The sequence below is a fragment of the Leifsonia sp. CL147 genome (assembly GCF_900114565.1).
GTDB lineage: Bacteria > Actinomycetota > Actinomycetes > Actinomycetales > Microbacteriaceae > Leifsonia.
In genome coordinates, this window is record NZ_FOTM01000014.1 from 1 (window position 1) to 55,070 (window position 55,070).

General features: G+C 69.3%; 59 protein-coding genes, 2 tRNA genes, 1 pseudogene and 1 riboswitch (1 of these 63 running past the window's edge). Of the genes and pseudogenes, 28 read left to right on the plus strand and 34 right to left on the minus strand.

What is annotated here, in order from left to right:
* The 3 genes from BM287_RS12275 to BM287_RS12285 form a co-directional block, all read right to left on the minus strand.
* Positions 1-276, minus strand: a 276-nt coding sequence (locus BM287_RS12275) for a transposase (protein WP_139230646.1), incomplete at its 3' end; no start/stop codon positions are given.
* Positions 277-510: 234 nt separating this feature from the next.
* Complete coding sequence (locus BM287_RS12280) at positions 511-1,911, minus strand: hypothetical protein (RefSeq protein WP_090040030.1); 1,401 nt, start codon at positions 1,909-1,911, stop codon at positions 511-513.
* Positions 1,908-2,504, minus strand: a complete 597-nt coding sequence (locus BM287_RS12285) for a hypothetical protein (protein WP_139230667.1) — start codon at positions 2,502-2,504, stop codon at positions 1,908-1,910. Before BM287_RS12285 ends, BM287_RS12280 begins: the two co-directional genes overlap by 4 nt.
* A 344-nt stretch (positions 2,505-2,848) precedes the next feature.
* Between BM287_RS12285 and BM287_RS12290 the strand changes: the two genes are divergently transcribed.
* Together BM287_RS12290 and BM287_RS12295 are read left to right on the plus strand one after the other, a co-directional pair.
* Entirely contained in the window at positions 2,849-3,571 is a 723-nt protein-coding gene (locus BM287_RS12290; RefSeq protein WP_139230668.1) for a hypothetical protein, read from the plus strand.
* Positions 3,572-4,087: 516 nt separating this feature from the next.
* Positions 4,088-4,294 carry a hypothetical protein gene (locus BM287_RS12295; protein ID WP_139230669.1) on the plus strand — a complete coding sequence of 69 codons (207 nt, stop codon included), beginning with the start codon at positions 4,088-4,090 and terminating at the stop codon, positions 4,292-4,294.
* 75 nt (positions 4,295-4,369) lie between these two features.
* Here BM287_RS12295 and BM287_RS12300 read toward each other — a convergent pair whose 3' ends face one another.
* Together BM287_RS12300 and BM287_RS12305 are read right to left on the minus strand one after the other, a co-directional pair.
* Positions 4,370-5,029, minus strand: a complete 660-nt coding sequence (locus tag BM287_RS12300; RefSeq protein WP_090040039.1) for a response regulator transcription factor — start codon at positions 5,027-5,029, stop codon at positions 4,370-4,372.
* 30 nt (positions 5,030-5,059) lie between these two features.
* Positions 5,060-6,397, minus strand: coding sequence for a sensor histidine kinase (locus BM287_RS12305; protein WP_244528223.1), 1,338 nt, complete (start codon positions 6,395-6,397; stop codon positions 5,060-5,062).
* Positions 6,398-6,654: 257 nt separating this feature from the next.
* On the opposite strand from BM287_RS12305, the gene BM287_RS12310 reads away from it, so the two are divergent.
* Positions 6,655-7,137: a Dps family protein gene (locus tag BM287_RS12310; protein WP_090040041.1), complete on the plus strand. Its 483-nt coding sequence runs from the start codon at positions 6,655-6,657 to the stop codon at positions 7,135-7,137.
* 479 nt (positions 7,138-7,616) lie between these two features.
* On the opposite strand, the gene BM287_RS12315 is transcribed toward BM287_RS12310, so the two are convergent.
* The 4 genes from BM287_RS12315 to BM287_RS12330 are packed head-to-tail and all read right to left on the minus strand — an operon-like array spanning position 7,617 to position 11,270.
* On the minus strand, positions 7,617-9,116 hold the full coding sequence (locus BM287_RS12315; RefSeq protein ID WP_090040044.1) for an amidohydrolase: 1,500 nt from the start codon (positions 9,114-9,116) through the stop codon (positions 7,617-7,619).
* Positions 9,113-9,751, minus strand: coding sequence for an FMN-binding negative transcriptional regulator (locus BM287_RS12320; RefSeq protein ID WP_090040046.1), 639 nt, complete (start codon positions 9,749-9,751; stop codon positions 9,113-9,115). Before BM287_RS12320 ends, BM287_RS12315 begins: the two co-directional genes overlap by 4 nt.
* 8 nt (positions 9,752-9,759) lie before the next feature.
* Positions 9,760-10,782, minus strand: coding sequence for an Fpg/Nei family DNA glycosylase (locus BM287_RS12325; protein ID WP_090040048.1), 1,023 nt, complete (start codon positions 10,780-10,782; stop codon positions 9,760-9,762).
* Positions 10,782-11,270: a ribose-5-phosphate isomerase gene (locus tag BM287_RS12330; RefSeq protein WP_090040050.1), complete on the minus strand. Its 489-nt coding sequence runs from the start codon at positions 11,268-11,270 to the stop codon at positions 10,782-10,784. Before BM287_RS12330 ends, BM287_RS12325 begins: the two co-directional genes overlap by 1 nt.
* 114 nt (positions 11,271-11,384) lie before the next feature.
* Between BM287_RS12330 and pepN the strand changes: the two genes are divergently transcribed.
* The 8 genes and pseudogenes from pepN (at position 11,385) to BM287_RS12370 (ending at position 21,169) form a co-directional block, all read left to right on the plus strand.
* Positions 11,385-13,958: an aminopeptidase N gene (pepN, locus tag BM287_RS12335; RefSeq protein WP_090040052.1), complete on the plus strand. Its 2,574-nt coding sequence runs from the start codon at positions 11,385-11,387 to the stop codon at positions 13,956-13,958.
* A 150-nt stretch (positions 13,959-14,108) separates the two neighbouring features.
* Positions 14,109-15,020, plus strand: a complete 912-nt coding sequence (locus tag BM287_RS12340; protein ID WP_090040055.1) for an ATP-binding cassette domain-containing protein — start codon at positions 14,109-14,111, stop codon at positions 15,018-15,020.
* Complete coding sequence (locus BM287_RS12345) at positions 15,017-15,883, plus strand: ABC transporter permease (RefSeq protein ID WP_090040057.1); 867 nt, start codon at positions 15,017-15,019, stop codon at positions 15,881-15,883. Before BM287_RS12340 ends, BM287_RS12345 begins: the two co-directional genes overlap by 4 nt.
* Positions 15,884-15,890: 7 nt before the next feature.
* Positions 15,891-17,312, plus strand: a complete 1,422-nt coding sequence (locus tag BM287_RS12350; RefSeq protein WP_139230670.1) for a sensor histidine kinase — start codon at positions 15,891-15,893, stop codon at positions 17,310-17,312.
* A complete protein-coding gene (locus tag BM287_RS12355; protein WP_090040062.1) occupies positions 17,309-17,980 on the plus strand; it encodes a response regulator in 672 nt (223 codons plus the stop codon). Before BM287_RS12350 ends, BM287_RS12355 begins: the two co-directional genes overlap by 4 nt.
* Before the next feature lie 43 nt (positions 17,981-18,023).
* Positions 18,024-19,065, plus strand: a pseudogene (locus tag BM287_RS12360) (mechanosensitive ion channel domain-containing protein).
* Positions 19,062-19,460, plus strand: a complete 399-nt coding sequence (locus tag BM287_RS12365) for a globin (protein ID WP_090040067.1) — start codon at positions 19,062-19,064, stop codon at positions 19,458-19,460. Before BM287_RS12360 ends, BM287_RS12365 begins: the two are co-directional and overlap by 4 nt.
* Positions 19,461-19,495: 35 nt before the next feature.
* Complete coding sequence (locus BM287_RS12370) at positions 19,496-21,169, plus strand: FAD-binding dehydrogenase (RefSeq protein ID WP_139230671.1); 1,674 nt, start codon at positions 19,496-19,498, stop codon at positions 21,167-21,169.
* Positions 21,170-21,273: 104 nt separating this feature from the next.
* On the opposite strand, the gene BM287_RS12375 is transcribed toward BM287_RS12370, so the two are convergent.
* Positions 21,274-21,963: a DUF8185 domain-containing protein gene (locus BM287_RS12375; RefSeq protein ID WP_090040069.1), complete on the minus strand. Its 690-nt coding sequence runs from the start codon at positions 21,961-21,963 to the stop codon at positions 21,274-21,276.
* A 42-nt stretch (positions 21,964-22,005) separates the two neighbouring features.
* On the opposite strand from BM287_RS12375, the gene BM287_RS12380 reads away from it, so the two are divergent.
* Positions 22,006-22,881, plus strand: coding sequence for an acyl-CoA thioesterase (locus BM287_RS12380; protein ID WP_090040071.1), 876 nt, complete (start codon positions 22,006-22,008; stop codon positions 22,879-22,881).
* A gap of 14 nt (positions 22,882-22,895) precedes the next feature.
* Here BM287_RS12380 and BM287_RS12385 read toward each other — a convergent pair whose 3' ends face one another.
* Positions 22,896-23,606: a zf-HC2 domain-containing protein gene (locus BM287_RS12385; RefSeq protein ID WP_090040073.1), complete on the minus strand. Its 711-nt coding sequence runs from the start codon at positions 23,604-23,606 to the stop codon at positions 22,896-22,898.
* On the minus strand, positions 23,603-24,115 hold the full coding sequence (locus BM287_RS12390) for a sigma-70 family RNA polymerase sigma factor (protein WP_090040076.1): 513 nt from the start codon (positions 24,113-24,115) through the stop codon (positions 23,603-23,605). Before BM287_RS12390 ends, BM287_RS12385 begins: the two co-directional genes overlap by 4 nt.
* 125 nt (positions 24,116-24,240) lie before the next feature.
* On the opposite strand from BM287_RS12390, the gene BM287_RS12395 reads away from it, so the two are divergent.
* Both BM287_RS12395 and BM287_RS12400 read left to right on the plus strand, forming a co-directional pair.
* Positions 24,241-24,717 (plus strand): QcrA and Rieske domain-containing protein, encoded by a 477-nt coding sequence (locus tag BM287_RS12395; RefSeq protein ID WP_090040079.1) that lies wholly within the window; start codon positions 24,241-24,243, stop codon positions 24,715-24,717.
* Positions 24,718-24,725: 8 nt separating this feature from the next.
* Positions 24,726-25,241: a hypothetical protein gene (locus tag BM287_RS12400; protein ID WP_090040081.1), complete on the plus strand. Its 516-nt coding sequence runs from the start codon at positions 24,726-24,728 to the stop codon at positions 25,239-25,241.
* 23 nt (positions 25,242-25,264) lie between these two features.
* Here BM287_RS12400 and BM287_RS12405 read toward each other — a convergent pair whose 3' ends face one another.
* From BM287_RS12405 to msrA, 5 genes are all read right to left on the minus strand, one after another.
* Positions 25,265-25,774 (minus strand): acyl-CoA thioesterase, encoded by a 510-nt coding sequence (locus BM287_RS12405; protein WP_090040084.1) that lies wholly within the window; start codon positions 25,772-25,774, stop codon positions 25,265-25,267.
* Positions 25,775-25,784: 10 nt separating this feature from the next.
* Positions 25,785-27,467, minus strand: a complete 1,683-nt coding sequence (ettA, locus tag BM287_RS12410) for an energy-dependent translational throttle protein EttA (protein ID WP_090040086.1) — start codon at positions 27,465-27,467, stop codon at positions 25,785-25,787.
* An 85-nt stretch (positions 27,468-27,552) separates the two neighbouring features.
* Positions 27,553-28,062: a DUF6993 domain-containing protein gene (locus BM287_RS12415; protein WP_348271701.1), complete on the minus strand. Its 510-nt coding sequence runs from the start codon at positions 28,060-28,062 to the stop codon at positions 27,553-27,555.
* 10 nt (positions 28,063-28,072) lie between these two features.
* The gene (locus BM287_RS12420; protein WP_090040089.1) at positions 28,073-28,534 is read right to left on the minus strand and encodes a single-stranded DNA-binding protein; all 462 of its coding nucleotides are present in this window, start codon (positions 28,532-28,534) and stop codon (positions 28,073-28,075) included.
* A gap of 124 nt (positions 28,535-28,658) precedes the next feature.
* Positions 28,659-29,183, minus strand: coding sequence for a peptide-methionine (S)-S-oxide reductase MsrA (gene msrA, locus BM287_RS12425; protein ID WP_090040092.1), 525 nt, complete (start codon positions 29,181-29,183; stop codon positions 28,659-28,661).
* A gap of 128 nt (positions 29,184-29,311) precedes the next feature.
* Here msrA and BM287_RS12430 point away from each other — a divergent pair, with 128 nt between their 5' ends.
* Positions 29,312-30,013, plus strand: a complete 702-nt coding sequence (locus BM287_RS12430) for a hypothetical protein (RefSeq protein WP_090040233.1) — start codon at positions 29,312-29,314, stop codon at positions 30,011-30,013.
* 78 nt (positions 30,014-30,091) lie between these two features.
* On the opposite strand, the gene nadE is transcribed toward BM287_RS12430, so the two are convergent.
* On the minus strand, positions 30,092-30,931 hold the full coding sequence (nadE, locus tag BM287_RS12435) for an ammonia-dependent NAD(+) synthetase (RefSeq protein ID WP_090040094.1): 840 nt from the start codon (positions 30,929-30,931) through the stop codon (positions 30,092-30,094).
* A 58-nt stretch (positions 30,932-30,989) separates the two neighbouring features.
* Positions 30,990-31,844 (minus strand): LysR substrate-binding domain-containing protein, encoded by an 855-nt coding sequence (locus tag BM287_RS12440; protein ID WP_090040096.1) that lies wholly within the window; start codon positions 31,842-31,844, stop codon positions 30,990-30,992.
* Between the two features lie 162 nt (positions 31,845-32,006).
* On the opposite strand from BM287_RS12440, the gene BM287_RS12445 reads away from it, so the two are divergent.
* Entirely contained in the window at positions 32,007-33,311 is a 1,305-nt protein-coding gene (locus BM287_RS12445) for an MFS transporter (protein WP_090040099.1), read from the plus strand.
* A 36-nt stretch (positions 33,312-33,347) separates the two neighbouring features.
* A tRNA-Arg gene (locus BM287_RS12450) sits at positions 33,348-33,420 on the plus strand.
* 343 nt (positions 33,421-33,763) lie between these two features.
* Here BM287_RS12450 and BM287_RS12455 read toward each other — a convergent pair.
* From BM287_RS12455 to BM287_RS12465, 3 genes are all read right to left on the minus strand, one after another.
* Positions 33,764-33,839: transfer RNA gene (locus BM287_RS12455), tRNA-His, on the minus strand.
* Between the two features lie 48 nt (positions 33,840-33,887).
* A complete protein-coding gene (gene orn, locus BM287_RS12460; RefSeq protein WP_090040101.1) occupies positions 33,888-34,511 on the minus strand; it encodes an oligoribonuclease in 624 nt (207 codons plus the stop codon).
* 10 nt (positions 34,512-34,521) lie between these two features.
* Positions 34,522-35,367, minus strand: a complete 846-nt coding sequence (locus tag BM287_RS12465; RefSeq protein WP_090040104.1) for an SGNH/GDSL hydrolase family protein — start codon at positions 35,365-35,367, stop codon at positions 34,522-34,524.
* Between the two features lie 95 nt (positions 35,368-35,462).
* Here BM287_RS12465 and BM287_RS12470 point away from each other — a divergent pair, with 95 nt between their 5' ends.
* From BM287_RS12470 to BM287_RS12485, 4 genes are all read left to right on the plus strand, one after another.
* On the plus strand, positions 35,463-35,765 hold the full coding sequence (locus BM287_RS12470; RefSeq protein ID WP_090040106.1) for a thioredoxin family protein: 303 nt from the start codon (positions 35,463-35,465) through the stop codon (positions 35,763-35,765).
* A 7-nt stretch (positions 35,766-35,772) separates the two neighbouring features.
* Positions 35,773-37,020 carry an MFS transporter gene (locus BM287_RS12475; protein ID WP_090040108.1) on the plus strand — a complete coding sequence of 416 codons (1,248 nt, stop codon included), beginning with the start codon at positions 35,773-35,775 and terminating at the stop codon, positions 37,018-37,020.
* Between the two features lie 348 nt (positions 37,021-37,368).
* The gene (locus BM287_RS12480; RefSeq protein WP_090040110.1) at positions 37,369-38,181 is read left to right on the plus strand and encodes an aggregation-promoting factor C-terminal-like domain-containing protein; all 813 of its coding nucleotides are present in this window, start codon (positions 37,369-37,371) and stop codon (positions 38,179-38,181) included.
* 161 nt (positions 38,182-38,342) lie between these two features.
* Positions 38,343-38,624 (plus strand): metallopeptidase family protein, encoded by a 282-nt coding sequence (locus BM287_RS12485; protein WP_244528246.1) that lies wholly within the window; start codon positions 38,343-38,345, stop codon positions 38,622-38,624.
* Positions 38,625-38,646: 22 nt separating this feature from the next.
* Here the strand turns inward: BM287_RS12485 and BM287_RS17570 are convergent, their stop codons facing one another.
* The gene (locus BM287_RS17570; RefSeq protein ID WP_139230672.1) at positions 38,647-38,895 is read right to left on the minus strand and encodes a hypothetical protein; all 249 of its coding nucleotides are present in this window, start codon (positions 38,893-38,895) and stop codon (positions 38,647-38,649) included.
* Between the two features lie 573 nt (positions 38,896-39,468).
* Here BM287_RS17570 and BM287_RS12490 point away from each other — a divergent pair.
* The 4 genes from BM287_RS12490 to BM287_RS12505 all read left to right on the plus strand — a co-directional run bounded on the left by BM287_RS12490 (position 39,469) and on the right by BM287_RS12505 (position 43,577).
* Complete coding sequence (locus BM287_RS12490) at positions 39,469-41,151, plus strand: circularly permuted type 2 ATP-grasp protein (RefSeq protein ID WP_090040115.1); 1,683 nt, start codon at positions 39,469-39,471, stop codon at positions 41,149-41,151.
* Positions 41,145-42,071, plus strand: a complete 927-nt coding sequence (locus BM287_RS12495) for an alpha-E domain-containing protein (protein ID WP_090040117.1) — start codon at positions 41,145-41,147, stop codon at positions 42,069-42,071. The genes BM287_RS12490 and BM287_RS12495 overlap by 7 nt, the downstream gene beginning before the upstream one ends.
* Positions 42,068-42,925, plus strand: coding sequence for a transglutaminase family protein (locus tag BM287_RS12500; protein ID WP_090040120.1), 858 nt, complete (start codon positions 42,068-42,070; stop codon positions 42,923-42,925). Before BM287_RS12495 ends, BM287_RS12500 begins: the two co-directional genes overlap by 4 nt.
* A 67-nt stretch (positions 42,926-42,992) precedes the next feature.
* Positions 42,993-43,577 (plus strand): RNA 2'-phosphotransferase, encoded by a 585-nt coding sequence (locus BM287_RS12505; RefSeq protein ID WP_244528227.1) that lies wholly within the window; start codon positions 42,993-42,995, stop codon positions 43,575-43,577.
* Positions 43,578-43,629: 52 nt separating this feature from the next.
* Here BM287_RS12505 and BM287_RS12510 read toward each other — a convergent pair whose 3' ends face one another.
* The 7 genes from BM287_RS12510 to dinB all read right to left on the minus strand — a co-directional run bounded on the left by BM287_RS12510 (position 43,630) and on the right by dinB (position 49,415).
* Positions 43,630-43,908, minus strand: coding sequence for a hypothetical protein (locus tag BM287_RS12510; protein ID WP_090040125.1), 279 nt, complete (start codon positions 43,906-43,908; stop codon positions 43,630-43,632).
* Positions 43,905-44,603 (minus strand): nucleoside/nucleotide kinase family protein, encoded by a 699-nt coding sequence (locus tag BM287_RS12515; protein WP_090040127.1) that lies wholly within the window; start codon positions 44,601-44,603, stop codon positions 43,905-43,907. The genes BM287_RS12510 and BM287_RS12515 overlap by 4 nt, the downstream gene beginning before the upstream one ends.
* On the minus strand, positions 44,587-45,366 hold the full coding sequence (locus tag BM287_RS12520) for an energy-coupling factor transporter transmembrane component T family protein (protein WP_090040130.1): 780 nt from the start codon (positions 45,364-45,366) through the stop codon (positions 44,587-44,589). The genes BM287_RS12515 and BM287_RS12520 overlap by 17 nt, the downstream gene beginning before the upstream one ends.
* Positions 45,363-46,883, minus strand: coding sequence for an ABC transporter ATP-binding protein (locus BM287_RS12525; RefSeq protein WP_244528229.1), 1,521 nt, complete (start codon positions 46,881-46,883; stop codon positions 45,363-45,365). The genes BM287_RS12520 and BM287_RS12525 overlap by 4 nt, the downstream gene beginning before the upstream one ends.
* Positions 46,884-46,888: 5 nt before the next feature.
* Positions 46,889-47,512, minus strand: coding sequence for an ECF transporter S component (locus tag BM287_RS12530; RefSeq protein ID WP_090040132.1), 624 nt, complete (start codon positions 47,510-47,512; stop codon positions 46,889-46,891).
* A 34-nt stretch (positions 47,513-47,546) separates the two neighbouring features.
* A riboswitch (TPP riboswitch) is annotated at positions 47,547-47,657 on the minus strand.
* 98 nt (positions 47,658-47,755) lie between these two features.
* Positions 47,756-48,088, minus strand: coding sequence for a spore germination protein GerW family protein (locus BM287_RS12535; RefSeq protein WP_090040138.1), 333 nt, complete (start codon positions 48,086-48,088; stop codon positions 47,756-47,758).
* A 52-nt stretch (positions 48,089-48,140) separates the two neighbouring features.
* Entirely contained in the window at positions 48,141-49,415 is a 1,275-nt protein-coding gene (gene dinB, locus BM287_RS12540; RefSeq protein ID WP_244528236.1) for a DNA polymerase IV, read from the minus strand.
* A 391-nt stretch (positions 49,416-49,806) separates the two neighbouring features.
* Here dinB and BM287_RS12545 point away from each other — a divergent pair, with 391 nt between their 5' ends.
* Positions 49,807-50,811 (plus strand): aldo/keto reductase family protein, encoded by a 1,005-nt coding sequence (locus BM287_RS12545; protein WP_090040142.1) that lies wholly within the window; start codon positions 49,807-49,809, stop codon positions 50,809-50,811.
* 13 nt (positions 50,812-50,824) lie between these two features.
* Here the strand turns inward: BM287_RS12545 and BM287_RS12550 are convergent, their stop codons facing one another.
* From BM287_RS12550 to BM287_RS12565, 4 genes are all read right to left on the minus strand, one after another.
* Positions 50,825-51,526: a hypothetical protein gene (locus BM287_RS12550; protein ID WP_090040145.1), complete on the minus strand. Its 702-nt coding sequence runs from the start codon at positions 51,524-51,526 to the stop codon at positions 50,825-50,827.
* Positions 51,527-51,579: 53 nt separating this feature from the next.
* On the minus strand, positions 51,580-51,903 hold the full coding sequence (locus tag BM287_RS12555; protein WP_244528238.1) for a hypothetical protein: 324 nt from the start codon (positions 51,901-51,903) through the stop codon (positions 51,580-51,582).
* Positions 51,904-51,937: 34 nt separating this feature from the next.
* Positions 51,938-52,711: a YidC/Oxa1 family membrane protein insertase gene (locus BM287_RS12560; RefSeq protein ID WP_090040147.1), complete on the minus strand. Its 774-nt coding sequence runs from the start codon at positions 52,709-52,711 to the stop codon at positions 51,938-51,940.
* A 90-nt stretch (positions 52,712-52,801) separates the two neighbouring features.
* Positions 52,802-53,104 (minus strand): DUF6412 domain-containing protein, encoded by a 303-nt coding sequence (locus BM287_RS12565; RefSeq protein WP_090040241.1) that lies wholly within the window; start codon positions 53,102-53,104, stop codon positions 52,802-52,804.
* Between the two features lie 99 nt (positions 53,105-53,203).
* Between BM287_RS12565 and BM287_RS12570 the strand changes: the two genes are divergently transcribed.
* Together BM287_RS12570 and BM287_RS12575 are read left to right on the plus strand one after the other, a co-directional pair.
* Positions 53,204-53,866, plus strand: a complete 663-nt coding sequence (locus BM287_RS12570; RefSeq protein WP_090040149.1) for an SDR family oxidoreductase — start codon at positions 53,204-53,206, stop codon at positions 53,864-53,866.
* A gap of 10 nt (positions 53,867-53,876) precedes the next feature.
* A protein-coding gene (locus tag BM287_RS12575; protein ID WP_090040151.1) for a long-chain-fatty-acid--CoA ligase crosses the window boundary here: on the plus strand, positions 53,877-55,070 show its 5' portion. It continues 519 nt past the right edge of the window; only the first 1,194 of its 1,713 coding nucleotides appear in the window; it begins with the start codon at positions 53,877-53,879; its stop codon lies off the right edge, out of view.

Sequence of the window (55,070 nt, forward strand, 5' to 3'; positions counted from 1 at the left end):
CTTGCCCGCCGCGTCGGCGCGGGCCAGCAACAGTGAATGGACCCGGTCCCAGGTGCCGTCGCCGGCCATCCGCCGGTGCCATTTCCACACCGTCTGCCAGGGTCCGAACACCGTGGGCAGGTCCCGCCACGCGATCCCGGTCCGATAGCGATACGCGATGGCCTCGACCATCGTCCGGGCATCCGAGAACGGGCGCCCCCTCCGGCCGGTCGGCCCGGGAAGCATCGGACCGATCAGATCCCACTGAGCATCCGAGAGCAACTGAAAACGTGACACCACTCCAGCATCACAGCATCAACCCAAAGATTTAGGAGACACGCCCTAGGCGGAAGCGATTGCAGGCGTTGCCGCCGGAATCGCTTTCGGTTGGGGCACTCTTCAATACGCTTCGCGCGCGCTTACGGTCGCGCCACGCCGCGTTCTACAGCCGGGATCTCCTCACCGAATCCACTGAGCGTTCTTGCGGCGGACATCTGGCCCCGATGCGCTCTCCCTAGCCGAGCGCTATCGCTATTTACCGATCAGTTCGTCAACGTCGGCGTCAGAAAACGGCCGCTTCACAGCGAGCAAGCTCGCGACGCGTACGTGGAAAGAGACCGGCGCCTTGCCTGTAGCGGTCGAAGCTGCGAACTCGACTTTCACCTCGGGCGTTTCGGGCTGATCCTCCTCGCGCACCGTCACTGAAGCAACGTGGAAGTCGTCGTCAATCGTCCGTCGGAAGAGTTCGACATCTTCACGCACCGCCCCGGGCTTCGGGTTAGATACGCCAAGCTGTCGGCTCAGTCCGTGAAGCTCGATTGCCGCCAGGTCGAATGAACGAAGCGGTGACGACAGCTCATCCCAGCGAGCATCAGCACCGTCGTCGCGTCCACGAATTTTCCTGCCATCCGATCCCATCCAGAGCGACCAGCGGTGAACATTCGCCGCTAGCTTGCCGTTCTGTACCTTCCACCGGGGAGTTTCAGCGTCCTTTTGCTCGTCGGATGTCTCGTCGGCGTTGAAGAACAGCGCCGACCGACCAGCAGTTAGGGCTCCGACAACCGGGCGAATAAGTGGAGTTACGTCCACATCGCTGAGAGCGGGAGCGAGGGATTCGATCCGCTCTAGAGTCAGCATTCCGCCCAGCGTGGCCCATACGTCGGGTGAACGCACATCGGCGGCCCGATGCAGCACGTACGGCAGCACGACTCGTAGTTCGCCATCCGAAAGGGGTTCTTCGCGGAGCGCGCCTAGGACAGCCCCGCTCGGCCGCTCCTCGAAGAAAGTACTCAGAAGCCCTGCAGTACGCGTTAGCCGCTCGGCCGTTGAGCCGACAAACAACTTCTGCACCGTCTGTTGGAATGCCTTGAGCGCTTCCACCGGCTTCTGATGCTCGACAGCCACGATCCTGTCCGCATCGGCGTCGGTGAGCACTCCACGGCCCCCTCGCACAATGTTCGCCCGAACGAGCCCCGAAAGCTGCGCCTCGCGGTCCGTACCCCGCTCGCCAGAACTAATTCGGGCTGTTGCGGAAACCTCCGTCGCGAGAGTTCGCGTGGCCTTTGGCATTTGTGCCCGCAGCTGCTTCACGATACGGCGCGACTCGTCGCCGAGGCTGATTAGGAGCGGATTCTGGTCCGAGAGTGCCTCGACGTCTTCAGAGGCAACCATTGTGCTCAGAGAACCGCGGATGAAGACGCGACGCTCTTGCGGCTTCCCGCTCTCACGCCAAGTCGCGACCATGTCAGGGATATAGCTGTGATTGAAGTATTCGGTCTTCTTGATCTTCAGGTTCGGATCAAGTCGAATTAGCTCGTCCGCCACGGCCTTCTTGACGCCGTCAATGACATCCGCGTCTCGCGTCTGAGCTCGCGCAGCGCGGACAGCCTCCACGACCATGGCCTCGCTCGTCGCACCGTCGTCGAGAGTCATGCTTTGCCCTTTCGGTTCAGTTTCGATTCGATCATCGAGAGCTCCTTGGGCGTCAACGTCAGATCATGCTGACGCTTACTCAGTACGAGAAGCCAGATACGGTTAGACACGAGATCAAGGACATCATCGTCGATAGGTTGACCGCCGAGAAGCCCCGTTGTGTCTTCATCCAGCGCCTTCTTGATCTGCGATCGTTTGGTGAGCTTCGGCCATTGCTTCTGGGCAAACGGAAAAGTCGTCACCCACATGAACTCCCAACGCGGGTCTTGGGTTCGGGCGATTTCGGCCGCCGTCGCGCTATACGCAATCGCCAGAAAGTCCAAGTAGTCCTTCGCCTGAGTTCCGACCGAGGTGTATGCCTTGTTTTCAACGAAGAGCACCGACTTCGTACTGTAAATCTGACCCTTCAGGTCAAAAGTCTGCTTGTTGTCCTTGCCATTCTTGTCTGTCCCAAGACAGTTGACAGTGCACTCTGAAGCCCACTCGTACGCGTCGAAATTCAGCTCAATGTGGGTCGTGCTTTCCAACCATCGTTTGGTGCGGAACACGCCCTTGCGGCCTTCTTCGTGCGCAGATTCAGCTCTTAACGCCACCCCAGATCTCCCCTTCGACACCTACGGCATTAGCCGACTGTTCCATCACTATATGGCGTTGGTACCTCAGGCTTGGTCAAGTTAATGTCCCCCATTCGCGACTGCATATTGACACCTCCGGGTTCTCAGCCCCCGGCATCAATGACCCGCCAACTGCCCGACGGCCGCACGCGACCGCTGACCGCCCAGGAGCAGCTAATGCTGCTGCGGAGAGCTCACCCGCGTAACGAGGCACCGCCGGAGGGCGTCGCTACAGGAACCCATATCCGGGGTATATGGCAACCGCGCTGCGACGCACCCCGCGTCAGCGGAACCGCTCCTCGTTTGGTTCCTATCGTTATGGCATGGCACAAATCGAGGACGGGCTTAGTCGCGGACAGGCCATTGCGCTCATTCGCGAGACCACTGCGGCGCGGAACCTCCTTGGATATGGACTCTTAGCCCTCCGACGAACTCGTTTCGTGGACACAACCCGTGACCCGATACTGACAATGCTCTCTATCGGAGCCGAAAAGACATTCAAGATGGCCCTTGGCCTCGTTAACGTAGCCGCCGAACAACGCTGGCTGGGCAAGAACGTCCTCAAGAACCATTACCGGCACGATTTGGTCTTGATGGACCGAACGCTGCGAGAGCAGCTCCGCCAGCGCCTCGACAACGCGACCTACCCAGCAATCGTTGGCCCACTTCTGGACGCCGTCGACTCCAATCCCCTTTGGGAGCCGATGATCTCTATGCTCGATCGGTACGGTCGCGAGGGACGCTTCTACAACCTGGACGCGCTGGCCGAGTATGACCAACCCGACGACGATCCGGAGGAGTACTGGAACCGGGTTGAGCAGATCGCCATTGAGGAGGTACCCGCCGTCGCCCGAGAGTGGAATGCGGTGACTGGGGACTATTCGAAGATGGACCGGTTCACTGCGACGCTCAACGAAGCGATGGCAGAGACCATTGAGGCCGGGTGGCGAATGATCTGCATGGCAGGGGTGCAGGGCGTGATGGGCGACCGCGGCAAGGGATGGGGATTCGACCTGGACCCCAGCATGGTCGGCCGCCAAGAATGAGAAAGCCCCGGCCTGGAAACCGATCGGGCGATCCCCGTCAGATAGACAAAAAACCCCGTCACCGCGCCCCGCCGACACGAACCGAGCCGCACCGCGGTGCCGCGAGTAACGGGGCTTGAACCCGCTCCTCCCCCAGGAAATCACTGGTGAGAACGGGGTGCGACGGCTCAGCGGGGCCCACGCCGGTTCACCCCGGATCAAGCCTCACGCACGTCTTCCAAACTGATTACGCGGGTTCGATTCCCGTCATCCCCTCCATATGATCCGCGGAATCTCGCGGAAATCTTGATCCCTCTGGGCCTCCTGGTCGATTGTGGGTGGTCTTCGCCGGAGTTGCCTCGGAAATACGCGCTCTGTATGTACAGCCCGCGCTTCGGGTGATATCGCCACACGACTGTGTTGGTGAGCCCCAGATTGGTCAGCGCCGAGGTACACAAACGGCTTCAGAAGCGCAGACTCATCAGCCGACGACTACGCCAGACTGTGACCAGCAAGACGAGGCGAAGGGGGACGTGGATGTCCGCACCGATGAGCGACGAGGACCGACAGTACATGCAGAAGATGACGGGCGCGGCCCCCGCTCGTCCGACGCCGACGCACGAGGCACAAGTGCGGAGGTTGTTGGGATGGATCACTCTGTTCACGGGGATCGTGGCAGCAGCGACGGTGGCGAACTTCATCGCGTCGGTGGTGATCGGCCTCCAGGCGGCTCGTCCGTTCTAAACGACGACCAGACTCCAGACAGTGGGGAGCGGCCTCCGATCGGTCGATCGTCACGGCCTGTCGGGACGCGGGCGGTCAGCGCTGCAGGAAGGCCAAGACGGCGAGGACGCGGCGGTGATCGTCGCCGGAGTCCTCGAGGCCGAGCTTCTGGAAGATCGCGGTGACGTTCTTCTCGACGGCTCCGACTCCGATGACCAGACGGCCGGCGATGGCGGCGTTCGTGCGGCCCTCGGCCATCAGCTCCAGGACCTCGCGCTCGCGCGGGGTGAGCCTGGCCAGCGGGTCTGTCCGCCGGGTCAGCAGTTCACGGACGACCTGCGGGTCGAGCACGGTACCGCCCGCGGCGACGCGCGTGATGGCGTCGCGGAGTTCCTCCAGGGAGGCGATGCGGTCCTTCAGCAGGTAGCCGGTGCCGCCCTCGCCGCCGGCCAGAAGCTCCTGGGCGTACGTGCCCTCGACGTACTGCGAGAGCAGCAATACGGACACATCGGGGTGCTCTCGGCGGATGCGCAGCGCCGCCCGGACGCCCTCGTCGCGGAAGGTGGGCGGCATGCGGACGTCGAGGACGACGACGTCGGGCATGAGGTCCGGGAGCGACTCCATGAGGCTGTCGGCGTCGCCGAACGCGCCGACGGTGTCGAAGCCGGCCTCGTCGAAGAGGCGGATGAGACCCTCGCGGAGAAGGACGGAGTCGTCCGCGACGACGACACGCAAGGGTCGGGAATCGCTCGGCACACGTCCAGCCTAGGGCCGCATCCACTGGCGTCAGGCGAGCGGGATGCGCGCCCCGATCCGCGTGGGACCGCCGGTGGGGCTGTCGACCACCAGTTCGCCGCGCAGACCATGCACCCGCTCCTCCAGTCCGCGCAGGCCGTGGCCCTCCACCAGGGTGGCGCCGCCGTGGCCGTTGTCGGTGAGCCAGACGTTCAGCCAGTGGCCGCCGGCCGCATCCACGGTCCGTTCGAGGAACAGGCGGGCGGAGTGAGCACCCGAGTGCTTGGCGAGGTTCGTGGAGAGTTCGGCGAGGACGTAGTAAGCGTTGCGCTCGATCTCGGGGCTGAACCGCTCCCCCGGCTGCAAGGACGACTCCACCGCGAGCGGGATGGGACTGCGCGCGGCGAGCGAATCGGCCGCGGCGACGAGGCCCCGGTCTTGCAGCAGCGGCGGAGCGAACCCGCGGGACAGCGCGCGCAGCTCCTCCAGAGTGTCGCCTGCCTGCTGCCGGGCCTCGGCGAGCAGGGTGGCAGCCGCCGCAGGGTCGTCGGTGAGCTTGCGCTCGGCTGCGGCGATATCCATCTGCAGGCGGATGAGGCGCTGCTGCGGGCCGTCGTGCAGGTCGCGCTCGAGGCGGCGCAGCGCCTGGTCCTCCGCAGCGACGGCGGCGCCGCGGGACGACGACAGGTCCGCGACCTCACGCTGCAGGGCCTCCGACGGCCAGGCTCCGAGCATCCCGCGAGCCACCGCTTCGTGCAGCAGGGTGAGACCGTGCGTGACGAAGGGCAGCGTGGCGGCGAACAGGACACCTGCGATGAGGTACAGGATGCGGTCGCCGGCGGTCGGATCGAACGTGGAGTGCGTGCGGAAAACGGCATCGACGACGGTGTGGGACAGGACGAATCCGCGGTCGCCCTGCGGGATGAACGGCGCCCAGATCCAGGCGGTCAGACCGCCCAGCGAGACGGACAGCCAGACGACGGTCACCGTCCACGACACGATGCTGAGGATCGGGTTGATCAGCATCCCGTGCAGCAGATACAGCCAATAGTGCCCGTTCGCGAAAGGCCCGAAGACAGCGCGCCAGAAGGTGCGCGGGGTGCCCGGGCGCTCCCAGACCGGACGCGGGATCGCCGGCCTCCGCGCCCACTCCAGGCGGGTGAGCTCGAGGACGCCCAATCCGCGGGCCGTATAGAAGGCGGCGACGACGATGAAGAAGCCGACGAAGATGACGATCGTGCCGACGCCCGTCCAGAACAGCGACATCAGCACCGACAAGCCGATGATCGCGATCGGCATGGTCAGGAGGAGGAAGCCGAGCTCCCAGTCAACCCCGCGCCAGAGCGCGCCATAGCCCGCGCGGCGGGCGGAGGGTGCGGGAGGCGTCACAGCATCCAGCGTGGCAGAGAGCGGGCCGCCGGAAGGCTGCGACGCTGAAGACTGGGGAGAATCCGACGGTTGTGGAGAAGCGGGCATGGTCTCGGAGGGCATGTCTCCAGCCTCGCGGGATGCGGTCGGCCCGCCCATCCCGCGTCCCTCCCGAACCTCCCGGGGGAAAACCCGACCGCAGTTAGCGCAGCCTTGGCTTCGTTGCGGAATTCCGGGGGCTGAGTAGCGTTGAGCCAGGCAGAAGAAAGGACGCATCTATGACGGACATCGCTGCAACCCAGAGTGTTTCCAACCCGGACGTCGCGGCCGGGGTCGCGCAGTTCCTGAGCCCGGTGGTCATCGACCTGACCGCGATCGTGGTCAACGGCAAGCAGGCGCACTGGCACGTGCGCGGCGCGAACTTCATCGGCGTCCACGAGTTGCTCGACACGATCGTGGCCCACGCGCAGGAGTGGGCCGACCTGGCCGCCGAGCGGATCGCCGCCCTCGGCCTCCCGGTGGATGCGCGGCTCGGCACGGTCGCCGCGAAGACCACGACCGCGGAGCTCACCGCCGGCTTCCGCCCGTCGGACGAGACGATCGCCGAGGTCATCGCGCAACTGGACGCGGCCCTCGCAGGCGTGAACACGGCCGTGCGGGAGCTCGCCGAGCTCGACCAGACCAGCCAGGACATCGCCATCGAGATCGCCCGCGGGCTCGACAAGGACCGCTGGTTCCTGTTCGCGCACATCAGCGAGTAGGCGCGCGCGGGAGCTCACGGTGGCCGCAACCCCTGGAGAGAGGAGGTCGCGGCCACCGTTTGCGTTTCGGAGCAGCCGCGGCAAACGGAGGACCCCTGCGGCCGACGACGTTCTGTCATCCTCCGTTTCGCGTGCCGCACCGGCGTGTCGGACCGATGTCCTCCCTTTCCTACAATCTCCGCGGTCGGATGCACGCGGGAAACGGAGGAGATTGGTCGTGGCGGGGCGTCTGCGGCGGGAAAGGGAGGAGAATCACGGCCGGCGAGGGGCTGATGTCCTCCGGTTTCGACATGGGGCCGGCAACCTCTCCGACAGCGGGTGTTGCGGCCATGGTCGCCGATCGTCGGAGAGTCGGGCCGGAATCTCCGACAAATGGCAGCGGAGCAGGAGATTGGACGCAGGATATGGCGAAACTCCTTCGATCGCCGGCGGATCTCCTGCGATTCGCGGCCAGCCGCGCCGGCTACGCCGGGCGTACGTCAGCGCAGGGTGTCATGCGTGAAGCGGCCCGCAACGAGGGTTGCGGCGATCGGCATGGTGCGGAGCTCGTCCGTGCTGCAGCCGAACGGGTCGCGGTCGAGCACAGCGAGGTCGGCCGGCTGCCCCGGCCCGACCGTTGAGCGGACGGACGCCGCAAGGGCGACCTCCCGCGACACGCACAGCTCGGGATGCCACGGTTCACGTCCATCGCGCGACCGGCCCACCGCCGACGCGATCGCCGCCCACGGGTCGAGCGGCGCGACGGGCGCATCCGACCCGAACGCGAGGCGTGCTCCGGCCGCATGGAGTTCCGCCAGCGGGAACGCACGGTCGGTTCGCCCCTCCCAGAGCCGGTCGGCCACGTCCCGGTCGTCCATGGCGTGCTCCGGCTGCACGCTGGCGACCACGCCGAGCCGGGCGAATCGCGGGATGTCGGACGCATCGATCAGCTGCGCGTGCTCGATGCGGCCGCCGGCGCCGATCGCCTCGAAGGCATCGAGAGCACGCCGGTTGGCCTCGTCGCCGATGGCGTGGACCGCCGGTTCGAGCCCGTGCTCCACGGCGAATCGCATCCTCTCGACCAGTTCGCCCGGCGAGAGGTTGGCGACCCCCGTGCCGCCATCCGGATAGGGGCGCGAGCACAGAGCTGTGCGGGTGTTGAGGGAGCCGTCGGAGATGACCTTGTACGGGCCGACCGAGAGCAGTCCCCCGGTCTCCGCCACGAGGTCACCGGTGCGGAGGCCGAGGTGCGCCGCCCGGTCGAGGTGGTCGCCGTAGACGCCGAACTCGACGCGGAGGCCGTCGGCGCCAGCCGCGATGCGCCGCTTCCAGACGTCCAGGTTCCAGCCGTACTCGAGGTCCACGACCCCGACGACGCCCCGCGTCGCCGCCATCCGAGCCGCGTCCCTCGCCCAGCGATCGAGGGTCGCCTCGTCGGCGGCGGCGAGCAGGGTGGTGACCGCGAAGCTGGCGTCCTCGCGCAGCACGGCCTCGGTCGAGCCGGGAGCGAAGCGCTGCGCCGCGGCCGAGTTCAGCCAGGAGCAATGGAGGTCGCCGGCGATCAGCACGACGGGACGGCCGGCGGCAGCATCCAGAAGCTCCCGGGTCGGGACATCCGCCCACAGGGCGTCGTGGAAGCCGAAGCCCACGATCACATCCTCGTCGGGCGAGTCGGCTGCGCGGCGACGCACCAGTGCCGCTGCCTCGGCTGCAGAGGAGGCATGCGAGACGTCGAGGCGGCGCGCGGTCTGCGCCCACTGGGTGAAATGGACGTGCTGGTCCCAGAGCCCGGGCAGCAGCCAGCGGCCGTCGAGAGGGATGCGCTCCACGCCCGCGCCGGCGGGCGCCGTAGCCGCGGGGACGACTGCGGCGATCCGATCGCCGTCGATCACCACATCCACGAGTTCGGCACGATACGGGATCCGCCGGTCACCCGTCGCCGGGTCGCTCAGGCGTCCGAGACCCGCCAGGATCCGCGCCCCCGCGAGCACCAGCGTCATCGCACGCTGCGCCTCCGGTCGTGGACGAGTCGCATCTCGCGGAGCAGCCCCGCGCTCGCATACGGCCCGTCGCCGGCGAGCTCGGACATGATCGAGTCGACGATGTGGTCCGGGCGGTTCTGGCTCATCTTCTGCTTGGCGACGACGCGTGTCGGCGTCAACCGGAGGCCGACCGTGCCGGAGACGATGCGCTCGGCGTACTGCGCGTCCTGCAGCGTGCCGCGCATGCGGCGCGGCGAGGGCAGCTCGTCCTCGAAGTGGTCGACCAGCCGTGCCAGGACGTCCAGGTTCTCTTCATCGCTGAGCAGCTCGGGCACGCCCGAGAAGTGGGCGGTGACGAAATTCCACGTCGGAACCGCCGGGTTCTCGTCGTACCAGCCCGAGGAGATGTAGCCGTGCGGTCCCTGCACGATGACGAGCAGCTCGTGCTCGCCGAGCTCATGCAGCTGCTCGTCGGGGCGGCCGACGTGGCTCAGCAGTGCCAGCTCTTCACGCGTGTCGTCGAGGATGACGGGATAGTGGGAGGCGACCAGGCCGTTCGCGGTGCTGCTGACGAAGGTGGCCCAGGGATTCTCGCGGACGAGGCGTTTCAGCTCGCCGGGATCGGCCAGCGCGAAGCTCGGGTTCTGTCTCATGGTCTCTCCTAGGCCTGATCCACCGGGCACCAGTACAGCTTGCGTGCGCCCAGCTCTTCCATCACGATGTTCGTGCCGCACACCCGGCACGGCAGACCCTCGCGCTTGTACACCCAGTGCCGGTCGTCGCGGCTGGCCATCGCGCGGCGGTAGGAGTCGTCGTCGAGGTCGTCCATCGTCATCATCTGCCCGGTCTGGACGCCGATGCGCAGCAGGTGCACCCAGTCGCGCCAGAGCGCACGGACCGTTTCCTCCGGCACCTTCCTGCCCGGGGTGTGCGGGTTCTGCCGGGCGCGGAACAGGAGTTCCGCACGGTACACGTTGCCGATCCCGCTCACCACGCTCTGGTCCATGAGCAGCAGAGCGATGGAGGTCGGCTTGCGTCGCACGATCGAGACGAAACGCTCTTCGGCCTGCGGACTGTCGTCGACCTGAGGATCGGGTCCCAGCTTGGCGATCACCGCATCCACCTCGGCCGGATCGAGCACCTCGCAGGCGGTCGGCCCGCGGAGGTCGGCGACGGCGGTGTCGGTCAGCAGCCGGACACGCACCTGCCCGATCGGCTCGGGCGGGAAGGTCGTGATCTCGGGCTCCACCTTCTCGGACTCGGCCATGCGGAGCCGGGTCCGGCGCGGGGCTCCGATCGAGTGGAGGGAGTTCTCACCCGCGCTGTCGAGGATCGGCGCCTCGAGAGTGGTCGTGCCGCCCAGGTCGGTGCCGCCCAGGTCTGTGCCGCGCTGGTTGGTCTGCCCCATCCGTCCGTTCGCGCTGGCGATGGTCGGATCGATGCTGATGTCGCCCGCGAAGTCCCATGCCCCGTACAGCCCGAGGTGGACACGCAGCCAGAGCCCGTTGTCGAACTCCAGGAACATCTGCTTGCCGACCGCGCGCGCGTCGGTCAAGACGTGCCCGTCGATGCGGTCGGCGCCCGCAGCGAACCGGCCCTGCGGCGACGACACCGACACCCGATGGCCGACGAAGTTGACGGCGAACTGCTTGGCGATGCGGTGGACGGAGTGACCCTCGGGCATCAGCGATCCAGGTGCTTGCCCGCGATGTCGCCGGTGGCCTCGTACTCCGCCAGCTGGGCGATGCGGCGCACGTGTCTCTCCTCGAACGAGAAGGGCTCGGCGATGAAGGCGTCGATGAAGCCCGTCGCCTCTTCCACCGTGTGCTGCCGGGCGCCGATCGCGATCACGTTCGCGTCGTTGTGCTGGCGGGCGAGCAGCGCCGTCGACTCGCTCCAGACGAGGGCGGCGCGCGCGCCCCGCACCTTGTTCGCAGCGATCTGCTCGCCGTTGCCGGAGCCGCCGAAGACGATGCCCAGGGCCTCCACACCCGCCTGCTGGTCGCGGACGACGGCAGCTGCCGCATTGATGCAGAAGGAGGGGTAGTCGTCGATCGGGTCGTACTCGACCGGTCCGTGGTCGATCACCTCGTGGCCGGCCGCCGTCAGATGCTCCTGCAGGTAGGTGCTGAAGTCGAGTCCGGCGTGATCGGTGGCGATGTGGATGCGCATATCCACAGTCTAGAGATGGCCACCGACGGCGTCGGCGCCGGTGGCTAAGGTGGATCGGGTGGACACGATCCACACCATCCACTCGGAAGCCTTCCCACCCTCAAGGAGCAAGCGTTGCCCGGAGAAAACCTCACACGCACCGAAGCACAGGAGCGCGCGTCGCTCGTCCGCACCCGGAGCTACGACGTCAGCCTCGACCTGACGACCGGGCCCGAGACCTTCCGCAGCACCACGACGGTGCGGTTCTCGGCCGCGGAGGGCGCGTCGACCTTCATCGACGCGATCACCCGGACGGTCCACTCCGTCACCCTCAACGGCGCGGAGCTCGACCCGGTCGCCGTGAGCGACGGGGTGCGCATCCAGCTCGACGGCCTCAAGGACGAGAACGAGCTCACGGTCGTCGCCGACGCGATCTACACGAACACCGGCGAGGGCCTCCACCGGTTCGTCGACCCGGTCGACGGCGAGGTGTACCTCTACAGCCAGTTCGAGGTCCCGGACTCCCGGCGGATGTTCGCGGTGTTCGAGCAGCCGGATCTGAAGGCGGAGTTCACCTTCACCGTCACCGCTCCCGCGCACTGGGCGGTCGTGAGCAACTCCCCCACGCCCGAGCCGCAGGACGCCGGCGAGGGCAAGAAGGTCTGGTCGTTCGCACCGACGCCCGTGATCTCCTCGTACATCACCGCACTCATCGCGGGTCCGTACCAGTCGGTCCACAGCCGGCTGACGAGCAGCGACGGCCGCGTCATCCCCCTCGGCGTCTACACCCGGAAGAGCCTGTCGGAGTTCCTCGACGCCGACTACATCTTCGACAAGACGCGCGAGGGGTTCGCCTTCTACGAGGAGCGCTTCGACTACCCGTACCCCTTCGCGAAGTACGACCAGCTCTTCGTACCCGAGTTCAACGCGGGCGCGATGGAGAACGCCGGTGCCGTGACCTTCACCGAGACCTACGTCTTCCGCTCCAAAGTGACCGACGCCATCAAGGAGCGCCGGGTCGTCACCATCCTCCACGAGCTGGCCCACATGTGGTTCGGCGACCTCGTGACCATGAAGTGGTGGAACGACCTCTGGCTGAACGAGTCGTTCGCCGAGTACGCCTCGACCCTCGCCACCGCGGAGGCCACCGAGTGGACCGAGGCGTGGACGACGTTCGCCGCCATGGAGAAGAGCTGGGCGTACCGGCAGGACCAGCTTCCGTCGACGCACCCGATCGTCGCCACGATCAACGATCTGGAGGACGTGCAGGTCAACTTCGACGGCATCACCTACGCCAAGGGCGCATCGGTGCTCAAGCAGCTCGTCGCCTGGGTCGGCCAGGAGGACTTCCTCGCCGGGGTCGCGCAGTACTTCAAGAAGCACGCGCACGGCAACACCGAGCTCAAAGACCTCCTGGTCGAGCTCGAGGCGACCAGCGGCCGCGACCTGAGCGACTGGTCGACGAAGTGGCTGGAGACCGCCGGCGTCAACACCCTGCGTCCGGAGATCGAAGTGGATGCGGACGGCGTCATCACCTCCTTCGCTGTGCTGCAGTCGGCAGCAGCCGACTACCCGACGATCCGTCCGCACCGGCTCGCGATCGGGCTCTACAACCTGACGACGGACGGCGACGGCAAGCAGAGCCTCGTCCGCGACGAGCGCCTGGAACTGGATGTGGACGGCAAGCGCACCGAGGTCCCCGGCCTCGCGGGCACACGCCGCCCGGACCTCGTGCTCATCAACGACGACGACCTCGCCTACGCGAAGATCCGTCTCGACGAAGCCTCTCTGACGGTGGCGATCGAGCACCTGTCCGACATCGAGAGCCCGCTCGCCCGCTCCCTGGTGTGGGGCGCGGCCTGGGATGCGACCCGCGACGCGGAGACGAGCGCGAGCGACTACGTCCGCCTGGTCCTCGGCAACATCGCGTCCGAGACCGAGTCGACGACCATCCGCACCACGCTGAACCAGCTCGTCCTCGCGGCGACGGCGTATGTGGCGCCGGAGAGGCAGACCGAGACGGCTCAGGATGCGGCCGACGCGCTCTGGGAGCTGGCCCGCGCTGCCGAGGCGGGCAGCGATGCGCAGTTCCAGTTCGTGAAGTTCTTCGCCGCTCTCGCCTCCACCGATGAGCAGCTCGCGACGATCGCCGCACTGCGCGACGGCTCGATCACCCTCGACGGGCTGACCATCGACACGGACCTCTCGTGGGAGCTGCTCATCGCGCTCGTCGCGGGTGGCGCGGCCGGCACCGCCGAGATCGACGCGGCCCTGGAGGCGGACAACACCGCGAACGGCGGCCAGTTCGCGGCTCAAGCGCGGGCGAGCATCCCGACGCTCGAGGGCAAGCAGGCCGCGTGGGACTCGGTGTTCGGTTCGGACAGCCTGCCGAACACGATCGTCCGCTACACCGGCATCGGTTTCCAGCGCGCGAAGGACAAGAACGTGCTCGCGGCCTTCATCGAGCCGTACTTCACGACTCTGCAGGACGTCTGGGCCTCCCGCAGCTACAAGATCGCGGAGTATCTCGTCGGAGGCATGTACCCGGCGCCGCTCGCGAACGACGAGCTGCGGGACGCCACGCGCGCCTGGCTCGACGCCAACCCGGAGCCGGCCGCCCTGCGTCGCATGGTGGTCGAGAACCTCGCCGGCGTGGAGCGGGCGCTCGCCGCGCAGCAGCGGGACGCGCAGCTGGTCGGCGTCCAGTAGCGACGCGTCCTGACGACGGGTCAAGTTGACCTCAAACCGACCGCATCCCCGGATGGGAGACCCGGCACCTCCCGGGCGCCGACCGGGGATGCGGTCCGTCGTACTGCGGGACGATGTCGCCCGGGGCCTGCGGGCCCTAGTCTCGGAACCATGATCCAACTCGATCACCTCACCAAGCGCTTCGGCTCGAAGACCGCCGTCGACGACATCTCCGTCACCATCCAGCCCGGCAAGGTCACCGGCTTCCTCGGCCCCAACGGCGCCGGGAAGTCCACGACCATGCGCCTGATCATGGGACTCGATCACCCCACCCGCGGGACCGCGCTCATCAACGGCAGGCACTACGCCGACTTCCGCTCCCCCCTCACCGAGGTGGGCGCTCTGCTCGAGGCGAAGGCCGTCCACACCGGCCGGACCGCCTACTCCCATCTCTTGGCCATGGCCGCCACCCATGGCATCCCGAAGCGACGCGTGCACGAGGTCATCGGCATGACGGGCCTCGACTCGGTGGCCGGTAAGCGCGTCGGCAGCTTCTCCCTCGGGATGGGCCAGCGCCTCGGAATCGCGGCGGCCATGCTGGGCGACCCGGCGACGCTCATCCTCGACGAGCCGGTCAACGGCCTCGACCCCGAAGGGGTGCTCTGGGTCCGCCAGTTCGCGCGGCACCTCGCCGGACAGGGCCGAACGGTCTTCCTCTCGTCGCACCTGATGAGCGAGATGGCGCAGACCGCCGACCACATCGTCGTCCTCGGCCGCGGTCGCGTGCTCGCGGACGCGCCGGTCGAGACCATCCTCGCCGGCGCCGCCCGCCGGGCCGTGCGTGTGCGCACCCCGCAAGCGGAGGAGCTGGCGCGGGCGGTGTCCAGCCCGGATGTCGCCGTGACCGGTGTCGAGGCGCAGCTCCTCGAGATCACCGGCCTCACCGCCGCGCAGATCGGTGAGACCGCGGCGCGTGAGGGGATCGTGCTGCACGAGCTGACCCCGCTCAGCGCATCGCTCGAAGAGGCCTATCTCGAGCTCACCCAGGACGACGTCGAATACCGCACGGAGATCAGCCGATGAGCACCACGACATCCACCCCGCCTGCGGCCACGCACTCGCACGAGGCGAACGCGCGGCTCACGTTCCCGCGCGTCGTCCGCTCGGAATGGATCAAGCTGCGGACGCTCCGCTCGACCTTGTGGACGCTGGTCAGCGCCGTCGTCCTCGTCGTCGGCATCGGCTTGCTCGTCGCCGCCGTCATCCCGAGCCACGACGACCTTCTCAAACGGGCCCAGGGGCCGGACAGCGCACGCGCTCTGGCAGCGGCAGCACACTTCGCGACGACCGCGGCGACCGCGGGCCTCACGTTCGCGTCCCTCGTCATCGCGGTGCTCGGCGCCCTCGTCATGACCGGGGAGTTCTCCACCGGGATGATCCGCTCCTCCTTCGCGGCCGTGCCACGGAGGTTCCCGCTGTTCGCCGCGAAGACGCTCGTGCTCTTCGTCGTCGCGTTCGTCGTCGGGCTCATCAGCTCCGCCGCCTCCTGGGCGGTCGTGGTGCCGATCCTCACCTCCAAGGGATACACCGGCGACCTGTTCAGCTCGGACACCCTCTGGGCCATCGTCGGCGCCGCCACCTACCTCGGGCTGGTGGCCGTCTTCGCGCTCGGCGTCGGCGCGATCCTGAAGTCGACGGCCGGCGGGATCGCTGGGGCGCTCGGCGTCCTGCTGGTGCTTCCCATCATCGCGGGACTCATCTCCAGCTTGACCAACACGCAGTGGGTCGCCGACGCCGGGCGTTACCTGCTCTCCAACGCCGGAGGCGGGATGGCCGGCCTCGCGAACGGCGGCCTCGAGGTGTGGGCGAACATCGTCACGGTCCTCGTCTGGGCTGCGGTGTCGTTCGTGGCCGGTGCGATCCTCCTCCAGAACAGGGACGCCTGATCCGCGCGTGAGCCTGGACGCGACGACGACGGAGAACCCCGGCGGTCTCGAACTTCCGAGACCGCCCGGGGTGATCCGCCGCTTCGTGGCGGCGCATCCCCTCACCCTCGACCTGTTCGTCGCCGGCACGTACCTGGTGCCGGCGATGATCGGCGGGATCGTCGTCTCGGTTCTCCACCCGAGCGTGCAGGAGGTCGTCCACCTGGCGTTGTCCGGCATCGCGGGCCTGGCGCTCGTCGCCCGGCGGCACCGCCCTGCGGTGGTCTTCGCGATCGCGACGGCCCTGCTCGGCGCGAGCGTCTTCCTCGGACGGGACATGGATGTGGTGCCCACCCTGCTCGCGCTCTATGCGCTGGCGGTGTACCGCTCCATCCGGTCGGCCTGGGTGGCGTTCGGCGTCACCTCGGCCGTGACCATCATGGGCGTGGCGGCGGAGGCGCTCCTGGCGGAGGCGAAGGTGTTCACGCCGTTGCAGACGGCCGCCATCCCGTCCGGAATCCTCGTCCTGTCCTTCTCGGTCGTGGCCGTGCTGATCGGCACCAACGTCGGCAATCGGAGGCGGTACCTCGACGCGCTGATCGACCGGGCGCGCCAACTCGCCCGGGAGCGGGACCAGCAGGCCGAGATCGCGGCGGCGGCCGAACGCAGCAGGATCGCACGGGAGATGCACGACATCGTGTCGCACAGCCTCACCGTGATGATCACGCTCGCGGACGGGTCCGCGCGGGTGGCCGAGGCAGGCGCGACGGGGGCTTCCGGAACGGGGCGGTCCGCGCCGGGCGAGCAGCCGGCCGAGACGATGCGGCTGGTGGCCGAGACCGGGCGCGGCGCCCTCGCGGACATGCGCCGGCTCCTCGGAGTGCTGCGGGACAGCGACACGGATGCGGCATCGCGCGAACCGCAGCCGGGCGTCGGCGACCTGGGCGACCTCGTCGCGACCTTCCGCGCCGCCGGTCTGCCGGTGCGCGTCACGGTGTCGGGGAACCCGCCGGAGGACGTCGGTCAGCAGTTGACGGTCTTCCGCGTGGTGCAGGAAGGGCTGACCAACGCCCTTCGTTATGCGGCCTCCGCCACGGCGGTGCGCGTGGTGATCGTCTTCCGGCCCGAGACCGTGATCGTGACCATCGACGACGACGCGGCGCTGCATCCCGCGGCGGGACAGGGATCGGGACGCGGGCTGATCGGGCTGCGCGAGCGGGTCAGCCTGTACGGCGGGACGCTCGAGGCCGGCCCGCGGCGCGGCGGCGGCTGGCGCGTGCGTGCGGCGTTCAACGCGATTCAGGATGCGGCGCGGCTCAGCCCGTCCGCCCTGGCTGCGTCCGCATCCACTGGCCCCGCCGCCGAGCCTGGCCCCGCCGCCGAGCCTGTCCCCGCCGCCGACCCTGTCCCCGCCGCCGACCCTGTCCCCACCATCGACGAGACCCCGTGACCGAGCCCATCCGCATCCTCCTCGTGGACGACCAGCAGCTCGTTCGCCTGGGATTCCGCATGGTGCTCGAAGCGGAGCAGGACCTGACGGTCGTCGGGGAGGCTGCCGACGGAGCACAGGCCGTGCGCCTCGCGGACGAACTGCGGCCGGATGTGGTGCTCATGGATGTGCGGATGCCCGCGCTCGACGGCCTCGAGGCGACCCGGCGCATCGTGGACGCGAACCCGGCTGCGCGCATCATCATCCTCACCACGTTCGATCTCGACGAGTACGCCTTCGGCGGCCTGCGCGCGGGAGCCAGCGGTTTCCTGCTCAAGGACGCACGGCCGCAGGAGCTGGCCGCCGCTGTCCGGGCGGTCGCGGCGGGCGATGCGGTGGTCTCCGGACGCGTCACCCGCGCGATGCTGGAACTCTTCGCCGACCGGTTGCCGGCCGGCGGCACCGGCGGGGCCTCGGGACACGACCCCGCCGCGGCGTTGACCCCGCGCGAGCGCGAGATCCTCGTCGCCATGGGCGAGGGCTTGAGCAACGGCGAGATCGGCGCCCGGTTCTACCTGACCGAGTCGACCGTGAAGACCCATGTCGGTCGCGTCCTCGCGAAGCTCCACCTGCGCGACCGCGTCCACGCCGTCATCTTCGCCTACGAACACGGTCTGCTCGAGCGCTGAGTTCAGCCTCCATCAAGCCGCACCTCGCTAGGCTCGGTGCGGTATGGGCATCCTGAAACTGAGCTTCTGGGCAGACGTCGGTGCGTGGGCGGTCGCGGCCGGCTGGAACATCGTCTCCGCGGTGTGCATCATCGGCGGCGCGTTCCTGCTGAGCTGGATCCTGCGAGTGGTCATCCGGCATGTGGTGGCGCGCATCGTGAGCGGGGTGAAGAAGGGTCAGAACGTCAGCGACACGCAGGCGCTGGTCGCCTCGCCGCTGGCCGCGGTGCGTGTCGTGCAGCGCACCCGCACGCTCGGCTCCGTGCTCTCCAACATCGTCAACGTGACGATCGGGATCATCGCTCTGATCCTCATCCTCAACATATTCGCGTCGAATGTGCTCGGCTCGTTCGCGCTGTTGACCGCCGCGCTCGGCGCCGGCCTCGGATTCGGCGCCCAGAACATCGTCAAGGACGTGCTGAACGGCCTCTTCATGGTGATGGAGGACCAGCTGGGCGTCGGCGACATCGTGGACCTCGGCACCGCGACCGGCGTCGTGGAGGCGGTCGGCATCCGCATCACCCAGGTGCGCGACGTGAACGGGACGCTATGGTTCGTCCGCAACGGCGAGATCGTCCGGGTCGGCAACATGTCGCAGGGCTGGGCGCGCGTCATCATCGACCTGGCGGTCCCCTACGACGTCGACATCGAGGCGGTCCAGGCGAAGATGCTGGAGGCGGCGAACGCGCTGGCGACCAGCACGAAGTGGCGTTCGCGGATCCTCGAGAAGCCGGAGCTGTGGGGGGCTCGAGTCGATCTCGGCCGATGCCCTGGTCATCCGCATCGTGCTGAAGACCCGCACCACAGCGAGGGACGACGTCTCCCGCGAGCTCCGGATGCGGCTCAAGCAGGCACTGGACGAGCTGGATGTGAAGCTGCCATCGCTCTCGGCCGTCGTGCTCACGGGCTTCGACAGTGCCGCGAGCGTCATGGGGGCGAAGCCGCCGCGCACCCGTCCGAACCCCACCGTCACCCCCGAGCCGCCGCTCACCGGACGGAAGGCCCGAGCGGCAGCGAAGCGCAACCCGGAAGGGAACCCCGGATGAGCATCCCGATCGGCCCGCAGCCCGCCTTCTACGACGTGGTCGGAGGCCACCCCACGTTCGTCCGCCTGGTCGACACCTTCTACCGCGGCGTGGCCGACGACCCGGTGCTCCGCCCGATGTACCCGGAGGAGGATCTGGGTCCGGCGAAGGAGCGGCTGACCCTCTTCCTGGAGCAGTACTGGGGCGGCCCCGGCACCTACAGCGAGCAGCGCGGCCACCCGCGACTGCGGATGCGCCACAACCCGTTCCGGGTCAACCCGGAGGCCCGCGACCGCTGGCTGGCCCACATGCGCACCGCTGTGGATGAGCTCGGCCTCCCGCCGCTGCAGGAGGAGACGCTCTGGAGTTACCTGGAGCGGGCGGCGTTCGCTATGGTCAACACATTCGAGGAGTAGTCCTCCCCGCCGCCCCGTTGCCGAAGGAGACACGGATGCCCGACGAGACCCGCGAGCTCGACGAGCCCACCGAGATGGACGCGATCGTGGTCGGGGCGGGCCTCTCCGGGCTCGTCGCCGCATCCGAGCTCCTGGATGCCGGACGACGCGTCCTCATCGTGGAGCAGGAGCCGTCGGCCTCATTCGGCGGCCAGGCGTGGTGGTCGTTCGGCGGGCTGTTCCTCATCGACTCCCCGGAGCAGCGACGGATGGGCGTCCACGACTCCCTCGCGCTGGCCCGCGACGACTGGTTCGGGTCGGCGGCGTTCGATCGCCCCGAGGACCACTGGCCGCAACGCTGGGCGGAGGCGTACCTCCAGTTCGCGGCCGGCGAGAAGCGCGCGTGGCTGCACGAGAAGGGCGTCCGGTTCTTCCCGGTCGTCGGCTGGGCCGAGCGGGGAAGCGGCATGGCGGGCGGTCACGGCAACTCCGTCCCGCGGTTCCACGTCACCTGGGGAACGGGACCCGGGGTGGTCGAACCGTTCGCCCGCCGGGTCCACTCGGCTGCTCTGAACGGGCGGGCGGCGATCCGCAACCGGCACAGAGTCGACGAGCTCATCGTCGAAGGCGGACGGGTGACGGGCGTCCGCGGCGCCGTGCTCGCTCCCGACCCGGCGGAGCGCGGTGCGCCGAGCAACCGCGATGTCGTCGGCGACTTCGAGCTGCGCGCGCCCGTCGTGATCGTCGCCTCCGGAGGGATCGGCGGCAACCACGACCTGGTCCGCGCGGCCTGGCCGAGCCGGCTGGGCGAGCCGCCCGCTTCGATGCTGTCCGGAGTCCCCGCTCATGTGGACGGGCGGATGCTCGGGATCGCGGAGGCGGCCGGCGCGCACCTGATCAACGGCGACCGCATGTGGCACTACACCGAGGGCATCCAGAACTGGAACCCGGTCTGGGAGCGGCACGGCATCCGCATCCTCCCGGGTCCGTCCTCGCTGTGGCTGGACGCGCGCGGCGACCGGCTGCCGTCGCCGCTGTTCCCCGGCTTCGACACGCTCGGGACGCTGGAGCACCTGAGACGGACCGGCTCGGACTACAGCTGGTTCGTGCTGACGCAGAAGATCATCGAGAAGGAGTTCGCGCTCTCCGGCAGCGAGCAGAACCCCGACCTGACCGGCAAGGATGTGCGCCTCCTCGCCAAGCGCGTCGCGCCGGGCGCCCCGGGGCCGGTCGAGGCGTTCAAGGAGAACGGCGCGGATTTCGTCGTCGCCGACACCCTCGACGAGCTGCTCGCCGGCATGCAGCGCATCGCAGACGTCCCACTCGACGTCGAGCTCGTCGCCCGCCACATCCGCGAGCGGGACGGGCAGCTGGACAACGAGTTCGGGAAGGACCTGCAGCTGGCGGCGATCCGGTCCGCGCGGAAGTACCGTGGCGACCGCTTGATCCGGGTGGCCTCGCCGCACAAGCTGCTCGACCCGGCGGCGGGACCCCTGATCGCGGTCAAGCTACACATCCTGACCCGGAAGAGCCTCGGTGGGATCGAGACCGACCTGGAGGGGCGAGCCCTCGACGCCGACGGATCCGTCATTCCGGGTCTCTTCGCCGTGGGCGAGGCGGCCGGCTTCGGCGGCGGCGGGATGCACGGCTACCGTGCCCTCGAGGGCACCTTCCTCGGCGGATGCCTGTTCTCCGGGCGTCAGGCCGGCCGCGCCGCCGCCCGCGCCTGACCCGCTCCCGCCCCGCTCCCGCCCCACCGTCGAGTACACAAAGACTGCACGCTCCACCGGCGTTTCGCGTGCAGTCTTTGTGTACTCGACGGTGGGGGGCGGGGTCAGCGGCGGAGGGTCCAGGCCTGGCGGCGGACGAGGGTGTGGCCCCGGCGGGTGGTGAGGCGGGTCCAGGGGCCGGTCTCGTGGATGGTGACGGTGTCGTCGTCGCCGAGGAAGCCGAGACTGTCGGCGGCGAAGCCGGCGCCCGACGGCACGTACTCGAGTCCCTCGATGGGGCGGCCCCAGACCTCGGCGCGCACGCGCTGGACCAGCTGCTCCCCTGTTCCGGAGGGTATCGCGGCAGCCACCTCGGCCACCCCGGCCTGGGCAGTCTGCTGAAGCAGCGCGGAGGGCGCCTCGCCGACCTTGCGCCAGCCGCCCCGCGGCGGGGAGATTCCCGCCCAGGTGACCGTCGACACCTCGAGCGGCAGACGGATCTCACGCGGGACGTCCTCCGGCAGCTCCGCCGCCTCGGCCCCTTCGCGCACGCGCGCCACCCGGTCGAGCAGCGAGCGGATGGGCACGACCGCGTCGAACTCCGGCGCACTGTCGACCGCGAAGGTGCGCAGGCCCAGCACGGTGGGCGTCTCGTCCATCAGACCGCGGGGATACAGGATCGCCGTGTAGACGGCGAGGACCCCCGATCCGGCGATCAGGCGCACGGAACCTTCCTCGACACGGGCCGCCCTCGACAGATACGTCTGCAGATCGGCGACGGCGAGGGCATCCATAAGGGAAAACGACTGGCTCATCTGCTGTCTAAACTACCAACACACCACCGACTTGGAGGCACTGTGACCGAGCCCCTGGCTTCTCTCCTGACCGCGCTCGATCTCACCGACACCGGAGCACGCACCAGTGAGGACATCTTCACCGGCCCGTCGCAGTGGATGCCGCTGGGCCGCGTGTTCGGCGGACAGGTCCTGGCACAGTCGATCATGGCCGCGACCCGCACCGTGGATGCGGAGCGCAGCATCCACTCGATGCACGGCTACTTCCTGCGGCCGGGCGATGTGAACTTCCCGATCACGTTCTCGGTGGACCGCATCCACGACGGTCGCTCGTTCTCGACACGGCGCACGCAGGCGTACCAGAACGGGCTGCCGATCCTGTCGATGATCGCTTCGTTCCAGACCGAGGACGAAGGGCTGGAGCACCAGGACGCGATGCCGGACGGCCTACCGGAGCCGGAGAGCCTGCCCTCCACCGCGTCGACGCTGGAGGATGTGCAGCATCCGGTCGCGCAGTATTGGGCCAGCCAACGGCCATTCGACATGCGGCACGTCTCGTCGCCCCTCTACCTCTCCGTCGAAGGGGATCGGGTGGCGCACCAGGCGGTGTGGTTCCGGACCCTCGGCGACATGCCCGACGACCCGGGCCTCCATCGCGCGGCGCTGGCCTACGCGAGCGACTACACGATCATGGAGTCGGTCTTACGCCGGCATGGGATCGCGTGGGCGACCCCCGGGCTGAAGGCGGCCAGCCTCGACCACGCCATGTGGTGGCACCGGCCGGCGCGCGTGGACGAGTGGCTGCTCTACGTGCAGGAGTCGCCGACCGCGAGCGGCGGACGGGGGCTTTCCCAAGGGCGCATCTTCACACGGGAGGGCCTGCTGGTGGCGAGCGTCGCGCAGGAGGCGACCATCCGGCTGCCGCACCCCGAGGACTAGTCAGGCGTTCGTCGTCAGCCGAACGTGCTGCGGAGCAGGACCGTCCCGTTGTCGGCCGAGCGGATGTCGACAGCGGCGATGTCCTTCAGCGGCAGGCTGATCGTCGCGACCGGAGTCGCCGTGGTGCCCTCGTCTGCTGTCCAGGTGGAGACCTGGTGCTCATGGCCGGAACGGTCCGTGACTACCATCGCGTACGCCCAGGCGTGGCCGCTGTCCCCGCCGATGCGGGCGTAGCTGCAGCGCGACTCGACGCGGGTGCCCCAGGGCTCGGAGGTGAGTCGCAGGTCGGCGCTGAGCGGGCTCGGCTCGACCTGGTGCATCACCACGGCAGCGACGGGTGCGGGAGCGGGAGCGAGAACGGACGGAAGGACGAAAGCGCCGATCCCGATGAGGATCGCCGTGGTCACGGCCGAAAGACCGGCCACGAGCCAGCGGGCGCGCACCCTCCGCCGGCGCACCCGGTGCAGGAGCGACGGCAGCATGTCGGCCGAGGGTCCCGGTGCCTCTCCGCGGTCGGCGGTCGCGACGTCCTCGTCGAGCAGCGCGAACGCCTGCTCGCGCGGCACCCGGCTCAGGATGCCCGGCATCCCGGCCAGCTCGCCCACGGCGTCCGCACACCGCTCGCACTCGCGCAGGTGCGCCTCGAACTCCCGGCGCTCGGCCGGCGACAGAGCGCCCAGCACGTAGGCGGCATCCCAGGCGGCGAACTCGTCATGGGTGGTCATCGTTCTGTCACACCCCTCTCCTGGAGTGCGAGCCGTAGGGCGCGCAAGCCGTAATGCAGCCGGGACTTCACGGTTCCTTCCGGGATGTCGAGCTCACGGGCGATCTCCGCCACGGAGCGCCCACCGTAGTAGGCGTGCACGATGACCGACCGGTGCTCGACGGACAGTTCTGCCAGGGCGTCGGAGACGAGCCAGGTATCGAGGACGGCGTCCGCCTCGCTGTCGGGCGCCGGACGCTCCGGCACCATGTCGGTGCCGAACTCGTGCCGGTACTGGGCGCTCCGCCGGCCGTCGATGACGAGGTTGCGGGCCACCGTGAACAGCCAGGTGCGAGCGGACTGCTGCGACTGATCCAGGACGGCGGGTTTTCGCCACGCACGCAGGAGCGTCTCCTGCACGATGTCGTCGGCCATCGCCCGGTCGCCGGTGAGGTGCACGACGTACCGCCAAATGGCCTGCGCGTGCTGGTCGTGCAGCTCGCGCAGCAGGCGGGCGTCCTCCTCCGGCATGTTTCACCTCCACTCTTCACACGATGCAGCGGGCGGAAAGGTTCACGCGCCACGCTTGAACCGATCACCGGATGATCTCGTGAACACCGTAGAAGATGCATCCGCCGACCGGGAGGAATTCCAGTATGAACGACCACGCACCGCTCACCCGCCGCACCCTCGTCTCGATCGGCGGAGCGTCCGCCGGAGCCGTGCTCCTGGCAGCGTGCACGGCCGGGGGCGCCGCGGACTCCGGCGGCGCGGGTGGATCCGGGGCCGGCGGATCGGGCTCCGGCGGCTCCGGGTCGGGTGGTTCGTCCGGTGGAAGCGGGACTGCGCAGGTGTCGCTGGCGTCCATCCCGGTGGGCGGTGCCGTGTCGGCGACGCTCGCGGGCAAGCCGATCGTCGTCTCCCAGCCGGCCGCCGGCACGGTGGTGGCGTTCAGCGCCGTCTGCACCCACCAGGGATGCACGGTCGCGCCGCAGGGCAAGGAGTTCGACTGCCCGTGTCACGGCTCGCGGTTCGATGCGACGACCGGTGACGTCCTGGCCGGCCCCGCACGCGACCCGCTGCCCAAGTTGAAGACCCAGGTCTCGGGCGGCTCCGTCACCGTCAGCGCCTAGGGGCTGCCGTGGAGGTGAACGGGCTTCCGCTCCACGTCCTTCTCGTCCACTTCGTGGCGGTGCTGGTGCCGCTGACGGCGATCGCGGCGGTGCTCGTCCCGCTCTGGCCGGCGGCGCGTCGCCGGTTGGGGATCGTCGTCCCGCTGCTGGCGCTGCTGGACCTCATCCTGCTGCCGATCGTGATGCTGGCCGGTCAATGGTTGCAGGCACGCGTGCCGTCGACGCCGCTGATCCTGCAGCACACCGCGCTCGGAATGACCCTGTGGCCCTGGGTGGCGGCGCTCTTCGTGTTCGCCACGCTGCAGTGGGGCTGGTTCTTCTTCGTGGACCGGCCCGGCTCCCGGCGGAGGCCGTCGGCGACCGTACGCCGCGTGGTGATCATCGTCCTGGTGGTCGTCGCCGTCGCCCTGGCGGTGGCGACCATCGTGGATGTGGTCCTGATCGGCGAGGCGGGTTCGCGAGCGATCTGGCAGAACTCGTTCAGCCCGACGCCGCTGCCCACCGCGCCCCGGCCGACGCCGTAGGACGACAGCGTGCGAGGGGCCGGTCAGGCGCGCTTGGCGAAGACGACCGGCTCCTCCAGGTACGGCGTCCAGGCCGCCCGCTCGCGGTCGTTGATCCGCCGGGGACGCTGTGTGGTCGCGTCGACGAGCACGATCGTCGTCGCCGCTCTCGAGAACAGCGTCGCCGGCTCTGTCCCCTCCGGCGACCACACCTCGTAGCAGACTTCGAGGCTGGCCCCGCCGAGCCGCCCGAGCCACAGCTGCACGTCGAGCGGCTGCCGCAGGTACGGGATGGGCGCGAGGTACTCGATCTCCTGCCGGGCGATGAGCGTCAGAGTATCCGCTCCGGGACGACCGTCCAGCACGGCCGTGGATCCGCCGATCGCCTCGCCGCTGTCTGGAACTGCGCCCCGATGCGATGGGCCGCTGTCGTCGGTCGTCCAGAACGCCTCGATGCGCGCCTCCTCGAGGAGGCGCAGCATCTCGGCGTTGTTCACGTGACCGTAGGCGTCGAGGTCGCTCCAGCGGAGCTTGATCGGAACGTGGAGTCGCATGGCCGTGCGGTCAGTCGCGGGTGAGCTTGCGGTAGGCCGAGCGGTGCGGCTTGGCCGCGTCCGCACCGAGTCGCTCGATCTTGTTCTCCTCGTACGCCTCGAAGTTGCCCTCGAACCAGTACCAGCCGGCCGGGTTCTCCTCGGTGCCCTCGTAGGCGAGGATGTGCGTGGCGATCCGGTCGAGGAACCACCGATCGTGGGTGATGACCACGGCGCATCCCGGGAACTCGAGCAGGGCGTTCTCAAGGCTCGAGAGCGTCTCGACATCGAGGTCGTTGGTCGGCTCGTCGAGAAGCAGGAGGTTGCCGCCCTGCTTGAGCGTCAGCGCCAGGTTGAGGCGGTTGCGCTCACCGCCGGAGAGGACTCCCGCCTTCTTCTGCTGGTCCGGTCCCTTGAACCCGAAGGTGGAGACGTAGGCGCGCGACGGGACCTCGGTCTTGCCGACCTGGATGTAGTCGAGTCCGTCGGACACGACCTCCCAGACGTTCTTGTTGGGGTCGATGCCGCCGCGGCTCTGGTCGACGTAGGAGATCTGCACGGTCTCGCCGACCTTCAGGGCGCCGCCGTCGAGCGGCTCGAGCCCGACGATCGTCTTGAACAGCGTCGTCTTGCCGACACCGTTCGGGCCGATGACGCCGACGATCCCGTTGCGGGGCAGCGTGAAGGTGAGGCCGTCGATGAGCCGGCGGTCGCCGAAGCCCTTCTCGAGCTCCTTGGCGTCGATGACGATCTGACCGAGGCGCGGCCCCGGCGGGATCTGGATCTCCTCGAAGTCGAGCTTTCTGGTGCGCTCCGCCTCTGCCGCCATCTCTTCGTAGCGCGCGAGACGCGCCTTCGACTTGGCCTGGCGTCCCTTGGCGCTCGAACGAACCCAGTCGAGCTCCTCGGACAGCCGCTTTGCGAGTTTGGCGTCCTTCTTGCCCTGGACTTCGAGACGCTCGCGCTTCTTCTCGAGGTAGGTCGAGTAGTTGCCCTCGTACGGATACAGGTGGCCGCGGTCGACCTCCGCGATCCACTCCGCCACGTGGTCGAGGAAGTACCGGTCGTGGGTCACGGCCAGCACGGCGCCGTGGTACTTGGCCAGGTGCTGCTCGAGCCACAGCACGCTCTCGGCGTCCAAATGGTTGGTGGGCTCGTCGAGGAGCAGGAGGTCCGGCTTCTGCAGCAGCAGCCGGCACAGCGCCACACGGCGCTTCTCGCCACCGGAGAGCGTGTCGACGGTCCAGTCCCCGGGTGGGCAGCGCAGCGCATCCATCGCCTGCTCCAGCTGGGAGTCGAGGTCCCAGGCGTCGGCCGCGTCGATGTGCTCCTGCAGCGTGCCCATCTCGGCGAGCAGCGTGTCGAAGTCGGCGTCCGGGTCGGCCAGCAGCCCCGAGATCTCGTTGAAGCGGTCGACCTTCTGCTTGATCTCGCCGACGCCCTCCTGCACGTTCTCGAGGACCGTCTTTCTCTCATCCAGCTGCGGCTCCTGCATGAGGATGCCGACGGTGTACCCGGGGGTCAGCTTGGCGTCGCCGTTGGAGGGCGTGTCGAGCCCGGCCATGATCTTCAGAATGGTCGACTTGCCGGCGCCGTTCGGACCCACGACGCCGATCTTCGCTCCGGGCAGGAACGCCATCGTGACGTCGTCGAGGATCACTTTGTCGCCGACCGCTTTGCGGGCCCGCACCATCGAGTAAATGTATTCGGCCACTCTTCTTCTCAAACTCCCTGTCGTCGGCTTACTGCCGTATTCGAGGATACCGGGGTCGTGTCCGGTTCCGGACGGGCCGTTGCCGCTACCAGTCGATCGGACGGGTCTGCCCGATGAGGCAGTTCCCCGTAGAGAGCACCGGTGTCACCATGCTGGAGTACCCGCCCGCGTCCGCTCCGTTCTGCCCGATCAGGCAGGTGTCGCCGAGGCGCACCGAGAACTGGATCGAATTCGCCTTCAAGCCGATCGTGGTCGTGTCGACCGTCACCTGCATGTCGGCTTTCGTGAAACCGGCGGTGACCAGACCGTCGATGAAGTCGCGCCCCTTCGCGTCGGGATGCGCGGCGAGCGTCGCATGGTTGACCTTGTCGAAGTAGGGCAGGTTCTGCGCCGCTGTGCCACCGGGCACCAGTTGGACCGGCGCCGGCGCCGAGGCGGTCGGCGTGGGCGAAGCCGTCACGGTTGCCGTCGGCGACCCGGCCGGCGAACCGCCCGGAGCGCACCCGGTCAGCGCGAGAACGATGGCGCTTCCCGTCGCGAGGATGAGAGCGGACGCGGCGAAGGGACCGGTCCGGCGGACCACGGGAGACGGCATGTCCCGCATCTTACGGGGACGCCACGGGAATTCCCCCGGGAGCGGTGACCGCATCCCCCGCCGCGCTCTGGCCGGGATGCTCGCCCGATTGCTCCGGCGGATGCTCGCCACCCTCCGGGCCGGCGGCTCGTGTGAACTCCGATCGCCCCCAGGTCAGGTCGTGGCCGATCGACTCCGCCTCGATCTCGACGGTCATCCCCTGCTTCTCGCCGGTCCATTCCCGGAGACAGAGCCGGCCCGAGACCAGCACCGGATCGCCCTTGGAGACGCAGTCGGCCGCACTCACCGCCAGCCGGCGGAAGGCGCTCACCGTGTACCAGTTGGTCCCGCCGTCCTCCCACGACGACGACTGGCGGTTGTAGCGACGGCGGGTCGTCACGAGGCGGAAGCTGGTGATCGGCAGCCCGCCCTCGGTGACGAGATGGCGCGGCTCGGTGGCGACGAAGCCGCGGACGGCGACGGTTTCGGACATGGTCTCCCCTTTCGAGGCCCACCCTGGTGGCGGGCTCGAATCCACTCTGCCGACCGCCGGAAGCGCCCGGACGGCGCGGGCCGATTCTGTGGAGAACTCGTCGCGGTGGACACCTGGGGACGATTCAGGCGGTGACGTACTCCGCATACGACGCCCGGATCTTGTTCACCTTCGGGAGCGCCACGGCGAGGCAGTACCCCTGGCCCGGGTTCTTGGCGAAGAAGTCCTGGTGATACTCCTCTGCGCGATAGAACGGGCCGAGCGGCTCGATCGTGGTGACGATGCCCTCACCCCAGTACTCCGTCGCACGGTCGCGCGCGGCCTCGAAGAGCTCCCGCTGATGCTCCGACTCGGGGAACATCGCCGAACGGTACTGCGTGCCGATGTCGTTGCCCTGCCGGTTCAGCTGGCGCGGGTCGTGGAGCGTGAAGAAGACATCGAGGATGACGCCCGGCGGGATCACCTCGGGATCGAAGGTCACCGCCACGGCCTCCGCGTGTCCGGTGCGCCCCGTGCAGACCTCCTCATAACTCGGGTCGACCACCGTGCCGCCCGTGTAGCCGGACACCACATCCTGCACGCCGCGGAGGACGCGGTAGACCGCATCCAGGCACCAGAAGCATCCACCGGCCAGCACGAACGTCTGCATGGGAACCCTCTTTCGATTCGTTTCCCTCCAGTCTGCCGCGCGTGGCGAGCGGTACGCATCACCTCCGGCTTGACGACACGACGGACCGGCTCCCTCGTGGCCCGCGCAACGGCGGCTACCATCACGGCATGCAGTGGTGGAATGACTTCGTCGATTGGTTCACATCCTCGGACGCGCGTCCGATGGTCTTCTCTGCGGTGGTCCTTGCGATCGCCGTGATCGTGTCCGGCCTGCTCGCCGCCTGGATCGCCCGGGGCGCCCTCAAGGGCCTCCTCACCCGTACCGACCGCCAGCACAAGGCGTCCGCGATCGCTGCACTCGTCGACGCAGCGACCGAGGCCTCCGTCTGGAACTCGCTGACGCCCGCCGAGCAGGTCCTGTCCGACCGCGCGGTCGGCCAGGCCGACATCCTGGTGCGGCTGCTCCCGATCCGGAACGCGGGCCTCGCAGCGACCTGGGCAGGTCACCAGCTCGCCGAGATGAAGCGGGCGTCGGCGACCTTCGGCTACCAGCTCGATCCGGCCATCGCCGAGTTCCGCGACCGTCTCATCGAGTGGCAGAAGAGCCCGCGCCGCGCGAAGCGGATCTTCCAGAGCGACCTGGAACGCTGGCGCTTCGAGAGCGCGGAGCCCGAGAGCGCGGTTCTGGCCCAGCAGGATGCGTGGGTCGCCCAGCAGCACCACGAGCAGTACGTGCCCGCCACGCCGGTGGACACTGCCGCCGTCTCGCCGGACGAGACCACGATCGCCAACCCGTTCGTCGCGGCGGCCGCTGCCGGATCGCAGGAGCACGACACCTCCCCCGGCCCCCGCCTCGGTCAGCCGGTCTGACGCAGAGCTGCGCACGACTCCACCCGCACGAAGGGCGCCGGCATCACGCCGGCGCCCTTCGTCGTTCCCCCGCTCGCGTCAGCGGCTGTACGTCCCCGCGCCCCACCACTCGTCGAACATGCTCGCCGGCGGCTGGCGCTTGTGCTCGGTCGCCCGATAGCGGGCCTCCAGTGCTTCGGCGACCTCCTCCGGGACGTCCTTGCCCTCCAGGAAGTCGTCGATGTCGTTGTAGGTCAGGCCCAGGTTGTCCTCGTCGGTCTGGCCGGGATTCAGGTCGAGGAGGTCGGCCGTCGGCGCCTTCTCGTAGAGCCGGGCCGGTGCGTCCAGGAACTGCAGCACCTGCTTGCCCTGCCGCTTCGTCAGCCCGGTCAGCGGCAGGATGTCCGTCCCGCCGTCGCCGTACTTGGTGAAGAAGCCGGTCACGGCTTCCGCCGCGTGATCGGTCCCGACCACGAGAAGCGTCCGCTGACCGGCGATCGCGTACTGCGCGACCATCCGCATCCGCGCCTTCACGTTGCCCTTCACGAAGTCCGACATCCGCACGCCGAGCGCATCCCCGAACTCCGCCTCCACGCCGTCGGTTCCGCGCTGGATGTTGAACACCACCGAGCTCTTGGGCCGGATGAAGGAGAGCGCGAGCTGCGCGTCCTCCTCGTCGCGCTGCACCGCGTACGGAAGGCGCGCGGCGACGAAGTCGACGTCCGTCCCCTCGGCGGCGAGCCGCTCGACGGCGAGTTGCGTGAGCCGGCCGGCGAGCGAGGAGTCCTGGCCGCCGCTGATCCCGAGGACGTAGCCTGCGGCGCCGGTCGCACGGACGTAGTCCACGAGGAACCCGACGCGACGCTCCACCTCTTCGGACGGGTCGATCTCGGGACGGACGTGCAGTTCTTCGATGATCCTTGCCTGAAGTTCGCGCATGACGCCCAGATTATCCCGGGAGCGTTTCCGCGGTGTGAACGCGAGCCCAGGATTGCTTTCATGCCACGCGGCTCACCGCACGCGCCAGGATCGCCGTGGTGAGCGCATCCACCGGCTCTCGTGCCGCCGACGGGTTCGACAGCAGGGTGAAGTCCACGTGACCCAGCTCCGGGAGCCCGAAGCGATTCGTGACCTTGATCAGGTCGGTCGGGATGAGCGAGCGCGGGAAGACGGCGACCCCGATTCCCGCACGAACGGCGGCCAGCACGCCGTTGACCTCGCGCGTGTTGCAGGTGATCCGCCAGGTGCGGCCGGCCGCCTCCAGCGCATCGATCGCGACCTGGCGGCTGAGGCTCGGCCCCTGGTACGAGATCAGCGGGACGGGGCCGTCCGAATCGAGCGCCGTCTTCTCCTGGCCCATCCAGACGAGCTCATCGGTCGCGACGACCGTGCCCTCCGTCGTCCCCGGAGTCTGCTTGATGAAGATCAGGTCGAGGTGGCCGGCCTTGAGCTTGCGGTGGAGGGGACCCGACTGGTCGACGGTCAACTCCAGGTTGATCTGCGGATTCTGCTGGCGGAAGTGCCGGAGGATGCGCGGCAGCGTCGTGATCGCCAGGTCGTCGGCGGCGCCGAAGCGCAGCCGTCCTCGCATCGCCGAGCCGCTGAAGTAGCTGTCCGCCTCCGCGTGGGCGGCGAGGATGGTGCGCGCGAAGCCGGCCATCGCATCCCCGTTGTCGGTGAGGCGCACGTCGCGGGTGTCGCGCGCGATCAGCTGCCGCTTCGCGGACTGCTCCAGCTTCCGGATCTGCTGGCTGACCGTCGGCTGGCTGATGCCCAGCCGCGCGGCCGCCTTCGTGAAGCTGTGCGTGTCGGCGACGGCGAGGAAGGTCTGCAGCAGCACAGGGTCGAACATCCGCATCCATTCGAAAAGCCAATGAGAGTTATAGCCGTGATCGGCTCCAAGAATAGCCGGGGTTGCGTAGGGTCGGAAGGGACACTTCATACGGAACCAGCGACGACATCGAGGTAACACCCTGTGGCGCACTCCCCCGCAGCCGCCCCGCCCACCGGACCCATGCCGGTCCTCACCACCCGCCCGCCGTGGCGCGAGACCTTCGCCTCGCTCCGCGTGAACAACTACCGCCGGTTCGCGGCGAGCAACCTCGTCGCCAACACGGCGGTCTGGATGCAGCGCATCGCGATGGACTGGCTGGTCCTGCAGCTCTCGCACAGCGTCGCCGCCGTCGGTGTGACGGTGTTCATGCAGTTCACGCCGATGCTCCTCTTCGGCCTCTGGGGCGGTGTCATCGCCGACCGCTACTCCAAGCAGCGGCTCCTGGTGATCACGCAGTCGAGCGCTGCTGGCCTTGCTGCTCTGCTGGCCGTCCTCACGCTGACCGGCGTGATCGAGGTGTGGCATGTCTACGCGATCTCGTTCGGGCTCGGACTCGTCACCGTCGTCGACAACCCGGCCCGGCAGGTGTTCGTCAACGAGCTCGTCGGGCCGCGCTACCTGCGCAATGCGATCAGCCTCAACTCCTCGATCTTCCAGCTCGGCGGGCTCATCGGACCCGCGCTGGGCGGCATCCTCATCACGGCGGTCGGCGGGGGCTGGTCATTCGCGATCAACGCCGTCGCGTGTCTTGCCGTGGTCGTCGCCGTCGCGACCCTGAAACGGTCGGAGCTGCACGCCTCCCCCGCGGCTCCGCGCGGCAAAGGCCAGCTGGCCGAGGGGATCCGCTACGTGCACCGGAAGCCGGTGATCTTCTGGAGCGTCGTCATGGTCGCGGTGATCGCCGTCTTCGCGTTCAACATGCCGGTGTTCCTCGCGGCCTACGCGAACAACGTCTACCACGTCGGCGCGCAAGGATACGGGATGTTCAACGCACTCGTCGCCGCCGGCGCGCTCACCGGGGCGCTGGCATCCACTCGGCGCACCAGTGTGCGGCTGTCGATGGTCGTCGGGACGGCCGCGGCGCTCGGAATCGTGCAGGCGCTGGCCGGCTTCGCCCCCGGCGAGCTGGCCTTCGGGATGCTGCTGATCTGCGTCGGCGTCGGCAACCTGCTGTTCGTCACGGCGGCGAACTCGCTGGTGCAGATGTCGTCGAACGTGCAGATCCGCGGACGCGTCATCTCCCTCTACATCCTCGTGCTGCTCGGCGGGCAAGCGCTCGGCGGCCCGCTCATGGGATGGATCGTCGAGCAGGTGGGACCGCACACCGCCATGGCGATCTCGGGGCTCGTCCCCGCCGCGGCGGCCGGTGTGATCGCGGTCCTCATCGCGCGACAGGCCAGCCTCCGGCTGCGCTTCGGGCTTCGCGGGCGCCGGCCGGTCATCGCGATCGTCAACCGCGCGGGCAAGGCCGGGCAGACGCTCTGAGGTTCACGGCATCCCCTCCGGTATCGTGGAGTCGTCGCCCCCGTAGCTCAGCGGATAGAGCAGGAGCCTTCTAATCTCTTGGTCGCAGGTTCGATTCCTGCCGGGGGCACTCACTCGCCCGGGCACATTCGTCACGAATGTGCACTTAGACCGCGTCGAAAGGCACATTCGTCACGAATGTGCAGTCAGACCGCGTCGAGAGGCGCATTCGTCACGAATGTGCACTCAGACCGCGTCGAAAGGCACATTCGTCACGAATGTGCACCTACACCGCGTCGAAAGGCACATTCGTCACGAATGTGCACCTACACCGCGTCGAAAGGCACATTCGTCACGAATGTGCACCGCGCCGGGGCGCAGCCGGCGCTGCCGGCGCTGCCGGGGCGCAGCGGGCGCTGCCGGGGCGCAGCGGGCATGAGAAAGGGCCGGACTCTCGGAGTCCGGCCCTTTGTTGGGGTGAGTAACGGGGCTTGAACCCGCGACCTCCTGGACCACAACCAGGCGCTCTACCAGCTGAGCTATACCCACCACGGTCGCTGCCGGCCCGACCGGGCCGACGCAAGCAACTCAACGATTCTAGTACATCCGCGAAGACCATTTCTCCACGACACCGGCGGCGACGGCCTGGGTGTCTTCGGTGGTGGGGCCGGGAGGCGCCACGAACGCGGCGGACCGGTAGTAGTCGAGCTCGCGGATGGACTCGAGGATGTCGGCGAGGGCCCGGTGGCCGCCGTTCTTCTCCGGCGCGTTGAAGTAGATGCGCGGGAACCAGCGGCGCGAGAGCTCCTTGATCGACGACACATCGACGTTGCGGTAGTGCAGGTGGTTATCGAGGCGGGGCATGAACTTCGCGAGGAACATGCGGTCGGTCCCGATCGTGTTCCCGGCGAGGGGAGCCGTGCGTGCGGCCGGCGCGAACTTCAGCACGTACTCCAGCACCTCGTACTCGGCCTCGGCGAGGCTCTTGCCGTGCGGGATCTCGTCGATCAGACCGGATGTCGTGTGCATCTGCCGGACGAAGTCACCCATGTTCTCAAGGGCGGAGTCGTCGGGCTTGATGACGATGCTCAGTCCCGGGTCGAGGACAGTGAGCTCGAAGTCGGTGATCACGACCGCGATCTCGACGAGCTGGTCGACCTCGAGGTCGAGGCCGGTCATCTCGCAGTCGATCCAGACCAGTCGATCCGAGGAAGTAGCCATAACAGGGAGTCTAGTGCGGGCCCCCGACAGCCCAGGTCTGCCTGCCGGCGCCCCGATCGAGCCGCTGCGGCACGGGCAGTTTGGGTCCCAGCCCATCGCCCGTGGAGACGTGCCGGAGCCGCCGGCCGACCCACGGGATGGCGTACACCCGCAACCACGTCCGGAACGGCAGGGAGTCCGGAGGAGGAGGAGCAGGCGCGGACGCGGCCGCAGCCGACTCCGCCGCCGACTCCGGACCCCTCACCTCGGCATAGGGCACCCCGAGCGTATGGGCGGCGTGCGCCGCGAGCAGCCGGTGACCGCGCGCGCTCAGGTGCACCCGGTCGGACGCCCACATCGCCGGATCCCGGAATTCGCGGACGCCCCACACATCCAGCACGGTCGCCCGCTGATCCCGCGCGATGCTCCAGATGTTGGCGTTGAAGACGGCCGCCCGGCCGCGGAAGGGTTTGAGGAAGAAGGCGAACTGCGGGTCGAAGATGTTCGCGAGCAGCACTGTCGTCCCCGACGCCCGCAGCGCACGGATGCCGCCCTCCAGCCGCGCAGCGAGCGCATCCGGGTCGGCGGCCGGACTCATCAGGTCGTTCCCGCCGATCATCACCGAGACGAGATCCGGCCCGAACTCGAGCGCGTGCGGGATCTGAGCATCCACCACATCGGCGATACGCCTGCCGCGCACGGCGAGGTTGGCGAACTCGAGTGAGGTCCCGGCCAGCCGGGCGTCCCCGTCGAGGATCCCGGCGAGACGGTCGGCCCAGCCCAGCCAGCCGTCCGGCTGTCCGGGCAGGGTGTCGCACAGGCCCTCGGTGAGCGAGTCTCCGAGGGCGACGTATCGCGTGAAGGTCGTTCGGCTCACGGGACGATTGTGCGGGCCGACACAGCGCCGCAGGGCCGGCGACAGCCTCCACCGCACGATGGTCGCCGCGATTTCGCCCGACGTACACTGGCGATGTGGATTCGACACCGGCCGTTGCCCCGCAGGTCACCGGCGAAGCGCAACTGATTCTCTACACATCGGCGTTCTGCGAGCCGTGCATGCAGACCCGCGCGGTGCTCGCCGAAGCCGCTCGGCTGGCCCCCCGGATCGTCGTCACCGAGTTGGATGTGGCACGCCACGCCGAGCGCGCAGAGCAGGACAGCATCCGCTCGACACCGACGGTGATCGTCAGCGCAGCGAACGGCGACGAGGTGTTCCGGGCCGAAGGCGTGCCGACGCTGGCGCAGGTGCTGGCCGCGGCGGCAAAAGCTCTCTGAGCGCGCCATGGCGTCGACCGGACTCGGTGCGAACTACGGGAAGCTGTGGACTTCCGCAGGATTCTCTAACCTCGCCGACGGAGCGATGAAGGTGGCCCTCCCGCTGGTGGCGGTCCGCTACACGGACTCCCCCGCGGTGATCGCTGGGCTCACGTTCGCATTCACCCTGCCGTGGCTGCTCTTCGCGCTCACGGCCGGCGCGTTGGCCGACCGGCTCGACCGCAGGCGGCTGATGCTCGTCGCCAATCTCGCCCGCGCCTTCTTCCTCGCGTGTCTGACGGCCGCATCCCTCGCCGGGGCCACCTCGATCTGGCTGCTCTATGCGGCGGCGGTCTGCGTCGGCGTAGCGGAAACGGTCTACGACACGTCCTCGCAGTCGATCCTGCCGCAACTGGTCGCGCGGGATCAGTTGTCGCGGGCGAACGGGCGCCTCTACGCGGCCGAGCTGACGGCCAACCAGTTCATCGGCCCTCCCCTCGGCGGATTCCTCGTCGCGGCCGGCGTCGTGTTCGCCTTCGGGACGCCGGTGCTGCTCTGGGTGGCTGCCATCGGGATGCTGCTGGTCCTTCGCGGACGCTTCAGCGCCCGGCGCACGGAGCGGACCACGATCCGCGCAGATATCGCAGAAGGCTTGCGTTACCTGGGCAGCAGCACGCTGCTGCGCACGCTCGCCATCATGGTGGGCGTCTTCAACTTCGCCAGCTCGGCGGTCTTCACCGTGTTCGTGCTCTACGCCGTCGGGCCGCATTCGGCCATGAAGCTGAGCGACCCTGCGTACGGCCTGCTGCTCACCGCATCCGCCCTCGGAAGCGTCATCGGGACCTTCCTGGCCGAGCCGGCGGAGCGGATCCTCGGACGCTCGCGGGCCCTCCTGCTGACGGTCGCCGGCTCGCTGCTCGCCGTCGCGACGCCCGGTTTCACCGCCGATCCGTTCATCATCGGAGCCGGCCTGCTGATCGGTGGCATCACCGTCTCGGTCTGGAACGTCATCACCGTGTCCCTGCGCCAGCGCGTCACGCCGACGCGGCTCCTGGGCCGGCTGAACAGCGCCTACCGGCTGCTCGCCTGGGGCACGATGCCGCTCGGCGCAGCCGTCGGCGGCCTCATCGGGCAGCTGTTCGGCGTGCACTGGGTGTTCCTCGCAATGGGCGCTCTCGTCGTGCTCCTGCTCATCCCGATGCTGTGGATTTCGGACCGCCGAATGGATGACGCCGAAGCCGCCGCCGAGGCCGAAGAGTCGTCCGTCGACGGCTGACACGCACACGACCTTCCCAGGTTCTATGCCTGACCTGTCCAGAAACAGCACCTAGGGTCGGTCGGCGACGGCATCGACAGCCGTCCGTGCCGCGCAGGTGCGCATCCAGTCCCCCGAACCCGAATACCCGAGGCGCTTCGACGCCCGTTCCTGGATGCTCACCGTTTCGATCGCACGGCACACCCGCGCTGCACGTTGCGCCTTCCGGACCACGGGTCCACCGGGTGCTTTCGCGCGTGCTCCGCGATTGTCAGCCCGCAGGACCCTCCCGAGAAGTCCGGGTCCGGACGTGTGCGCGCCCCACCGGTGCAGCGTGCGTCAGCCGGGGAAACCCTACCCAGGAAAAGCATGCTGAGTTCCCTCCTCACCTCCGTAAAAAATAGCCCCGTCCCCCTCAGTCGCGTCATCTCCGGCGCCGCCGCCGTGATCATCGGCGCCAGCCTCCTCGCTCCCTCGATCGCCCAGGCGCAGCAGCAGGAGCAGCACAGTGAGCAGGTGACCCGCCAGCTCTCCCAAGCCAATGGGATGCAGCACGAGCAGCTCTCCGTCTACGACTCGATCGTGCGCGACCGCCTCCAGAGCGAGGCGGAGACGACGTTGAGCGGCGCGCAGGCGACCGTCGCCGCTTACCAGTCCAAGGCGGACGCGTCGGCTGCGAAGACCGCGATCGCGGGCCTGAGCAACTTCACCAGGCTGGACGACTCGAAGCTGCGCAGCAGCATCGACGCCACGCAGGCCGCCTCCGACAAGCTCGCCGCAGCAGCCGCAGAGGCGGACCGCCGCGCCGCCGCTGCAGCAGCTGCCGCAGCGGCCGCCGCTCAGGCAGCCGCCGCCGCGCAGCAGAACGCGAACACGCCGGACGCCGCCAAGGCCACCGCCGCCGCCATCGCCTCCAGCCAGTACGGCTGGGGTTCCGACCAGTTCCAATGCCTCCAGCAGCTGTGGCAGCGCGAGTCGCAGTGGAACTACCAGGCGATGAACCCGGGCAGCGGCGCGACGGGCATCCCGCAGGCGCTCCCCGGCAGCAAGATGGCGGCCTTCGGCACCGACTGGGCCACCAACGCCACCACCCAGATCAAGTGGGGACTGGACTACATCGCCCGCGGCTACGGCACGCCATGCGGGGCGTGGGGTCACTCCGAGTCGTACAACTGGTATTGATCCGCGGTTAGCCACCGGCACGTCTGCCGGCGGGCGTGCGAGCGCCCGCCGGTAGACTTCCCCGGGTGAGCAGCAGCGGCGACCGCGGGCCGGGACTCCGGCTCGACCAGGAGGCCTTCGAGGCCCTCGTCACGGACGAGCTCGACCAGCTGCCGGACGAGATGGTCGATGGCCTCGACAACATCGTGTTCATCGTCGAGGACCGCCCGGAGGACGGCTCGCTCGACCTCCTCGGCCTCTACGACGGCGTCGCGCTCACCGAGCGCGACACGTACGGCTTCGGCGAGATGCCCGACCGTATCGTGCTGTACCGGGAGCCGTTGCTCGCGATCTGCGCGGACGAGGACGAACTGCGCGACGAGATCCACATCACCCTCGTCCACGAGATCGCGCACTACTACGGCATCGACGACGACCGGCTCCACGATCTCGGCTGGGCGTAGCCGGTGATTCACTGATGGGGGTCTATTTGACTACCGCGATCCCGGACGAACTCTGGGACGGGATCACGTAATACACAAGCACCGTGCCGCGGAAGCCCACCTGCTCGAGCGGACCCGTCACTCCGCACAGAACAATCGCCTGGCTTCCAGGAAGCCTGCTGTAGTTGCCGTCCTTCGATGGGTCGCCTCCAGCAGAAATTGTTAGCTGTTTGGCGTCTTCGAGTGTCGACGCAAGGGCTCCGACCAGACGCAGACCCTTCTTGGTCGCCATATTGTCCTTGTAGAACGTCTCGCATGCGCCGCGCGCCGCCCCATTCGAAACCCCTGCGCTCATGACGGAGTCAACCGTCACTTTTGAAGGGGAGCCACAGGCGGAAAGAAGAAGTGCGGCCGCAAGGGCAGCTACCGCGCATAGGCTGCGCTGACCAGCTCTACTTCTTTTGGCGAACATAGACTTGAACCACAAACGGATAGTATCCCTGTCCTGGCTGAAGATCCGAGGGACTTAGGTCAGCACCCTTGATGCCGCTCGGGATTCCTACATTGTCGAATGGGGTTCCTGTCGCTTTTACCGAGAAGTGTTCCTTCATACAAGTATCTGGCCCCATGCACCCGATCAGGGCACTGGGGTAAAGGGGGAAACTAGCCGATCCTCCAGGCAGGATGGCGGCCGCTCCAGACTTTTCGTACGGCAGGTGCGAAAACACGTCGTCTGGATCAATTGAGTCCCCCATGAACGCTTGGATTTCCTACGGTCATGGTGGCGGAAGAGCGCTGGAGGCGTGCCGGACAGTCGCAACACCGCCGAAACGCGGTCGAAATGCGTCGCCGATAGCGTCTGGCCATGGGCGAGTTGTTCGGTGGGTACGCGACCGCGGCGTCCCGCCGGAGGCGGGGCCGCGAGGCGCCCTTCGACGAGATGTTCGCCGACGCGGCCGCTGCGGGCGGCGGAACGCGCCCGGCCTACCGGGAGCTCTTCGCGGCGCTCGCCTCGATGACCCAGGAGGAGCTGCGGGGGCGGACGGATGCGCTGGCCAGCTCTTATCTCGCGCAGGGCGTGACATTCGACTTCGCCGGCGAGGAGCGGCCGTTCCCGCTCGACGCCGTGCCGCGCGTGATCGAGCAGCACGAGTGGGCCCACGTCGAGGCGGGCGTGAAGCAGCGTGTGCGCGCGCTGGAAGCGTTCCTCAGCGACGTGTACGGCGACCAGAACGCTGTCCGGGACGGCGTTGTCCCTGCCGGCATCATCACCTCCTCCGCGCACTTTCACCGCGCGGCGGCCGGGATCGCGACGGCCAACGGCGTCCGCATCCAGGTCGCCGGCATCGACCTGATCCGCGACGAGCGCGGGGCGTGGCGCGTGCTCGAGGACAACGTCCGCGTCCCGAGCGGCGTGAGCTACGTCATCTCCAACCGGCGCGTGATGGCGCAGACCCTGCCCGAGCTGTTCACGTCGATGCGCGTGCGCCCGGTCGGCGACTACCCGTACCGGCTGCTGCAGGCGCTCCGGGCCAGCGCCCCCGGCGGCATGGAGAACCCCAACGTGGTGGTGCTGACGCCGGGCGTCTACAACTCCGCGTACTTCGAGCACACCCTCCTGGCCCGGCTGATGGGGGTGGAGCTGGTGGAGGGACGCGACCTGTTCAGCTCGGGCGGACACGTCTGGATGCGCACCACCTCCGGCCCGCAGCGCGTGGACGTGATCTACCGGCGTATCGACGACGACTTCATCGACCCGCTGCAGTTCCGTGTGGACTCCGTCCTCGGCACGCCGGGCCTCATGCTCGCCGCGCGCCTCGGCAACGTGACGATCGCCAACGCGATCGGCAACGGCGTCGCCGACGACAAGCTGGTCTACACCTACGTGCCGGACCTCATCCGCTACTACCTGGCCGAGGAGCCGATCCTGCCGAACGTGGACACCTGGCGGCTCGAGGAGCCGGAGGCGCTCGCGGAGGTGCTGGACCGGCTCGACGAACTCGTCGTGAAACCGGTCGACGGCTCCGGCGGCAAGGGCCTGGTGATCGGGCCGGACGCTTCCCGCCGAGAGCTCGCCGAGCTCCGTGCACGCCTGATCGCCGACCCGCGCGGGTGGATCGCCCAGCCGTTGGTCGAGCTGTCCACCATCCCGACGCTCGTGGACGACGGGATGCGCCCCCGGCACGTCGACCTCCGCCCGTTCGCGGTCAACGACGGCCGCGACGTCTGGGTGCTCCCCGGAGGCCTCACCCGCGTCGCGCTGGCGGAGGGCCAGCTCGTGGTCAACAGCAGCCAGGGCGGCGGGTCGAAGGACACCTGGGTCGTCGGAGCCCACACGATCGGCGACCCGGGCGACGGCACCTCGGAGCGGCACGGCGGTCAGGCTCCGGAGGCGCCTCAACGTGTCGCTGGGCTCGTCGCGGAGCAGGCCGCACGGCCGGCCTCCACGGTGCCCCCGGCGCAGCGGGCGCCCGACCACTCCGCGGAGGACGCGCCGCGCAGCGACCAGCAGCAGCAACAACAACAGACCGGGGAGGCCGCATGCTGAGCCGCATCGCCTCCTCCCTGTTCTGGATCGGCCGCTACATCGAGCGGAGCGACGGCACCGCGCGCATCCTGGACGTGCACCTGCAGCTCCTCCTCGAGGACCCCTGGATCGACGAGGACAGCGCCTGCCGCTCCCTGCTCGGGGTCATGGGGAGTCCCGCACCGGAGGCCGCGATCGTCCGGGAGGACGTGCTCCGCATCCTCGCCGTCGACCGCGCGGCGCCGGCCTCCATCGTGTACTCGCTCGGGTCGGCGCGGGAGAACGCGCGGCGCGCCCGCGAGATCATCTCCACGGAGCTGTGGGAGTGCCTCAACACCACGGCCGCTCGGATGCCCCGCCGGGTGACCAGCGACAAGGTGCACGAGTTCTTCAGCTGGGTGCGGGAGCGGACCGCCCTCGCCGTCGGCCTCATGGAGTCGGGCGCGAGCCGCGACGAGGCGTGGCACTTCTTCACGCTCGGCCGCAGCCTGGAGCGCGCCGACATGACGGCCCGGCTGCTCGCGACGCGTTCGCTGACGGAGGCGAGCGGGCCGAGCTGGACGACGCTCCTGCGCTCGTGCGGCGCGTACGAGGCGTACCTGCGCACCTACCGCGGAGTGCCGTCGGCGCGGAACGCGGCCGAGTTCCTCCTGCACGACAGGCTGTTCCCGCGGTCGATCCTGTACTCGGTCGCCCGAGCGGTCGACAGCCTGGCCGAGATCGAGCCGCGGCTGGAGCGGGTCGGGGTCTCGGATCAGGCGGCCCGGATGCTGGGTCAGGTGCGCAGCGAGCTGGAGTTCCGGCCCGTCGCCGACGTGCTCGACGACCTCCCGGCGTTCATGTCGGCCATCCAGGAGGCGACGAGCGCGGCGACCACGGCGGTCGCCCTCCGCTACTTCCCGGAGAGCGCCGCCCCGAGCTGGACGGGGGAACGGGCATGAAGCGGCTGAGGATCGTGCACTCGACCGGCTACCGGTACGACGGCGACGTGACCGCATCGCACAACGAGGCGAGGATGCTGCCCGTCACCGGCGACCGTCAGCTCGTGCTCCACTCCTCCCTCGACGTGCAGCCGGTCTCCTCGCACCACCAGTACACCGACTACTGGGGCACGAGGGTCCTCGCCTTCGACGTGCTCGCCCCGCACAGCGAGCTGACGATCACGGCGAGCAGCCTCGTGGAGGTGCTCGAGGCGGAGCACCCCGCCTCGACGGTCGGCTGGGCGGAGCTCGCCGCTGTGGTCCCCCGCTCCCCCGCCTGCGTCGAGCAGCTCCGGCAGACGGCGCTGACCGCACCTCCCCCGTCGCTCGCCGAGCTCGCCGCCTCCGTGGCGGCCGCTGTGGCGCCCGCGGTCGACGGGCCGTGCGCTGCGGCGCTCGCCATCGTCGCCGCCGTGTCGTCCGAGATGGACTACGTGAGCGGCGTGACCGGCGTGCGCACCACGGCCGCCGAGGCGTGGGAGGCGCGCAGCGGAGTGTGCCAGGACATCGCCCACGTCGCGGTCGGCGCACTCCGGTCGGTCGGGATCCCGGCGCGGTACGTCTCCGGGTACCTGCACCCGAAGGCGGAGGCCGCCGTCGGCGAGACCGTCACCGGCGAGTCGCACGCCTGGGTGGAGTGGTTCTGCGGCAGCTGGCACGGGTACGACCCCACCAACGGCATTCCGATCGGCGACCGCCACGTGCGCGTCGGCCACGGCCGCGACTACACCGACGTCACTCCGCTCCGCGGTGTCTACGCCGGCAGCAGCGGATCGGAGCTGTTCGTCTCGGTCTCCATCACCCGGGAGGCGTGACCGGCTGCCTTCTACAGGGCGGGGACCGAGCGTAGCCGGTCGTGGGCTCACCGGCTACGGTGATGCCATGACAGAGCCGCAGCCTCATCGAACCGAAGGAGCGTCACAGCTTCCGCGGAGCGCTGCGGACATGGTCCGGGTCAGCAAGATGCTGTCCCTGACGCTTCGGCACGACCCCGGCCAGGTCGGAGTCCAGCTCGATGGCGGCGGATGGGTGGATATCGACGTCCTCCTCGAGGCGTTCGCGCGCCACGGGATGGCGGTCAGCCGCGAAGAGCTTGACGACATTGTCGAGCAGAGCGACAAGCAACGTTTCGCGATCGCGAACCATCGCATCAGGGCGAACCAAGGTCACTCGATCGACGTGGACCTCGGACTCGAACCTGCACTTCCGCCGGAGCTGCTGTTCCACGGCACGGCGGAGTCGTCGGTCGAGTCGATCCTGGCCACGGGGATCAATCCCGGGCAACGACGTCAGGTGCACTTATCCCTCGACGCGGAAACGGCCAGGAAGGTCGGCGCACGTCACGGACGGCCAGTCGTCCTGACCGTGCGCGCCGAGGCGATGGCGGAAGCGGGCCTGGAGTTCTTCCGCTCGGCCAACGGCGTGTGGCTGGTCGACGAGGTGCCGGCGAAGTTCGTCCGCCGATAGGCCGAACGCGTTTCTCATCCGCTCAGCGCACTAGTCGGTACTACGCGACCGGTCAGGCGCCGTAGCCGAAGATCGACTCGTCCTCCTGGTCGGCCTCGACCGGGTCGGAGTCCGGCTGGTCGAAGTGGTAGGCGACGAGACGCTGACCCTCCACCTCGCGCTCCTCGCCGGCGACGTACCAGAAGGTGGACTCGAGGCCCTCGACCGCGGCGATCACGCCGATGCGCTCATCCACTTTGCCGTCGATGAGGAAACGGCGGTCGGTCTGGCCGGCGAGTGGTCCGTCCACGTACTCGACGATGTATTCGGGGTCCTGGCGTGCCTCGGTCATGTGTCCAACCTAGTCCCGGATCGACGGTCGCGGACCCCGGCGCTCAGATCGAGGGCCGACACGTCGAGGATCAGCGCGGCGTGGTCGAGTGGATGCTCGCGCGCCACGAAGCGGTCGAACTCCGCCTGCCAGGTGTCCCAGTGGGTGGCGAAGGTGTCGCCGTCGCGCGCCAAGGCGCGCTGCTTGCGGAGCGCGTCGTCGGCCCGCAGCCAGACGGTCAGGTCGGCGAGGGCCGCGTTGCGGACGGAGAGCGTGCCGCATCCCTCCACGATCAGCGGCTCGGGGCCGACGACGGTCTCACGCCCGGCGGGACGGTCCGCCGCCCAGTCCCAGCGCTGCCAGGATCCTGCTCGGGAGGCACGGAGCGGCTCGAGCAGGTCGTCGCCGACCGCGGTGCTCGCCGCGTCGAGGCCGTCCCAGCCGGGGTAGAGGTCGTCCATCCGGACCAGCCGCGGGTGGCCCTTCGCGGGCCAGGCGGCGACCAGGAGGTCGGCCAGCAAGCTCTTGCCCGCACCGCTCGGACCGTCGATGAGGATGACGGGAGTGCGTCCGCCTGCCGTGGCGGCCTCCACGGCGTGGGTCACGGCGGCGAAAAGCGCGGCAAGACCGGCCGGCGTCGCGCCGGGCGCCTGCGCCGCATACTCAGGGGCCGACTCGCCTGCCGACTCGCCCGCCGACTCAGCCGAGCGGGGCATTCCAGCTCCCGACGGCCACGGCCGCTGTGACCGCCGCCGCAGCGACCGCCAGCGCGACGGCCAGCGCCGCCCAGTCGCGCCCGCGAAAGACGGAGGGCCTCGCCCAGGTGCGTTGTCCGGGCGCGCCGAAGCCGCGCGCCTCCATCGCGGTCGCGAGCTTGGTCCCCCGACGCAGCGACAGCACGAAGAGGGCGAACGACTGGCCCAGGAACCGGCGGATCGCGCCGGATTCGGCGACCCCGCGCGCCCGGCGGGCGAGGGTGAGCGCCCGCCAGTCCTCGGCGAACAGCCCGACCAGGCGGAGTCCGGCGAGGCCGCCGATCACGAACCGGGCGGGCAGCCGGAGGAGCTGCGCCAGGCCGTCCGCGAGGTCGGTCGGGTCGATGGTGACGAAGAGGAGCACGGCGGGCAGGCCGATCGCCAGCACGCGGAGGGCGGTCGCGGCGCCGAGGCCGATCGAGCCCTGGCTGATCTCCACCGCCCACCACTGCACATAGACCGTGCCGGAGACCTGGCCGTAGAGGACCGTGGTCAGCCCGGCGAGCGGGGCGGCGATCCAGACCGGGGCGGTGCGCGCCAGGATGGTGCGCACCGGGATGCCCGCGAAAGCCAGCAGCACCAGCTCGAGGATCAGGGCGACGCCCGCCGATACCGGATCGATGGAGAGCAGCAGCGCGACGGTTACGATGACGGAGGCGCCGAGCTTGGCGACCGGGTTCAGGGTCGCCAGCGGGCCGGTGCGGAGCGGCTGCACGAGCGTCATGCGGTCACCTCCGCCGCATCCAGCCGGAGGGATGCGGCACCCACGGCGCGCACGAACTCCGCGTCGTGGGTGGCGGCGACGATGGCGTGACCCTCGTGTCGGAGGGCGGCGATCATCCGCACCAGCTCCTGCCAGGTGCGGGCGTCCTGCCCGAAGGTCGGCTCGTCCAGCACCAGGAGGCGGGGTCGCGTCGCGAGGGCCGTCGCCACCGAGAGCCGGCGCTTCTGACCGCCGGAGAGCGTGAACGGGTTCGCCGCGGCGGCATCGGTCAGCGCGAGGCGGTCGAGCAGTTCATCCACGCGTTCGTCGACCTCGGTCGTCGGCAGGTGGAGCGCGCGCGGGCCGGCGGCGAGCTCGTCGCGGACCGTGCCTGCGATGAACTGGTGCTCCGGATTCTGGAAGACGCTTCCGATGCGCGTGAGCAGCTCGCGCGAGCGCCAGGATGCGGGATCGGAGGAGGCGCCGTCGGCCAGGGCGGGCTCGGCGATCAGCTCACCGCCGAGACCGGGAAGCAGGCCGCCGAGGGTGAGGGCGAGGGTCGACTTGCCGGAGCCGTTCCGCCCGGTGAGAGCGAATGCGGAGCCCGCGCGCACCTCGAGATCGACCGGATGCCCGACCGGCACAACGACGGCCGCACCCGCCCGCGCACGGCGACGGCGACGGGAGCGACGTGGGCGTGTCGTCGTCGCACGACCGAACGCGAGCGAGCGCGCGGTCAGCAGCGGCATCCCTTCGGGAACGACGGGCGCGTCCGGGACGGGCGTGCCGGGCAGCCAGACACCGGCGCGCCCGAGCTCGCCGTCGGTATCGGCCAGCACGGCGTCCGGCGGTCCGTCGGCGAGCACGCCGCCGTCCGCTGCCAGCACGACGACCCGGGTGACGAGGTCCCGCCACACAGCGACGCGGTGCTCCACCACGACGAGCGTGGCGCCGGTCGCCTCGAGTGCGGCGCGCACCGCATCCCGTACTTCGAGGACGCCCTCGGGGTCGAGATTCGCGGTGGGCTCGTCGAGCAGCAGCAGGCCGGGACGCATCGCCAGCAGACCCGCCAGCGCCAGGCGCTGCTTCTGGCCGCCGGAGAGCTGAGCCGTGGGGTGGTCGAGGGGCACGTCGAGGCCGACCTCTGCGAGCGAGCGCCGGACGCGCATCCACAGCTCGTCGCGCGGCACACCGAGGTTCTCGCCGGCGAAAGCGACATCGTCGCCCACCCGGGCGAGGATGACCTGGGCGTCCGGGTCCTGCAGCAGCAGTCCGGCCGTCCCCCGCGCCTGAGCTGGCGGGCGCCCGGCGACGGTCAGCGACCCGGCGGACTCGCCGTCGTCGTCGCCGCCGAGCACGCCCGCGAGGCCGGCGAGCAGCGTGCTCTTGCCGGCGCCGGACGCGCCGAGCAGCAGCACCCGCTCCCCCGGCTCGATGCACAGATCGACACCGCGAACCGCCCACGCGCTTCGTCCCTCGTACCGCCAGCCCCAGTCGGCGACGCGAACCGCCGCCGGGGGGCCCTCTCCCGTGCTCACCGTCGTCAGGCCTGCGCGGTCCCCCGCGCCTCGCGGCCCGCGGCGAAACGGCTCAACGCCCCGGTCCGCGCGAGGGCGCGCACCAGCAGCCAGGAGCCGAGACCCGCCACGATCAGGCCCGAGATCGTCGTGGTGATCGCGTAGACGACGATGAACTCCGCCTTCGATCCGGGGTACCAGTACAGGAGGTCGAGGATGGACTCGGCGACGCCTGCGCCTGCACCCGCCAGCAGAGCGGGGACGAGCCGCCAGTTCGCGTAGAGGAACAGGGCGAAGACGATCTCCGCGCCGAGTCCCTGCACCACGCCGGAGAGCAGGGTGGCGACACCCCACTGCGTGCCGATCAGGGCCGAGACGACCGCGGCGACGAGCTCGCCGAACAGCGCGGCGCCCGGCTTGCGGACGATGAGAGCGACGAGGACGCCCGCGAACAGCCACGGGCCGTTGATGATGCCCTGGAAGCCGGGCAGGACGGTCCCCACGGGGCCGGAGATGGGATTGGAGACGATGTCCCAGACCCAGAAGACGACTCCGGATGCGACGGCGACGACGCTCGCGACGACGATATCGACGACCCTCCAGCGCAGGACGCGCGACGAAAGGCCGGTGGAGGAGATGGTTGCGTGCACTGTACGTGCCCTTTCATTCAGCGAAACAGGGCACGGGATGTGAGAAGGTCCTCCCTGCGCTGGCATGACCCAGATCAGGTTCGACGGTCGAGACTTGGAGAAGTCTCCTCTCAGCCCGGCTCACCGGACTCCCGTGTTCGCACCCAGTGTATCCCTCGCGCCGCGCATCCATTCGCCGGGCCCGGGCGCGCGGGCGAGAACAGTCGCTTCACCCTCGGCGACTGTTCTCGAAGTGCTCGGGGACTACTTCTTGAGCGCGCGGATGACGCGGGCCCAGGCGTGGCCTGCCACCCAGAAGAAGGGGATGCCGACCGCCAGCAGGGTGATCAGGTTGGGGCGGAAGCGGACGCCCAGCTCGTCGGATATGTAGGCGCCGAACGGGACGGCCATCCCGCCGCCGCCACCGCCGCCCGGGTTGTCCTCACCGCCCTCGCCCATACCTCCGCCGCCGAAACCGAACTGCACGGCGGCGACCGGGACGATGGTCGTGCCATCCAGGACGATCGGTTCGCCGTAGACCGACTTGATACCGGAGCCGCTGATGGTCTCCGCGAGCTTGAGGGTGATGTTCGTCATGGAAGCCACCGTAGCGCGCGCCCTTCGGCCTGACCAGGCACCCGAGGCCGGCTCAATCGCTCACGTACTTCGGGTTGCGTCCGTCCTGCTCCTCCTCGTCGGCGTCCCGCGAACGGCGGACGAGGGAGGCGGGCCCGATCGCGCCGCGCCCGAAGCGTGCGCTCACCGCATCCAGGGTCCGCTCCGTCTCGCGCCACTCCTCGTCGGGATCCCACAGTGCGAGCGCGTCTCCGCCGGCGTCGAGCAGCTGCTCGGCACGCACCCCGATCAGGCGGAGCGGGGTCTGCCGGACATCCAGGCCGAGCGCCCCGAAGACATCCCAGGCCTCCTCGAAGAGGCGCCGGCCCACGTTGGTCGGCTCGGCCAGGGTGCGGGAGCGGGTGATCGTGCGGAAGTCCGAGAAGCGGACCTTGATCGCGACGGTGCGCGCCACCAGCTCGTGTTTCCGCAGCCGCTCGCCGACCCGGCCGGAGAGCCGGAGGAATTCGCGGCGGAGGGTGTCCAGGTCTCCGACGTCGACGCCGAAGGTGTTCTCGTGCCCGATGCTCTTCTCGCGCGACTCCGTGACGATGCGGCGCGCATCCCTCCCGTTCGCCAGGTCGTGCAGGCGCCGGCCGCCGGCATCCCCGATCGCCTTCTGCAGCACGTGCAGCGGGGCATCCGCGAGATCGGCGACCGTGAGCAGGCCCATCCGCTCGAGCGACGCCTGGGTGCTGGCGCCGACACCCCAGAGCGCGCCGACCGGGAGAGGACGGAGGAAGGCGAGCGTCTCGGCGCGCGGGATGACCAGGAGCCCGTCGGGCTTCGCGCGACCCGACGCGAGCTTCGCCATGAACTTCGTCGCGGCCACGCCGACCGAGCAGGTGAGGCCGGTCTCCTCGAAGACGCGGGAGCGGATCAGCTCGGCGATGCGCCGAGGCGACCCGAGCAGACGCCGCGCGCCCGACACATCCAGGAAGGCTTCGTCGATGCTGAGCGGCTCGACCAGGGGCGTGACCTCGTGGAAGATGTCCATGACAGCGGCCGAGTACCGGGTGTAGCGCTCGTAGTGCGGCGTCAGGATGATCGCGTTCGGGCACAGCCGCAGAGCCTGCGACATCGGCATCGCACTGCGGACGCCGTACCGTCGCGCCTCGTACGTCGCGCTCGTCACGACGCCACGGCCGCCGGCGTGTCCGACGATGGCGGGCTTGCCGCGTGCGTCCGGGCGCTCCAGCAGTTCGACGGACGCGAAGAACGCATCCATGTCGACGTGCAGGATGGCGGCCTCCGAGTCGTCGACGTCGGACGCGCTCACCTGGCGCTGGCTGCCGTCTGCTCGTCCCACCTCCCTACCTTCTCACCCGCACCCGACGCCCGCACCCTCCCTGCGAAGCGCGCGACATTCGTCACGAATGTGCACTCTCACCCCCGCCAGCGCAACATTCGTCACGAATGTGCACTCCCAAACCCGGCCCCACCCCCGCCAACGCGACATTCGTCACGAATGTGCACTCTCGCCCCCGCCAGCGCGACATTCGTCACGAATGTCCACCCCCACCCCCGCCAACGCCAGCGCGACATTCGTCACGAATGTGCACTCTCACCCCCACCAGCGCAACATTCGTCACGAATGTGCACTCTCACCCCCGCCAGCGCAACATTCGTCACGAATGTGCACCCCCACCCCCGCCAGCGCCACATTCGTGACGAATGGGCAATCGAGATACGTTGGAGCCATGGAATTCAGGTACCTCGGCAACAGCGGACTCAAGATCTCGGAGATCATCTACGGCAACTGGCTCACCCACGGATCGCAGGTCGAGAACGACATCGCGACGCAGTCGGTCCGGGCTGCTCTCGAGGCCGGGATCACCACCTTCGACACAGCGGACGCCTACGCCAACACCGCCGCCGAGCAGGTGCTCGGGGATGCGCTGAAGAGCGAGCGACGCGCCTCCCTCGAGATCTTCACGAAGGTCTACTGGCCGACCGGCCCGAAGGGGCACAACGACGTCGGGCTCTCGCGCAAGCACATCCTGGAGTCGATCGACGGTTCGCTGCAGCGTCTCGGGACCGACTACGTCGACCTGTACCAGGCCCACCGCTACGACCACGAGACTCCGCTCGAGGAGACCATGCAGGCGTTCGCCGACGTCGTGCGCGCCGGGAAGGCCCTCTACATCGGCGTGAGCGAGTGGACGGCCGACCAGCTGCGGGCGGGGCACGCCCTGGCGAAGGAGCTGAACATCCAGCTCATCTCCAACCAGCCGCAGTACTCGATGCTGTGGCGGGTCATCGAGAAGCAGGTGGTCCCGGCCTCCGCTGAGCTCGGGATCTCGCAGATCGTGTGGTCGCCGGTCGCTCAGGGTGTCCTGACGGGCAAGTACAAGCCCGGCCAGGAGGCCCCGGAGGGCAGCCGGGCGGCCGACGAGAAGGGCGGAGCGAACGCGATCCGCGGCTTCCTGCGGGAGGACGTGCTCACGGCCGTCCAGGGCCTCCAGCCGATCGCCGACGAGCTGGGCATCACCATGGCGCAGCTCGCCGTGGCGTGGGTCCTGCAGAACCCGAACGTCGCCGGCGCGATCGTGGGAGCCTCCCGCCCGGAGCAGGTGCAGTCGAACGCCGCCGCGGCCGGGGTGAAGCTCTCCGGCGACGTGCTGGCGCGCATCGACGAGGCCGTCGGCGATATAGCGGAGACCGACCCGGCGCTGACCGTCTCCCCCGCCAAGCGTCCCGCCTGAGCGCGGGCTCGGATCAGACGAGGGCGGATACGAGGGGGCGGAGCCAGGCGCGGAAGGCGGCCGAGTCCTCGCGCAGGGATGTGCTCACCGCGACCGTGTGCGGACCGATGATCCACGCGCCCTTCTCGGCGAGCGGGAGCACTTCGAGGTCGAGCCGGAAGTAGCCGGCCTGCCTCCGCAGTTCGTGCTCCCGCTCGCGGACCACATCCACGATGTCGGCGGCGCGGCGGCGGTGGGACTCGGCGCTCACGGCCGCATACTCCGCATGCCGGGCGGCCGCCCAGTCCGCCGCGGCGGCGTAGTGCGCGATCACCGCATCCTGCAGCTCGATGGCCCGGTCGAACGCCTCGAAGTGCGGTGGATGCAGCAGCGGAGCGGACAGGCGCCGGTGCCGGTCCGCCGCCACCTCGAACCACGCCTGCCATTGGACGGCCAGGGCCTCTGCTGTTCCCGTGCTCACGGCGTCGTCCGCGGGACGTGCAGGGTGCGGGCGCAGCACGGGAGCGGGCCGGGGTCGCGTCCGCCCGTCGGCAGGCTGCGCGGGACGGGACTCGCGGTGCGGCTGCAGCACCGGCGTCACGGCCGGTTGCAGTCGCGGCAGGGACGGCTGGGCGAGGGCGGCGATCCCGGCCAGGTCGCGCACGGCGAGGGCGACGAGCAGGTCCCACGGGCAGTCTTCCGTGACCTGCCATCGAAGGGTGCCCTCGACGAACATGAAGTCATTGTAGATTCGCGCCGAGGGCGGAGGTAGTGGTCAGGCGAACCGGTTCAGTCGACGGCAGGTTCCGCGGCGACGAGCAGGAACGCCGGGATGACCGCCGTCTCGTACGGCCCGCGCCCATCGCGCCGGTACTGCGGCTCGGAGAAGGCGACGGTCCAGGTCGTCCAGCTGTCGAGCGGACCATAGACGGTGCGCAGGTTGCGGTCCCCGGCCGAGATGATCACGCCGGTCGGCTCTCCCACCCAGTCGTCGGAGGCCGGCGGGAGGTTCTCCTTCACCCACACCTGGACGCCGACGCCCAGACCGGGCACGTCCGGACGTTGGACGTTCGCGTCGACCGGCCCCGTGTCCTTGGCGCTGCGCTTCCACATGGACCCATAGTGGCATCCCGGGATGTGCGGGCGCTCAGTGCGAGGTCGTCGGACGAGGGCTGCCGCCTGCGCGCCGCTGCGGATCGAGGAGGCGGCGGAGCATCCACCGCTCGCCGACCGTCCACGCCGACGAGGTGAGGATGTACACGGCGGCTGCGAGCGGGACGAACGCGGCGAAGACGACCGTGACGTAGGGCAGGAACGACAGGGTGCGCAGCATCCCCGTGGTCGTGCCGGCGCCCGGGGCCTGCGGCAGCGTCAGCACGCGGCGCGAGACGGTCATGACGATCGCGATCAGGGCGAGCACGCCGAGGTAGACGGGCATCGCCGGCCAGACGCCGGCACCCGCGCCGGTCAGCCCGACGAAGCTGGTGCCGAGGGGCGCACCGAACGCATGCTGCCCGAGCAGCGCATTGGCGTGGCCGGCGATGGTGGGATGCGTGAAGACGGCGTAGACGAGCGTGACGACGGGGATCTGCGCGAGAAGGGGCAGCATCCCGGCGAAGGGCGACACCTGCTCCTCCCGGTAGAGCTCCATCGTCCTGCGCGCAAGGGTCTCGCGGTCGCCGCCGTGGCGGCGCTGGAGCTCGGCGAGCCGGGGGGCGAGACGCCGTCGGTTGTACTCGGCGCGCACCTGGCTCACGCCGACGGGGAGGAGGACGGTGCGCACGATCACGGTCAGCACGACGATGGCGAGGAGGCCGGCGGCGGTGCCGGCGAGCGGCTCCACGGCGGCGGAAAGAGCGGTGACGAGACGGTAGGCGCCGTCGAGGACGGCCGCGATGGGCGGCCAGGTGAAGAAGTCCATGAGTGAAGTGATTCCCTGCGGATCGGACGAGTGGTGGACACGTCTGGTCGCGCACTGCTCCGTCCCGCCGGCGGCGGGGCGGACGCCGGACTACGCGACCGGCAGGGAGACGGCGGGCGCCCTCGGGCGCGGGCGGCCGTCCGCATCCGGTGCGGACTGGCTCTCGGCGAGCCAGCCGGCGACCGGCGCCGCGGAGCGGGACCACACCGATCGGAGGCGGAGCGAGGCGGCCAGCGCTGCAACCGACCGCAATGTGGCCGCTGCGACCACAGCCACGAGACCCAGCGCACCGGCGACGCCCACGAGGGCGATCACGCCGGCCGGGCTGTGCACGCCCAGCATCCCGAGGGCGGACGCGAGGGAGCGTCCGAGCAGCTCGAGCAGGGCGGTCATGGTCATGACGCTAACAGAGGCTGGGGCAGGAATCCGAGAGCGTTCGCGTCAGGCGGACGTGTGTCGCGTGCTCCGGAGGCACGGTGGAAGGATGGACGCATGACTCGAGTCGCGATCATCGGTGCCCACGGAAAAGTCGCTCAGCAGCTCATGCGAGTGCTCTACGACCGCGGCGATGACTTCGTCGGCGTCGTGAGGAACGACGAGCACGCCGACGACGTCTACCGCCTCGGCGGCGAGGGTGCGCTCGTGGACCTCGAGAGCGCAGAGGCGAACACGCTGGCGGCCGCGATCGCGGGCTGCGACGCAGTGGTCTTCGCCGCGGGAGCCGGCCCGGGTTCCGGAGCCGAGCGCAAGCGAACCGTCGACTTCGCCGGGTCCACGAAGTCGCAGGAGGCGGCCGCGCAGGCGGGAATCCGCCGCTTCGTCCAGATCTCCGCCTGGGGAGTCGACGCCCCGGTGGACGACACCGACCCGGTGTGGAAGGCCTATGTGGAGGCGAAGCGGGATGCGGATGCGGCGTTGCGCGCATCCACTCTGGACTGGACGATCCTGCGGCCCGGCGGCCTGACGACGGAGGAGGGCACCGGGTCCGTCACCCTCGGCGACACCGTCCCCCGCGGAACCATCGCCCGAGAGGACGTCGCGCGCCTGATCGCCGCGGCCCTGGACGAGCCGCGGACGATCGGCCGGCAATGGGAGGTCGTCGGCGGCGAGACTCCCATCGAGGAGGCTGTGCGAGCGCTGGTCGCGTCCGCGTAGGCTTGCGCGCGTGACAGCGGACAACGACCACTCCCCCTCCGACGCGCGGCCCTGGGTGGCTTCGTACGCGGCGGATGTCCCGGCCGAGGTCGAGGTGCCCGACGGCTCCCTCGCTCACCTCATCGACGACTCCGTCCGTGCCTACGGCCGGCACGTGGCGCTGGAGTTCTTCGGAGCGACGACGACCTATGCCGAGCTCGGCGACCAGATCGCCCGCGCCGCGGAGGGCCTGCGCAAGCTGGGCGTCTCAAAGGGCGACCGTGTCGCGCTGGTGCTGCCGAACTGCCCGCAGCACGTCGCCGCCTTCTACGCCGTCCTCCGCCTCGGCGCGGTCGTCGTCGAGCACAACCCGCTGTACACGCCGCGCGAGCTCCGGCACCAGTTCGAGGATCACGGAGCGACCGTGGCGATCGTCTGGGACAAGGTCGCCGCGACCGTCCAGGATCTCCCCGCAGACCTCGGCGTCACCACGGTCGTCTCGGTCGACCTGACGCGCGCGATGCCGGCCTCCAAGCGGTTCGCGCTGAGCCTCCCCGTCCCGGCGGCCCGCACGACGCGGGAGCAGCTGACGGCGAAGGTCTCGGGGACGATCCGCTGGGACTCGCTGGTGACCTCCCGTCGCCTGAAAGCCTCCTCCCCGCGGCCCGAGCGCGACGACCTCGCGCTCATCCAGTACACGTCGGGGACGACCGGCCGACCGAAGGGCGCCATGCTGACGCACGGCAACCTGACGGTGAATGCGGCCCAGGCCCGGGCGTGGGTTCCGACGATCGAGCGGGGAACCTCCGTCGTCTATGCGGTGCTTCCGCTCTTCCACGCCTACGGTCTCACCCTCTGTCTGACGTTCGCGATGAGCATGGGCGCACGCCTGGTGCTGTTCCCGAAGTTCGACCCGGACCTGGTCTTGGATGTGGTCAAGAAGCGGCCGGCGACGTTCCTGCCCGCGGTTCCCCCGATCTACGAGCGTTTGGTGCAGGCGGCGGAGAAGCGGAAGGTGTCGCTCTCGGGCATCCAGATCGCGATCTCGGGGGCGATGAGCCTGCCGCAGGGCATCGTCGACCTGTGGGAGGGAGAGACGGGCGGTTACCTCGTGGAGGGCTACGGGCTCTCCGAGTGCTCCCCCGTGCTGATGGCGAACCCGGTGGGGGCGACACGGAAGCCGGGGACCGTCGGCCTGCCGCTGCCGAGCACGGAACTACGCGTC

Coding starts and splice junctions, on each gene's coding strand:
- BM287_RS12565 (WP_090040241.1), bottom strand. CDS start 53,104: ATGACCGCCCTGCTCGAGCTGCTCGGACGCTCCCTCGCGTCCGCCCTC.
- orn (WP_090040101.1), bottom strand. CDS start 34,511: ATGGCTACTTCCTCGGATCGACTGGTCTGGATCGACTGCGAGATGACC.
- BM287_RS12280 (WP_090040030.1), bottom strand. CDS start 1,911: ATGACTCTCGACGACGGTGCGACGAGCGAGGCCATGGTCGTGGAGGCT.
- BM287_RS12475 (WP_090040108.1), top strand. CDS start 35,773: ATGGCGTCGACCGGACTCGGTGCGAACTACGGGAAGCTGTGGACTTCC.
- BM287_RS12395 (WP_090040079.1), top strand. CDS start 24,241: ATGAACGACCACGCACCGCTCACCCGCCGCACCCTCGTCTCGATCGGC.
- BM287_RS12420 (WP_090040089.1), bottom strand. CDS start 28,534: ATGTCCGAAACCGTCGCCGTCCGCGGCTTCGTCGCCACCGAGCCGCGC.
- BM287_RS12495 (WP_090040117.1), top strand. CDS start 41,145: ATGCTGAGCCGCATCGCCTCCTCCCTGTTCTGGATCGGCCGCTACATC.
- BM287_RS12480 (WP_090040110.1), top strand. CDS start 37,369: ATGCTGAGTTCCCTCCTCACCTCCGTAAAAAATAGCCCCGTCCCCCTC.
- BM287_RS12570 (WP_090040149.1), top strand. CDS start 53,204: ATGACTCGAGTCGCGATCATCGGTGCCCACGGAAAAGTCGCTCAGCAG.
- BM287_RS12520 (WP_090040130.1), bottom strand. CDS start 45,366: ATGACGCTCGTGCAGCCGCTCCGCACCGGCCCGCTGGCGACCCTGAAC.
- BM287_RS12430 (WP_090040233.1), top strand. CDS start 29,312: ATGCAGTGGTGGAATGACTTCGTCGATTGGTTCACATCCTCGGACGCG.
- BM287_RS12325 (WP_090040048.1), bottom strand. CDS start 10,782: ATGCCCGAGGGTCACTCCGTCCACCGCATCGCCAAGCAGTTCGCCGTC.
- BM287_RS12290 (WP_139230668.1), top strand. CDS start 2,849: ATGGCACAAATCGAGGACGGGCTTAGTCGCGGACAGGCCATTGCGCTC.
- BM287_RS12315 (WP_090040044.1), bottom strand. CDS start 9,116: ATGACGCTGGTGCTCGCGGGGGCGCGGATCCTGGCGGGTCTCGGACGC.
- BM287_RS12385 (WP_090040073.1), bottom strand. CDS start 23,606: ATGACCACCCATGACGAGTTCGCCGCCTGGGATGCCGCCTACGTGCTG.
- BM287_RS12545 (WP_090040142.1), top strand. CDS start 49,807: ATGGAATTCAGGTACCTCGGCAACAGCGGACTCAAGATCTCGGAGATC.
- msrA (WP_090040092.1), bottom strand. CDS start 29,183: ATGCAGACGTTCGTGCTGGCCGGTGGATGCTTCTGGTGCCTGGATGCG.
- BM287_RS12330 (WP_090040050.1), bottom strand. CDS start 11,270: ATGCGCATCCACATCGCCACCGATCACGCCGGACTCGACTTCAGCACC.
- BM287_RS12415 (WP_348271701.1), bottom strand. CDS start 28,062: ATGCCGTCTCCCGTGGTCCGCCGGACCGGTCCCTTCGCCGCGTCCGCT.
- BM287_RS12405 (WP_090040084.1), bottom strand. CDS start 25,774: ATGCGACTCCACGTTCCGATCAAGCTCCGCTGGAGCGACCTCGACGCC.
- BM287_RS12535 (WP_090040138.1), bottom strand. CDS start 48,088: ATGACGAACATCACCCTCAAGCTCGCGGAGACCATCAGCGGCTCCGGT.
- BM287_RS17570 (WP_139230672.1), bottom strand. CDS start 38,895: ATGGCGACCAAGAAGGGTCTGCGTCTGGTCGGAGCCCTTGCGTCGACA.
- BM287_RS12320 (WP_090040046.1), bottom strand. CDS start 9,751: ATGAGACAGAACCCGAGCTTCGCGCTGGCCGATCCCGGCGAGCTGAAA.
- BM287_RS12485 (WP_244528246.1), top strand. CDS start 38,343: ATGGTCGATGGCCTCGACAACATCGTGTTCATCGTCGAGGACCGCCCG.
- BM287_RS12490 (WP_090040115.1), top strand. CDS start 39,469: ATGGGCGAGTTGTTCGGTGGGTACGCGACCGCGGCGTCCCGCCGGAGG.
- BM287_RS12560 (WP_090040147.1), bottom strand. CDS start 52,711: ATGGACTTCTTCACCTGGCCGCCCATCGCGGCCGTCCTCGACGGCGCC.
- BM287_RS12340 (WP_090040055.1), top strand. CDS start 14,109: ATGATCCAACTCGATCACCTCACCAAGCGCTTCGGCTCGAAGACCGCC.
- BM287_RS12555 (WP_244528238.1), bottom strand. CDS start 51,903: ATGTGGAAGCGCAGCGCCAAGGACACGGGGCCGGTCGACGCGAACGTC.
- BM287_RS12445 (WP_090040099.1), top strand. CDS start 32,007: ATGCCGGTCCTCACCACCCGCCCGCCGTGGCGCGAGACCTTCGCCTCG.
- nadE (WP_090040094.1), bottom strand. CDS start 30,931: ATGCGCGAACTTCAGGCAAGGATCATCGAAGAACTGCACGTCCGTCCC.
- BM287_RS12500 (WP_090040120.1), top strand. CDS start 42,068: ATGAAGCGGCTGAGGATCGTGCACTCGACCGGCTACCGGTACGACGGC.
- BM287_RS12505 (WP_244528227.1), top strand. CDS start 42,993: ATGACAGAGCCGCAGCCTCATCGAACCGAAGGAGCGTCACAGCTTCCG.
- BM287_RS12375 (WP_090040069.1), bottom strand. CDS start 21,963: ATGAGCCAGTCGTTTTCCCTTATGGATGCCCTCGCCGTCGCCGATCTG.
- BM287_RS12515 (WP_090040127.1), bottom strand. CDS start 44,603: ATGCCCCGCTCGGCTGAGTCGGCGGGCGAGTCGGCAGGCGAGTCGGCC.
- BM287_RS12440 (WP_090040096.1), bottom strand. CDS start 31,844: ATGTTCGACCCTGTGCTGCTGCAGACCTTCCTCGCCGTCGCCGACACG.
- BM287_RS12390 (WP_090040076.1), bottom strand. CDS start 24,115: ATGCCGGAGGAGGACGCCCGCCTGCTGCGCGAGCTGCACGACCAGCAC.
- BM287_RS12295 (WP_139230669.1), top strand. CDS start 4,088: ATGTCCGCACCGATGAGCGACGAGGACCGACAGTACATGCAGAAGATG.
- BM287_RS12365 (WP_090040067.1), top strand. CDS start 19,062: ATGAGCATCCCGATCGGCCCGCAGCCCGCCTTCTACGACGTGGTCGGA.
- BM287_RS12310 (WP_090040041.1), top strand. CDS start 6,655: ATGACGGACATCGCTGCAACCCAGAGTGTTTCCAACCCGGACGTCGCG.
- BM287_RS12510 (WP_090040125.1), bottom strand. CDS start 43,908: ATGACCGAGGCACGCCAGGACCCCGAATACATCGTCGAGTACGTGGAC.
- BM287_RS12345 (WP_090040057.1), top strand. CDS start 15,017: ATGAGCACCACGACATCCACCCCGCCTGCGGCCACGCACTCGCACGAG.
- BM287_RS12370 (WP_139230671.1), top strand. CDS start 19,496: ATGCCCGACGAGACCCGCGAGCTCGACGAGCCCACCGAGATGGACGCG.
- BM287_RS12550 (WP_090040145.1), bottom strand. CDS start 51,526: ATGTTCGTCGAGGGCACCCTTCGATGGCAGGTCACGGAAGACTGCCCG.